This window comes from Spirosoma gilvum, assembly GCF_054776815.1.
In genome coordinates, this window is sequence record NZ_BAAHBH010000008.1 from 115343 (window position 1) to 173013 (window position 57671).

Here is a 57671-nt window from a genome sequence, read left to right on the forward strand (position 1 = left end):
CGGTAAGACTGAGTCAGTGACGCTGGCACCGGGTGAGTTCAATTCGACTTTGGATGCTGGTTTCTACATTCCAAGTGCTGGTCTGGGCGACTTCGTCTGGAACGATACCAATCATAACGGAGTCCAGGATGGTGGCGAAACGGGCATTGCCGGTGTAACCGTTGTCCTCTATACCAACGGCGTGGCATCAGCTACGACGGTGACCAATGCCAGCGGCTTCTATAGCTTCACCGGCTTGACTCCGGGTAGCAGCACTAGTTACTCGGTTGGTTTCACCGCTCCATCGGGTTATACCGCAACGACTGCTCATCAGGGCGGCAATGATGCGACCGATAGTGATGCAGATGCGATTACGGGCCGTACGCAGTCTGTGACGCTGGCACCAGGCGAGTTTAATCCGAATCTGGATGCTGGATACCACACCTGCCCAGTTAACTTCAGTCTGGTCGTATCGAACGATATAGCGATGTGTAATGGTGATGTCGCTACCTTGACGGCAACGTCGTCGGTGACAGCCTCTCAGATTCGCTGGTATTTGACACCTTATGACGGAGTTGCCTTCGCAACAACATCGAATGGAGCTTCGTTGACGGTGAACCCAACTACCACCACTATATATTATGCGGAGGCATTCACGGCAGATGGTTGCGTGAGTGCTCGTAAGCCGGTGGTCGTAGAGGTTACGACTGTGCAGACGCCAATTTGCCTGGGTATCATGAAAAATACCTGTCCGCAAACAACGGTTGATCTGACGCAAACTCATATCGAAAATCCGTCAACAGGTGTAACCTACGAATGGTATACCAGCATTGATCGGTCAATCGCTAGCAGAGTAACGAACCTGACAGCAGTTGGAGCTGGTAAATACTATCTGTTTGCTAAGTTTAACAACTGTTACAGCAGCCCAACGGTGCTCAATGTAGAGATTGTTGACTGTAGCTGTCAGAATCCGGCTAGTGTAACGGCGGTAGCAGTTGCGTCTGTTTGTGAAGGTGATCTGATTTCGCTGAAAGCAATCCTGGGTGGCTCGGCAACGAGTGTAACCTGGTCGACGGCTACAGCAACTGCTGGTACATTCAGTGCTCCAGGTAGTCTGACAACGACTTACACGCCATCAACGGCAGATGTCGCAGCAGGTACTGTTCTACTCACTGTTACCACAAATGACCCAGATGGTCAGGGCGTGTGTGCACCGGCGACATACTCGGTACTGGTGAAAATCAACAAACGTCCCGATGCTCCGCTGGGTGTAGCCTGCGACGACACGCTGGTTTGTCAGGGTAGTAGCACCAAACTGGTAGGTTTTGCACCAAACGGCAAAATCAACTGGTATGATCAGAATGGAACGCTGATCGGAACGACTGTAAGCGGTGGTAAGCTGATGGTAACACCTGCACACGCTGGAGCCGTTGTTTACTATGCCGAAGCAGTTAGCTCGGAGGGCTGTGTAAGCAGCACCCGCACCTCACTGACGATCACAGTAGGTCAATGCCTGGCTGATCTGGCAGTGCTGAAGGATGTTGTTTCGGCAGGCCCATTCTCGGTAGGCCAGAAAATAACCTACTCGATTACAGCTTCTAATAATGGACCAATTACGGGTACGGATGTCAAAGTGACCGATATATTACCGGCCACGCTGACCTACGTAAGTTCGACGCCAGTTAATCAGTATAACCCAGCAACGGGTATCTGGACAATTGGTGCGCTGACGTCAGGTTCGAGCCGGGTACTGTTGATCGAAGCGACAATCAATGCTGGTGGTTCATTGAAAAATACAGCCATCATCAGTGGTTCGAACAACGATTCAAATCATACGCTGAATGACACATCGAGAACCGTAACGCCAGTTATCGATTGCAATGTGGCACCACCAACGCTGATTTGTGCGATTACAGAAATCTGTAAAGGCAATACGACAACGTTAAGCGCAAAAGGTTGCGAAAACGGAACTGTCAAGTGGTCGAACGGCAGTACAGGTACCACGATCTTCGCGGCCCCATTGGTCACAACGACTTACACGGCTAGCTGCGTAGTTGGCCAGTGCGTAAGCCGGGCTTCTGAACCAATCACTGTAACCGTGGTTGAGCCTCAAACCCCAACGATCGTAGCCAGTGCGGATAATGTCTGCCCAGGTACATCGGTAACGCTGACGGCATCGGGTTGCCAGGGTGGCATCATCGAATGGTCGGATAAAGCACAAACGGGCAACTCGATTGTGGTGACGCCATACAGCAAAACGACCTATACGGCGCAATGCCGTCAGGCTAACTGCCTCAGCAACCCTGCTGTGATCACCATCAATGTAAACACCGACCTGGCTCAACCAACGATCGTGTGCAGCACATCGGTTGTATGCCCAGGTGAAACAGTAACGCTGACGGTTGAAAACTGCATCGGTACACCGCACTGGAATAGCACAACAGCTACTACGTCGAGTATCGTGGTAACACCAACACTGGGTAGCAACTCGTACTGGGTATATTGTCAGAACGGTACATGCACCAGCAAATCGTCGCCAGTGTATACCATTAAGGTGGTGGCTCCAGTGATCCCAACAATCACGGCCAGCGCGGATACGGTTTGTGCAGGTGGAGCGGTTACGTTGACAGCAGCCGATTGCAATGGTACGGTTATGTGGTCGAATGGAGAGACTGGCAACAGCATCACTGTTCATCCATCAGCCAACATCAGCTACTATGCGCAATGTAAATACCGCACTTGCCTGAGCAATCCATCTAACACGGTCGATCTGGTGGTTGTGAACCCGCAGGCTCCGATTGTGAAGCTCAGCAGCACAAGCATCTGTAGTGGCGAACCTGTTTCGCTGACAGCTACAGGTTGCACCGGTACGGTTGTTTGGCACGGTGTGGATAAAACGGGATCGGTTATCACGATCTACCCGACCGAAACCAAGCAATACTACGCTACCTGTAAGATTGGCGCTTGCGAAAGCGGAGCATCGAACTCGGTTCGGATTTCGGTCAATACGTCGCCAGCACCAGCACCAACGGTTGTGGCTTCGACAACAGCTATCTGTAGTGGTGGCCTGGTATCGCTGACGGCTACGGGTTGTGTAGGTACGGTGAAATGGTCGGATGGTCAGACGGGCGCTGTGGTATCAGTAACCGCTACTCCGTCGAACCACGAGTTCTATGCCTTGTGTGTGCCCACCAGCGGAACCGCCTGTGGCTCGAGCAAGTCGAACGTAATCAATGTGCAGGTAACGCCAACACCGACACCAACAATTGTTCGTTGTCTGTGTAGTGCGGATACGATCTGCCCAGGTGAAGAGGTGAAACTGTCTGTGAAGAACTGCCAGGGTACACCACACTGGAGCACGGGCGAAACTACCACCAGCATCATCGTATCGCCAACGGTAACGACCGGCTATACCGTGTACTGCCAGGAGGGTGTTTGCCAGAGCACAACGACAGAGCCGTATAAGATTACGGTGATCCCTGTAGCTGCACCAACAATTGTCGCTTCGGCAACGGGCGTAACGCCAGGTGGTTCGGTAACGCTGACCGCTTCAGGTTGTGCCGGTACGGTGATCTGGTCGGCCAACGATGTGAACGGTAATAACAAGGGTGCATCGATCGTGGTGATGCCGAATGGCACGCAGACGTACTACGCACAGTGTCAGTACCGCTCATGCCTCAGTGATCCATCTAACCCAGTCATTATTAATCCAAGTGGCTGTGTCGCTAAGGCTGGTACTTTAGTGCCTGTAAACGAGAAAATCTGTGCCAGCACCAGTACAACAGCTACTGTAGCGGCTACGCTAAACGGTGGTCTGGTACAACCGACTGGATACTCAGTAGTTTACCTGCTGGCTAAAGATGGGGTAGTACAGCAAACCGGAGCAACGCCACAGTTTACGGTACCGGCTGCAAACGCTCATTACACCATCCACACGTTGGTATACAACGCAAACTCGGGTGATGCCAGCTACCTCGATCTGTCGCAGGTGAAAGCAAATCTCTCGACGATAGCCGATGTACAACAACTGATTGGTGGTAAGTGCGCCAGTCTGGATGCTACTGGAGCGGCTATGAAAGTATGTGTCATCGACGCACCAACCTTATCGGCTACGTCACTCACCGTATGCGTGGGCGGACCGGTTTCGATAACGGCAACAGGATGCGAAGGTGGTACAGTGAAATGGTCGGATGGTAAAGAAGGGACTATCTACGAGACGTCGGTTTACACCGAACGCTGGCTGACAGCTATCTGTGAGATCGACCATTGTGCCAGTACGCCTTCGGCATCGGTACACATCAGCTTAGGTACACCACCAATCCCGATTATCGTGAGCGACAAGTCGGCGATCTGTGTGGGTGAAACCATCTCGCTGACCGCAACCGGTTGTTCGGGAGGTACCTATATCTGGTCCGACGCTCAACAAACGACAGGCTCGATCCTGACCGTTACCCCAACTCAGGACGCAACATTCCGCGTCAAGTGTAAAGTGGGTACCTGTGAAGGTGAGTGGTCGGCTGCTACGACGATCCAGGTAGGTAAGCCAAATGCACCAACCATCTCAATTCTAGGTGGTGGCAGCAGCGCAACGGCTTGCTTCGGTGCCTCAGTAACGCTGGTGGCTCAGGGCTGCTCGCCAGACAGCTACGTGACCTGGTCGAACAATCAGGTAGGCAACACGCTCGTTGTCTCGCCAGCTAGTTCGGCAACCTTCTCGGCGCAGTGCTGCAACTCGACCTACTGTAAGAGCGATCCGTCGAATACAGTTAGTGTAACGGTGCTGCCGAAAGTGCCGGTACCAACTGTGAGTGATCTGACCAACACCTGTCCAATAACTACGGCCGACCTGTCGAAAGGTGTTACCAGTAGCCCAACAACAACCGGTGGTGTGTTTGAATACTACACGGATGCAACGTTGAGCAGTAAAGTAGCCGATCCAGCGCACGTTGGCACGGGTACCTACTACGTGGTAGAGAAAACGACCAATGGTTGTGTCAGCCTACCGGTGGCGATCCATGTACAGATTACTGCCTGTGTTGAGCCTACACCTTGTGACAGCCAGAACCCGGCTACCGCCAATGCTGGTCTCGATGCAAGTGTATGTGCAGCAAAAACTTACCAACTGAGTGGTGTTATGGGTGGTGCGGGTAAAACCGCCCACTGGACCACCAGTGGTACGGGTACATTCGATAATCCATATGCGTTGAATGCCATCTATACGGCTAGTGCCGCTGATGTGCAGGCTGGTAAGGTTACTCTGACCCTATCGGTGAGCACCAATAATGCGGCCTGCCCAGTGGCAACCGATGCGATGGACCTGACTATCGACGGTATCAAGACAACGCCGGTGGTAACGGTCGTCGGGGCTCAGAACTTATGCTATGGTGACTCAGTGACGCTGAAAGCACCAGCCGGTTTTGCAGGCTACAAGTGGAACACCGGTGCTACATCGCAGACCATTGTGGTAAAACACAGCGGAAGCTACAGTGTCCAACTGGTAGATGGTTCTGGTTGCAGCTCGGTCAGTTCCGATCCAGTGAACGTGAATGTAGCTGAGCCTGTACTGCCACCGTTGGTGCATAACCTGCGCAACGAGTGTCCCTCGAAGATTGTGGATCTGACAAAAGCTCTGTCGACAACCACAGCCGGAAGCACCTATACGTATCGCATCTGCGAATGCAACACATCGAATATTGTGATTCGCCCAGATTCAGTATGTGAAGGAACCTACTGGGTAGTAGAGCGGACTGCATTGGGTTGCGTCAGCAAGCCTTCGAAAGTGACTGTGAAGGTCTTCAACTGTGCTGCCGATACAATCAATACCGACGTAAGCATTACGAAACTGGCCAGCACGGCATTCGTTCAAAACGGCGCCCCTGTTACCTACACCATTACGGTGAGCAACGCAGGGCCGCACACTGCGAAGAATATCGACGTTCGTGACGTATTGCCAAAAGGACTGGATTTCGTACCAACTCCAGGTGGCAGTTATACCATTGCGAATGGTAGTGTACACACAGATAGCTATACGGTGTCGAACGGTGTAATCCTGAAACACATCGATAGCCTGAAGGCTGGTGCATCCGAACAGATTGTCTTCAACGGTCGCCTGACGGTGAAAAACCAGGAAGTTGTCAACACTGCCGAGATCGTTTATCTCGACAACAAAGACAATAACCTGGCGAATAACACGTCGAGTGTGACGGTGAAAGATACATCGGCTCACAAGGGCAGTGTAATCGGTCTGGCGAAAGCTGTACTGGGGACGCCCCAGGCTCTTGGCGATTCGCTCATCAAGGTGGCCTACCGATTCGTAGTGACCAACTTTGGTGACGATACCCTGCGCCATGTTCAGGTGAACGACGATCTGGCCTACGCCTTCCGTCCGAACTCCGTATCGGCTGGCGTAACGCTATCTGATGCGAATTCAACCCTGAAGGTTAACCCTGCCTTCACCGGAAGTGGCAGCAACACGAATCTGCTGGATACGACAAGCTACCTCTTGCCTGGTAAGTCGCAGATGATGGTACTGAATATTACGGTAACTCGTGCGAGTGGCGATACAACCAAAGCGTTCTACAACCTGGCTGGTGCTTCCGCTATCAATAGCGTGACGGCCGTGTCGGATATGTCGACTGATGGTGGTGTTGCCGATCCGGATAACGACGGTGATCCAACCAACAACACAGTAGTTACCAGCTTTACCCTGGGAGCTAGCCAGCCACAAGGGCCAAGCATCGGTCTGGCACTGGCCGTTGTTAAGGTCGAACAGCTAGCCGATAGTTCGTACAACGTGACCTATAAGGCAACGATTAAGAACTTCGGTGATGTTCAACTGAAAGGACTGAGTCTCGTCGATAGCCTGAACAAGGTGTTCCTCTCGCCAGCGTCGTACAGTGTAGTGAGCGCTCCAGTCGTTGCCGCAGGCAGCACATTGGTAGCCAACACCAGCTTCGATGGCAGTACACAGCCGGATATTCTGACGAACGCCAGCACACTGGCCGCCGGTGTACAGGATACCGTAGTCTTTGTAGTGAACGTGAAAACCAATGGCAACAGCGGACCGTTCTACTCCAGTGCTACTGTAACCGGTACAACACCAGACGCGTCGCAGACGGTTATGGATATCTCCAACAACGGATTTGACCCAGCGCCAACAGGCTCTGCCCTGACGACAGTCCGCTTCGATCTGCCGAAAGGCTTACTTGGGGTTGCTAAATCGGTGGGTACACCAACGTTGGTTCAGAACGGTGTGTATGACATTCCATACACGATCACGCTGACCAACATGGGTACAGAACCGCTGAAGAACGTACAGGTGGAGGATAACCTATCTCAGGCATTCGGCAAAGGAGCACTGATCGTAAGCAACCGCATTAAGATCACCAGCACCGGTACAGTAACTGTTGATACGTTGTACACCGGTCAGGGATTGATCACCAATATGTTGGTTGATACGGCAAGTACGCTGGCAGTAGGTGCCAAAGCAACGCTGACCTTCACGGTTCGGGTTGATGTGTCGGGTGTTAACCCTGATTCGCTGACCTTCTACAATACAGCTGCTGCTTCGGCTAAAACGCCAGCTGATGAAGTAGTTTCAGATGCATCAACGGCCGGTACGAACAATGACCCAGACAATGACCTGGATCCACGGAACAACAGCCAGCCAACACCAATTGCGCTCAACGGTCGGGCTACCGACTCGCACATTGGTCTGGCCATGTCGGTTGCCGATACGGTTCGTCAGTCGGATGGTAGCTACAATGTGACCTATCAATTGGTGGTGAAAGCCTACGGTCCAGATCCGTTGACCCACGTAATGATCTCCGACACGCTGTCGAAAGTATTCAACAGCCAGACGGGTTCGATCTTTACCCTGGTGAATGCGCCGATCATTACCTCAACCGGTAGTGCTCTGAAGCTGAACCCGAACTACAACGGGGTTTCTGATCCGGTGATCGTTCTGGGTGATAGCACCAGCAGCCTAACAGTTGGTAAAGTAGATACGATTCGTGTGGTGATCAACGTCATCTCCGATGGGTCGACAACGACATTCCTCAACTCGGCTTACGCACAAGCGCAGTCGAAAACAGGAACGGTCAGCGACATATCGACGAGTGGCCTGAATCCTGATCTCAACGGCAACGGTGATCCGACCGATCCGAACGAGCGCGAAGCTACTCCGCTGACTATACTGCCGACGTATCAGGAGATTTTCATCCCACAAGGCTTCTCACCAAACGGCGATGGTATCAACGATCAGTTCGTCATCCGGGGAGTCAATGGACTTACGGTTAGTCTGGAAGTCTACAACCGTTGGGGTAATCTGGTCTACAAAAACGAAGATTACAAAAACGATTGGGATGGTAAACCGAACACGGGTATCCTGATCAATTCGGCCGATTCCAACGGTTTACCTGACGGAACGTATTACTACGTGATTAATCTGAGCGATGGCCGCAAGTTTGTTCGATACATGACTATTAACCGCTAATTCGGATGGCAAACCAGTTTGCAACTAAACTTTGGGCCGCGGGACTCGTGCTGCTGATGCTGGGCATCAGCAGCCGCCCCGTGCGGGCTCAGCAGGACAAGATGTTCTCGCAGTACATGTTCAACATGATGGCCCTAAATCCGGCGTATGCTGGTAGCCGGGACGTACTGAGCATGTCGGCATTGTATCGCAATCAGTGGACGGGTGTTGAAGGGGCTCCGCAAACCGCTACCTTCACCGCCGATATGCCACTGAACCAGGAACGGGTAGGGGTAGGGCTTCAGCTCTACGGTGATAAGGCTGGGGTGATTCAGGAAGCGGGCGCTTTTGCATCCTATGCCTTTCGGATTAAAGTAGGGCGAAAAAGCACGCTGGCATTAGGGTTGCAGGCCGGTGCGTCGAGCTACCAGGCCAATCTGACGGATGTGAGAACATCGCCCGATAACCAGATTGACCCGGCTTTTGCCAGCAATATCTCCAAGATTCTGCCCAACTTCGGAACGGGTATTTACCTGAGCAACGACCGGGCTTACCTGGGCCTGTCGGTGCCACGCCTGATCAAGAACCGGCTGAGTGAATACAACGTCGGCGATTATCGGTCGGTGCAGGCTCGTCATGCCTATCTGGCTGCTGGTTTTGTGGTCGGTATCAGCCCGGTTGTCAAGATGAAGCCTTCCATGCTGGTGAAGTATGCCGAAGGGGCTCCGCTTGGATTTGATGGCAATATCAACTTCTGGTTTGCCGACCGAATTGCCATTGGTGCATCGATTCGCCGGAACCAGTTTTCGACCTGGTCAACGTACACAACGGATGCCATAGTCGGTATGCTGGAAGTCCAGTTGACAGATCAATTCCGGTTTGGATATGCTTATGACCGGACCATGAATGGCTTACAAAGTGTAGCGCCCAGTTCGCACGAGATCATGATTCGATACGAATTTGGCTTCGGTAAGAACCGGATTCTAACGCCGAGATATTTCTAAAAGAGCGAAAGACCGAAAGAGTGAAAGAGCGAAAACTACCAGTGGGTTTTCGCTCTTTTTTATTATACAGAACTCGTTTGAACTTATAAAATAAGCTAAATAGGAGTGTGTTTTGTCATTTCGACCGGAGGGAGAAATCTCAAAGTTCCTTACTGGTCAAGCTTGAGGTTTCTCTCTCCGGTCGAAATGACAAAAATGTATGGCTTTTGGTTGATAAGGAAAAGTTTGAACAGCCTTACGGTTAAAAATGCCCCTCGAAAGGATTTTCGCTCTTTCACTCTTTCTGTCTTTCGCTCATTGATTTTCGGCGTAGATTTTGCTTACTGAAAGGTATATTCTCCTGATTTTCGGGAGGGGTATGCTTTTTACTTATAGTGCTGCTGTTTATCAACTTTCGTAGTTTATGAAACATATTCTCCCTATTGTCGTACTCATCTGGACGCTGGTCGGGCCCGTTCAGGCGCAGTCGTTAGTAAAACAGGCCGATCGTCAGTTCGATCAATTAGCCTATACTAAAGCTATTGAACTGTATGAACAGGCACTTAAGAATCCGACCACGCTTCCTGAGGCCGAACGACGGGATGCCAGAGCTAAATTGGGATACAGCTATCAGCAAACGCGCGATATGCCGAATGCAGAGCGGGTATACCGGGAGCTGATGAGCGAAGGAACGCTTCCGAGCGATTACACAAAATGCTATTTATTCTACGCGCAAACGCTCGCCAGTAATGGTAAATATCGCGAAGCGCAGGAAGCCTATACGAAGTACGGCACATTACAAACCAGCGATAAACGCGGTCCATCTTTTTCAAAACTGTATCATGACGTAAGCGCGTTAACCCGCAATGCTGGAAGCTATAAGGTTGAATTCCTGAAGACAAATACGCGTAATGCCGAGTTCAGCCCTATGCTGTATAAAGATGGCCTGGTATTTGTGTCAACCGGCAATGGCAGCGGGATCAAGCGTGTTTTCAAATGGAACAATACGCCTTTTCTGGACCTATACTACATGCCCGATTTGAAATCGATCCGCACCTCGAAAGCAGCAAGTCTGGGAGGGAGTTCGGTCGCTACTAAACGGTTACGGACACAGTTGATTCGGCCGCTTGGTAGTGACGATTATACAGCGCCAACCGCCAATGATTCGCGTACTGTTGGTTTTTACGGTGGAACGAACATCAGCTTAGGTTACGAAGATCAGCCTATCAGCGAGTCGGATCAGTTTAGCCGCACACTGAATACAAAATACCATGAAGGGCCTGCAACCTTTACAAAAGATGGCTCCCGCGTGATTTTTACCCGGAATAACTACAACGATGGTAAATACCGGAAAAGCAGCGACGGGGTGAATAAATTAAAGCTCTATACGGCTACACAAACGAGTGGTGTATGGAGCAAGGCCGAAGAACTGCCTTTCAACAACGATGAATATTCAACAGGGCACCCCTCGCTGTCGAAGGATGATCAACTGCTTTACTTCGCATCCGACCGGCCAGGTGGTTTTGGCGGTACTGACATTTATGTGTCGAAATGGGTAAATGGGAAGTGGAGCGAGCCTGCCAATCTGGGTAAGGAAGTGAACACAAAGGGCAATGAACTTTTCCCCTTCGTCGATGAGAAAGGAAACCTGTATTTTTCGTCTGACGGGCGTCCCGGTTTAGGGGATCTGGATATGTTTTACGCCCAGCTAACTCCCGATGGGCTGCAAGGCATGTTATCGCGTAATCTGGGAGAACCACTCAATTCGCCCAAAGACGATTTCGGTATTGTTACGGATGGCGACCGAATGACCGGATTTTTTAGCAGCAATCGCAAGAATGGCGGGGCCGATGACGACCTGTATCGGTTCACTCGCGAAGGGGCTCTTTATCCCTGTCGCGAGCTGACGGTCAGCATTATTGATGCCGAAACAAAGGAGCCGCTGGCCAACACATCCATCGCTATGGATAACCCAGCCAGCGATGGTCAGAAGCAGCTGAAAACAGATGCTGAAGGACTGGTGCGGGTTTGCCTGACTGTCGATAGCGACTTTAAATTTCTGGCCAGCCGTGATGGATACTTGGAAAATCGCGTTGGCTTTTCAACCAAAGATATGTCCGACGATCAACCCTCTCGGTTAGAAATCCCGCTTGCAAAGCCGAAAGTAGAAGAAAAATCGACGGTAGGTATGACCACCTTGCGCGGACGGATCACGACCCAAACCGATAAAAAACCAATCGAAGGGGTAAAAGTAGTTTTGCTGAACGGATGCGATGGCACCTCCCAGGAAACGACGACCGGAGCGGATGGTAGCTATGAATTTGCTGTAAAACCAGGCTGCGATTATTCGATCGAAGCCATGAAAGACAACATGGGCACAACGGGTAGCCGGGTCACTAAAGAAGGTGTCGGATCGACAGATTTGACCATGTTTAAGAAAGGCGATGTGATCAAGATCGACAATATCTACTACGACCTCAACAAATCAATCATCCGGCCCGACGCTGCTGTGGAGTTAGATAAGGTTGTGGAGTTGATGAAAAAATACCCAACCATGAACATCGAAATGCGGTCGCATACCGATAGCCGGGCATCGGCCAAGTACAACGCTACGCTATCGAGCAATCGGGCCCGAGCAGCTGTCGCTTACCTGAAGTCGAAAGGTATCGGTGCTAAACGGATGATTGCCAAAGGGTACGGTGAAAGCAAATTGCTGAATAAGTGCAAAGATGGTGTAAACTGCCCTGAAGAGGAGCATCAGCAAAACCGTCGGACCGAGATCAAGATTTTGAAGTTTTAGATAATAGGAGAGTACATTTTAAACGGTGGTACGGCTGATGATATAGTTGATTGTCAGGCGATTGTATCAGCCGTGCCACCGTTCGGCGAGCAGTTTGGATCACATAGAAATATGGAGTCGGCACGGAGATTCACAGAGAAAAGAATTACTCTGAGAAACTCTGCGCCGATTTTCTGTGTCCGTATGCGCTAATTTTAAGTAGGTTTTTCAGGTAAAAGCTTGCAACTTGGCTTGCTATTTTGACAGCTCTATGCGTATTAGTTTACCGACCGCATCATCATTTTTATTAGGGGCTATTCTTGCCATGTTGCTTAGCATTCAGCAGGCATATGCCCAGAAGGAAGTGCTGTATTCACAATACCTCCTGAATCCGCTGAGTATCAATCCCGCCTATGCCGGAAGCCGCGAATCGTTTCACCTGACAGCCTTTCTTCGGCGTAAATGGATCAGTGTTCGGTATGCTCCCGTTACGCAGAGCGTTTCGGCCGATGGAGCCATTGCACACGGTAAGTTAGGCCTGGGCTTTCAGGCGCTCAATGATCGGATGGGATTGTTTACAGCAACTGGCGTTTACGGCAGTATAGCCTATCGATTTAATCTGCCAGCATTGGCCAAACTGTCGATTGGTGTTCAGGGAGGAGTGAGTGTAGTGCCTCTCTACGATGTGACCAGTGCTACCAGCATTAATCGGGCGGTCAGCAGTCTGGGCGTTGGGATTTATTACCGCTCTGATCGCTTTTTTGCGGGTATTTCGGCTCCTGAACTGTCTGGACAGATAAAAGATATTACAGGTCGATATTCGTTTAAAGGGGTTCAGCCGATCATGTTTCAGGTGGGTGCTCCGTTCGAGGTGAGTGAGACCGCCGTCCTGATTCCATCCGTCTTGATTTCGAAAATTGCGGACCGACCTTTAGGATTCGACATCAATATGCGGGCCTGGTTTCAGGAACAATTTGGATTTGGATTATCGTATCGACAAAATAGTCCGGGTTATATTTCGACCAATTATGTGCAGGCCATCGCCGAATATCAGTTAAGCAAATCCATTCGGATCGGGTATATTTTCAATTCGCAAACCCCCGAAAGTCCTAATGCCATGCAGTACGATCAGAAGAGTGTGCATGAGATTATGCTCCGATTCGCACCAAACGTACTGTCGATAACCTATTGATCAATTGACCTGAGTAGGGATGACTGAGACAATCAAAATAGTTAGTATATTAGTACCTTAGAAACGTAACGAAACGACCGCTTGAAAGCCAACGAAGAGATTTCCAGGGGCGATATGTTGCGCTATCTGTCGGCCAACAGTCGTATGCCTAATCAATCCACTATTCAGAATTTGTATATACCCAGCGATCTTGATCGGGAGTTTCCGTTGGCTCCTCATTTCGTTCAGGCGTTTGGGAGTTATCCGAATTACCTTCATTTCAATGATGATTTTAAGCCCTCGGCTCAGCAACTGCTCGATAGCCGTGGCTTTGTGTTAATCAACCATTCGACGCGCGTGACCGACCAGGGATGGCACGTGATCGAGCGAATTTATCAGCATGACGATGGGCTGATACTAAAGGCCGAGTTCGTTGGTGACCGATTCTTTCGGCTATATGGCTATTTCCGCGACGAAGTTCAGGCGAGGACCTTACTGGATGGCTTTCAGGATCATAAATACGTTCATGAAGACAATCAGACCCACATCTACCTCATTCAAAGCGGCCTGGGCGGATTGCATACCGAACGGGTAGAAATTTTGCCGCCTGAAATTGATCTGGATCTCCATTACAACGACGATTTTCCGGCCGTTCACGAGCGGTTGGTAACCCTGTTGGGACAACCCAAGAGCAAAGGGCTGATTCTGCTTCATGGCGAGCCAGGCACGGGCAAAACGACCTATATCAAATACCTCAGTTCGCTGGTCAAGAAGGATATGCTGATTCTGCCACCTTACATGACCAACTACCTGACTTCGCCCGAGATCATTCCGTTTTTACTCGACAATAAGGATTCGGTGCTGATCATTGAAGATGCCGAGCGGATTTTACAGGCCCGCGAAGCCGGTGGCGACACCAACAGCGTCTCGAACATCCTGAACCTTACCGACGGTCTCCTCGCCGATTGTATGCACATTCAGGTCATTGCCACCTTCAATGCCAGTAAACACCTGCTGGATAAAGCCCTTCTTCGAAAAGGTCGTCTGATGGTTGATTATGCGTTTGGTAAACTAGCCCCTACCAAAGCAAACCGACTCCTCGAACACCTGAGCATGGACTACCGCACTAGCCAACCCATGACCTTAGCCGATATTTTCAACCTCGACGAACAAACTGTTTCGGGCGAACGGCAGGAGGTTCGGATGGGATTCTAGCTTAGAAGATTAGCTCTGACCTTAAAAAACTGCCTGATTAATCTGGTAACTAAAGCAGTCCAGTTGATCAGGTAATTTTTTTGTATACCAAATAATCAAAAAACTTGCATTGATTGATTGGGGAGTTTAATATTAGCCATTGTTCATGCTATTATTTTTTACGTTCCAAACCTCTCCTTTCCATGGTAAAATTTGTACGCTTACTGAGTTGCTTATGGGCAGTTCCAGTACTGCTGTTTGCGCAAACAAATCCTAAACAGGCCGTTATTGATTCCATCAATCGAACCTTTTCGTATCAAACAGGCATCGTTTCGCTAAACAAGGGTATGGCTAAACTTACCGTACCTAAAGGCTTTAAGTTTCTGGATGCAGCACAAAGCCGACGAGTGCTGGTCGATATTTGGGGGAATCCGTCCGATGTAGCCGCATCAACACAAGGTATGTTATTCCCAGCCGAAGGCGGGCCGGTCGCTGATAAATCATGGGCATTTAATGTGACGTATGATGAAATGGGCTACGTAAAAGACGAAGATGCCGATGATATCGATTATGCCGATCTGCTGGATGAAATGAAGGAAGGAACTGAAGAGGCCAGCAAAGAGCGTATAAAGAATGGGTATGAATCCATTGCTTTAGTTGGCTGGGCATCTGCTCCCTATTACGACAAAGTGCACAAAGTGCTGCATTGGGCTAAGGAAATCAAGTTTGGCGATACGGCAAAAGTGAACACATTGAATTACGACGTACGAATTTTAGGACGGAAAGGAGTGATGAGTTTAAATGCTATTGCGGGCATGGATGAATTGCCAATCGTTAAACAGCAGATTCCAGGTGTTATAGGTAGCGTTACGTTTGAACCCGGCAATAAGTACACCGATTTTGATCCCAAGCTGGACGTTGTGGCAGCAGTAGGTATTGGTGGTTTGGTGGCAGGTAAAGTACTTGCTAAAGTGGGTTTCTTTGCGTTGCTTTTAAAATTCTGGAAAATATTACTGGTGGCAGTAGCAGGTGGGTTCTCCGCCATCCGTCGATTCCTATTTGGTAAAAAAGCAGCCGAAGAACCTGTTGATGATGGGTCTGAGCCTGTTGGGGATGCATCCTAAAACGAACAGCGGAGCCTGACTCAGGTTTCGCTGTTCGTTTTAGGCAGGCTATGTCAAAGCCGATTCGCCTTCCACTTACTCTGTTTCACAGTAGAAACTGCGGCTCCGTTCTGTTTGGGTTTGGCCGTTTCCAGTAGCCAGGCGCTTAGTACGGCCGCGAGTTCACGCTCTTGAGCGTCGAGCTTAGGGGTGAGCTTATCAGGAGTGAAATAACGACTCACGAATCCTGTGTCGAACTGGCCGGAACGGAATGCTTCGTGTTCCATGACGAAACGGCAGAACGGCAGGGTGGTTTGTACGCCCGAAATTTCGTACTCATCGATGGCCCGGATCATTTTCTGAATGGCTTCCTCGCGCGAGTCTCCATACGTAATGAGCTTAGCAATCATCGGGTCGTAATAGATCGGGATCGCCATACCCTGCTCAAAGCCATCGTCTACGCGTACGCCATTGCCCTGTGGACGCACGTAGGTGTCGAGCGTGCCAACGTCGGGCAGGAAGTTGTTGGCTGGATCTTCGGCATATACGCGTACTTCAACGGCATGTCCTTTAATCTGTAAATCGTCCTGTTTGATCGTTAGCGGTTTCCCTTCGGCAATGTAAATCATTTGCTTTACGAGGTCTACGCCGGTAATCAGCTCCGTTACTGGGTGCTCGACCTGAAGCCGGGTGTTCATTTCCAGAAAGTAAAAGTCCAGATTGTCGTTGACGATGAATTCGACGGTTCCGGCTCCATAATACCCACAGGCTCTGGCCACATCTACCGCTGCCCGACCCATAGCCTCCCGGATTTCGGGCGTCAGAATAGCCGATGGGGCCTCTTCCACCACTTTCTGGTGTCGGCGCTGCACCGAACATTCGCGTTCAAACAGGTGAATAATGTTGCCGTGCTGATCACCCAGAACCTGAATCTCGACGTGCCGGGGTGAGGTGACGTACTTTTCAATAAACACCGAGCCATCGCCAAAAGCCGACTGCGCTTCACTAACGGCCCGATCCATCTGCTCGTCGAAATCGGCTTCCTGCTCCACAACCCGCATCCCTTTTCCACCGCCACCTGCACTCGCTTTTATCAGGATTGGGTAACCAATTTGGGCCGAGATAGCCTTGGCTTCTGCACGATCAGTTATAGCCGAAGGAGTACCGGGTACCATTGGAATATTATAGTCAGCCACGGCTGCTTTGGCCGCCAGCTTACTACCCATGACTTCAATACTTTCGGGCGACGGGCCAATAAAGATCAATCCTGCCTCCCGCACCTGCCGGGCAAAACTGGCATTTTCGGACAAAAAGCCGTATCCTGGGTGAATGGCATCAACCTGTAATTTTTTACAAACGTCGATGATCACATCGGCGCGGAGGTATGACTCGCTGGAAGGAGGAGGCCCAACGCAAACCGCTTCGTCGGCATAGCGCACATGCAGGGAGTTACGATCAGCTTCGGAATAAATAGCGACGGTCTGGATGCCCATTTCGCGGGCAGTACGCATAATGCGCAGGGCAATTTCACCCCGATTGGCAACAAGTATTTTTTTTATGGTCATTGGGTAATGGTCATTGGTTGTCAGGGGTAGTCAGGAATGGTCAAGCGTTGTGAAGGGTAATTATGCGTTACTATTCCTGACCACACTTGACCATTCCTGACCATTTTGTGCCAATAATACAAAACGATTGTCGAATTGAATTTTACGACTTCCGTTTGCGCTACCGAAAGATAACCGTATTTTTGCACTTACCGTATAAAAAAACGAGGCTTTAGCCTGATAAACACCAATAAAAAGTGGATTTATTTGAGAAACTGCGTAACAACTTAGGACCTATCGGTTCACCGGCACGGGATTTTAATGGCCACCACTATTTCGCATTCCCCAAACTGGAAGGAGAACTTGGACCACACATGCGTTTCCGAGGGAAAGAGGTGTTGAACTGGAGCCTGAACAATTACCTCGGTTTAGCCAATCACCCTGAAATTCGGAAAGTTGATGCCGAAGCGTCGAAGCAGTGGGGTCTGGCTTATCCAATGGGCGCTCGTATGATGTCGGGTAACAGCGACCTCCACGAGCAGTTTGAGCAGCAACTGGCTCAGTTTGTCGGTAAAGAAGATGCGTTCCTGCTGAACTATGGCTACCAGGGGGTTATGTCGGCAATCGAAGCCGTCGTTGATCACCGGGATGTCATTGTCTATGACGCCGAATGTCATGCCTGTCTGATTGACGGAATCCGGCTGCATAAAGCGAAGATGGGCGAGTACTACAAGTTCAACCACAACGACATCGACAGCCTGGATAAAAACCTGCAGCGGGCTACCAAAAAGGCTGCCGAAAAGGGTGGCGGTATTCTGGTGATTACCGAAGGTGTATTCGGCATGTCGGGTAAAGTAGGTAGCCTGGATAAGATTGTTGCCCTTAAGGAAAAGTATGAGTTTAAACTGCTGGTCGACGATGCACACGGCTTTGGTACCATGGGAAAAACCGGTGCCGGTGTTGGTGAAATGCTCGGTTGCCAGGATGGTATCGATTTGTACTTTTCAACGTTCGCTAAGTCGATGGCGGCTATTGGTGCCTTTATCGCTGCCGATCACGACATCATCATGTACCTGAAGTACAATATGCGGTCGCAGACCTACGCGAAGGCACTTCCGATGCCATACGTGGTTGGGGGAATGAAGCGCCTGGAGCTGATTCGTAACTCCTCAGAATTCCGGGATAAACTCTGGGAAAACGTTCGTACGCTGCAAAATGGTTTACGTGAACGAGGCTTCGATATTGGCGATACACAATCGCCTGTTACCCCCGTGTTCCTGCATAATCTGGAGGGTGGCGTACCTGAAGTGGCAACCCTTACGAAGGATTTGCGGGAGAATATGGGCGTGTTCTGTTCAATTGTGGTCTATCCCGTGGTACCTAAGGGAACGATCATGTTGCGTATCATTCCAACAGCCGCGCATTCGCTTGACGATGTGGAGTATACATTGAACGCATTTTCACTTGTATTCGAACGACTCAAAGTTGGTTACTACAAGCAGGGGGCGGCTGAAATTGCTCAAAAAACACTGCAAGTATCGGCCGAAGCGGCTACAGAATAGGGTTTTTTGTCAAAAATTGGATTTTTTGGTCATTTTTTTGGCTTAGCTATTGCGCTGTATGATAGAATGCTTAAATTTCCGACCAAAACCGCGTTTTTAGCGGAATTTGGGCATTTTTCACACTTAAACCCATACGTATCGCTATGGCACGCTTCGATGAAGTAAAGAATTTGGTTATGTCGCTCGAAAGTGATTTTGAAAAGTTTTACGAGAAGAATAACCAGGCTGCCGGTACCCGCGTTCGGAAAGGAATGCAAGATCTAAAGACGCTGGCGCAGAACATTCGGTCTGAAGTTCAAAACACCAAGAACACAGCCACAAAGTAGCGCAAGCACCCGGTCAGTCGGCCACAATAAAAACTCCCCTGTCAGGCTCCGGTCTGACAGGGGAGTTTTTATTTATGAGTTATAAGGTTGTAGGGTTATAAAGTTGTATAGTTTTACAGGTGTCAGCTAACCATACAACTTTATAACCCTACAACCTTATAACTTAAATTTTCTCCCGGTGCATGAGTGTAGCTACTCCGCGCGTGGTTACCTTGCCCGTCTGTTTATCTTTAAGCTCGCCCAGGATCTGTGCCGTATGTTTGACTGGGTCAATCGATTGTACCGTGAACGTAGCTTCGTAGTCGGTGTCGACAAACATGGGTCGTAAGAATTCCAACGTTTGCCCTAAATAAACCGATCCGTACCCTGGAAATTCCGTACCCAGAACTTTTGTGAATATGCTTGCTCCGAGCATGCCGTGAATAATTGGGCGTTTGAAAGGGGTTTGCGCTGCGAAATCAGCGTCGAGGTGCAAGGGGTTATTATCGCCCGTAACCCGGGCAAAATCAACTACATCGGCTTGCGAGAACCGAAACGCATAGCGATGAACAGCATTGAGGCCAAATTCCATAGACGGAAATGAATGATGAATAATGTAAAATGGAGAATGACGGTGGGGCAAAGATCGTATAGAAGCACGAATCATTAGTCATTTTGCATTATACATTATTCATTGCGTCTTACCTTCGCGGATACTTATGCTTACAAAACTGGTTTCGTCCGATACGACAACGGCAAAGCGCGTGTTTGGACTGGATGTAATGCGGGCACTGGCTATTCTTATTGTGGTCGATGCCCATGCTACCATTGCACTGAAAGAATATTATAATGGGCTATTTATACACCATCTCTTACCCGATGGTGTTGAGTTATTTTTTGTTCTGAGTGGTTTCCTGATCGGAGGTATTCTGATCCGATCATACGAAAAGAAAGGTGATTTTAACGGGCAGGTTTTGCTGAATTTCTGGACGCGACGCTGGTTTCGTACCTTGCCCAACTACTACCTTGTACTAACGGGGCTGATTGTTTTTGCCCTCCTACGTGCCTGGCGAAGTGGCCTGCACCATACTTTACCAGCCAAAGGACTTCTGCTTAAGTACTATCTTTTTTTGCAGAATTTCGCGAATCCTGTTCCAGATTTCTTCCCCGAAACCTGGAGCTTAGCCATCGAAGAGTGGTCGTATATCTCCCTACCATTGGTGTTGTGGGGTATGCATACCCTGTTTGCAGCCCGATGGTCGCGCCAACGGATTGTCCTGCTGACGATCCTGATCATTATCGTAGGTACCAATCTCTATCGGTTCATTACGGCCCTCCAGATTCCGCTTTCAGAAGGTGAGTTACAATATCGGGGTATGGTTATGACTCGGCTGGATGCGATTTCGTATGGCGTACTGGCTGCTTATGCGAAAAACTATTTCCCGAGTCAATGGACAAATACAGCACTCCGTCGACGGTTGTTACTAATCGGCGTCCTGATTTCTGCTCTGGTTTCCTTCTCGGCATCGATACTGGTAATTGGGTATTATTATAAGGCCGGTATTCACCTCGGATACACGTTTTTTAAACGTACCTTATACTTCCCTCTAATGGGGTTGAGCATGGCCCTCATTGTGCCCTACATGGATGGCTGGCGGACGGCAACGGGCATCTGGGCAAAGGCTGGTATCAGCCGGGCCATTACCCACATCAGCCTGATTTCCTACTCGATGTATCTGCTGAATCTGACGCCCATTATGCTGACTATTATCGAGCGAATACCAACCACATCGCTGGCAATGGGCTGGGCGAAAGTTGGCCTGTTTTGGGTGCTGGTCATTATCCTGTCTACGCTCCTCTACAAATTCTTCGAAAAGCCCGTCACGGAACTCCGCGAACGACTTTCAGATAAAGAGCCAACTCTTTTAATGAGTGAAAGAATGAAAGAGTGAAAGAGCGGAAAGATACGCCAAACACTCATTCATTCTTTCACTCTTTCACTTAACTCGTGTGATCGCTGACGATGACCCAGCGTCGTTTGATCTTACGCCAAAGCAGGGTAAAATAGCCGTCGGCATCACCCATTTTAGGGCGTGTGAGGTGAAACCGACCTATTACATAAGCGACATTCGGACTTGGGAAGTCCATATTTAAGACATCGAATCGGAGCTTACCCATAGCGGCCCGGTCGGGGTAGCGCTTTTTATAGTTTTCGAGCGTGGCCTGATAGCCGTAGGTAATGCCGGCTTTTCCGACGAAGGTGAGTGAATCGGAAGTCCAATAGGCTGTCATAAACTTATCCACACGGCCCGCATTCCAGTCGTCGGTCTGGCGCTTCAGAATCTGGAGAATGGCCCGGCGGTCGGAGGCAGTTCCAATAGACTGGGCATATACGGCGGGTACGAAAAGTAAGCTAAGAAAGAAGAGGGTAGCGGGTAGTCTCATTATAGTGGCAAGTTAATTCATAAAGGGATTGGCAAGTAAGCGATAGTTTAGCGTTATTCGTTGCACCATAGTAGTACTCTATTTCTGAACCTGAAGTTATGCGATTACTGAATAAAGTTGCCATTATTACGGGTGCTGCCCGAGGCATTGGCCAGAAAGCGGCCGAAGTTTTTTGTCAGGAAGGAGCCACCGTCATCATTTGGGATGTACTGGACGAGGGCGAAACCACCGCGCAGACATTGCGTTCGCAGGGATTCCGCTGCGAGTTTAAGCACGTTAGCACAACCGAGGTGACCGCTATCGAATCGGCGGCCCGTGAGGTGTTTGAAGAGTACGGCCGGATTGATATTCTGATTAACAATGCAGGCATCACGCGCGACAAAACACTGCTAAAAATGTCGTTTACGGAATGGCAGCAGGTCATTGATGTAAACCTGACGGGCGTGTTTAATTGCACCAAAATCGTGGCACCCTATATGGTTGAGCAGAAATATGGCCGGATCATCTGCACGTCGTCGATCAATGGCGTACATGGTGCATTTGGGCAGACGAATTACGCAGCGGCTAAAGCTGGTATTATTGGCATGGTGCGGTCGTGGGCCAAAGAACTCGGACCAAAAGGGGTTACGGCCAATGCGGTAGCACCCGGTTTCATCCAGACCGCTATGACCGATGCCATGCCCGACGACGTTCGGAATCATGCCGTAGCGTCCATTCCCGTCCGGCGAATCGGCAAACCCGAGGACATCGCCTACTCCTACCTTTTCCTGGCATCCGACGAAGCGTCGTTTGTCAATGGGCATGTACTGGCCGTTAATGGCGGACAGGCGATTTAACGGTTTCAGGCTCAATGTTTCAAGTTTCAGGTTCCAATGCCGCTGGGTAGTTTAACATGAAACAAACAGACTATCTTTGTAGCCTTATTGACCGTAACTTGATCATGTGGAAAAAAATTCTGGATTTTTATCAGGAGTACAAGCCATATATTTTTTCTGACGGCTGGTACTACATATTTATCGTTGTGTTCATTCTTGTCCTGTTTATTTTCTTTTCCTGACAAGCTCTTCGTGAACATGCATTGCCCATAATAAATTTTAATTTACCTGCGTGGCGACTAAGTCGACGGTTATAGCCATTATCAATCCAAACTCAGGCACAACGTCTGCCGAGCAAAAGAAAGTGCTTCTGGATGCGTTTATGCGTCGCGCAGAAGCGCTTGATTATTCCCCTGAAGTCAGATTGACAACCCATGCGGGGCATGCTACCGAGCTGGCAGCCGATGCGGTGAAACGTGGCGTTAGCCGTTTGATCGCTATCGGTGGTGATGGTACTATCAATGAAACTGCCCAGGCCCTTCGCCGAACATCGACCTCGCTGGGAATTGTACCCATTGGCTCTGGCAATGGGCTGGCCCGGCATCTGGGTGTTCCGCTGAATCCGCTGAAGTCCATTGAGCGAGCCTTAAGTGGTCGTCCGGTGGTAATCGATAGCGGGGAGATCAATGAGTATCCGTTTTTTTGTACGGCAGGTATGGGTTTTGAAGCGTATGTAGCCCATGAGTTTGCCAAAGCCCCAGTGCGCGGACTGCCTACCTATATGCGTACGGCATTTCGGGCGTTCTGGGCCTATAAGCCAGCGCGATACATGATCGATGGTCAGGAAAAGACCCTGTTTTCGATGACCTTCGCCAACGCCGGACAATTTGGCAATAACGCCTGGATGGCCCCTACGGCTAACATTGCCGACGGTAAGCTGGAACAGTGCGAAATCCGGCCGTTTCCGGCTCAGGCGGCCGGTATGCTTACCTGGCGACTTTTCAACAAAACCCTGCATCATTCAGCGTACTGGCGTGGGCATTCCATCACCAAAGCCGTAGTTGAGACGGATGAGCCACTGCTCATTCATGTCGATGGCGAACCACTGACGTTGCCCACCGGCCGAGTTGAAGTACGGGTGTTCCCAGGTAGTTTACTGGTCGTGTTGTAGCCGCCAGGTGCCGCCCTGAGTACGAATCTTAGCGGAGCCTTAGTACTCAAATAAGCCCAGAATAACGCCAAGGGCACCGATCAGCGAGGCAATCAGGCCGATAAAGGCAACAGTACCGGTACCCAAAATCAGCAGAAACAAGCCACCAATCAACAAAACAGCCCCACCGATAAGAATAGGCGCCTTGGTTAGCATGGCCTTCTCTGGATGAGCAGGGGCCAGTCGATGGCTAATCTGTTTATTTAGTTTCCTGAGCACGGCCCGCTCCACCAGGTTCAACTTACGAGGAGTAGCGACGGTAACTAGTTGCTGTGTACCCTGAGAGGCCACAATCAGATGCTTCATGTGATCGATACGTTTACCTAATTTTTTGCTGGCTACCTGTTTGTTGTCATTACGGACATACGCGGTAGACTGGGCCTGTTCAACCTGTTCGGGAATAACTGACTCGGTAGGCGATGGTACGACCGGAAGAGGTGCAACAGTGGGGACGGTTTGCGTAGTACGGGGATTAAAGGCCTCAGCAGGGCCACGCTGAAAATAAGCCGTCGGGCGACTACAAGACGTAAAAAGGGCACTACCAATCAGGGCAACGTGTATAAATCGCTTATAGGTTGTATTCATAAGTCACTATTATTTTGAGATAAGGCATTCAGTTGCTTATTTGGTCTTCTGTTGCCCTACTACCGATTGCTTCGAACGAGACTAGCAATAAGCCAAAGGCGTATGAGGTAAAAGGCTAGTCAATAAAACGCATTTTATTGAATTTGTAAGCCATTGTGGGATCAGATGCGTTCGTTCGGAAGATCTGTTGCGTATAACCGTCTGGTTATCTGCGAATAGACAAACATTAAAATGTAATTAGTATGCCCCGTTCAACCCGTAAAGTCGTCGTATCGCTCGATACCTACCTGAGTATTCTGGCGGTTGTATCCAGCTTCTGCGCCATTGGTATTACCTTTTATCAAGCCTATCTGCAACGGACGCAGCAATATGCATCGGTCATGCCGATTATGGATAACTACCTGAATAATGGTGGAGGGGAAAAAGCCTGGCATGTGGCTATGGTTTTTGTGAATAATGGGGTTGGCCCTGCCATCGTCAAAGCGACACAGATTACCTATAAGAAAAAGCGGTATAATGACCTTCGCAAAATAGCCGAAGAAATTATCGAGGAGAAACTAGCGAAAGGGGAGGTGAAGCCAGCCGATGTGGCAGACTGTACCGTTATTAAGAGTGACCTTTGGCCCGAACGGGTTATCTCACCAGGACAGGTAATTGAACTTTGCAATATCGATCACAAATACGTAGCGCGCTGGGTCGACGAAGCTATGGGCGACGGTGATATTCGCGTACAAATCTGGTACGAATCCATTTATGGCGAGCGCTGGCGATTCGACACGGTCCCCGAACGAATTGAGCTGCGAAATGTCAAGATTGAGTAATCTTATGCTGGCTGTCTGTCCGTTTGCCCGATAACTTTTACGGGTTTGCTGTACTGCTTGTTTGGCCTTATTTTGCTCCCTGTTGTGGCCAATAAGCCTTGATCGTCAGAAAGATACCAACCAGGATCAGTATAGCTTCTATGAGCAGAGTGGTCAAATCATTTTTGAAATTCGTTCGGTAAGCCTGCGGAAAAAACATACGAATAAGTCCGAGTATAATGCCAAACCATCCGGCCAGTGTTACACAACTTTGCCAGCCAACCACCCAGATAGAATGGCTTCGAACAATTGAAAGGCCGGCAACAAACAGAAGCACACCCGACAGATAGACAAGAGGTGTGATCTGTGCCTCATAAAGGGTTGGGTTCCAGATTCTTAATTCGGATGCTACCATGGCAACGAGAGTAGGCCCAACTATACCCGCTATTGATTTTGATTTTTCCACATTTAGTTGACGTAAGGATAGTAAGTGTAGTGTAAGTGCAGTATCAACAATCGAATACAGACCAGCAGAGATGATTCCTTACTGTCTGGTCATCGAGGACAAGCTCACGGATATCGGCCGGAAGTTGGTCGCGCTGCCATCGACATTCCAGTTGTCCTATTTTATCCTTCTCTGTTTCATCAACGGACTCTCTAACTGCTCGGATAGCGTAGGCAGCCGCACCAAGTTCATGGGCGGCCACGTGGGCTACAGCCACGGCCTGTCCGGCAGCCAGGGCTGCAAACCGGGCTGCATCGGGCATACCTTTGGCTGCCGCATTGGCCGCAAAAGCCGCATTGTGCGCTTGTTTCATGGTGATTTCTCCGTTGACCCAGGCCCGTGCCAACTCGATAGCTTGCCTTGGGCGATTATCATCAGCATTGGCCTGCTCAAACAGATGGAGCACATGTTCGGCACAGGTAGCCGCCCATAGAGCAAGCAACCGATGGTTTGAATCGGTCAACGTGCCGCCACGCCGTATCGTAATAAATCGTGGGTCTCGTTCTTTCGGTAAGATCATTTTCTATTTGATACAATACTCTTGTTATACAGAGCTTTACTTGGTATTGCTCAGTTCTTCGGCCAGTCCGATGAGAAGCCCTTCAGGACCGCGAACGTAGCACAGCCGATATGATTCCTGGTACTGAACCACCTCGCCAACGAGTTGTGCGCCATGCTTACTGAGCCGGGAGAGCATCTCATCAAGGTCTTCAACAGCGAACATGACACGTAGGTAGCCAAGTGCATTGACAGGGGCGTTTCGATGATCGGCAACGACAGGCGGGTTGAGAAATCGCGAGAGTTCGAGTCGGCTGTGACCGTCGGGGGTGACCATCATGGCAATCTCGACGCGCTGATCACCCAATCCGGTAACGCGTCCGGCCCATTCGCCTTCGATCATAGACCGCCCTTCGAGTTTCAGGCCCAGCTCGGCGAAAAAGGCGATGACTTCATCGAGGGATTCTACCACGATGCCGACATTGTCCATTCGTAGTAATTTGTTGTTTGTCATAACATGAGTGTTTGATCCCGTTTAGGGAGTCCTGAAATTCCATTTAGCATTATCGCTGCTAAAATCAAAGTCGGCCAATGTCGGTGTGCTATCGCCAGACGATACCAGCGCTAACTTCTTTCCTGAATTCGGTACGATCTTGGGTATGATTCGATAGGTTCCATCCGTCAATTGATCGATTCGCCATAATTGTTCGGGTGCCCCGGTAAAGGCCGGTACGGTCATGACTTCGGCATCGGCAGTGGCCGCTAAAGCGCGATCGGTTCCGGCCAGGACAATCTTGTAATAGGGGCCACCTAAATATCCAGTGCTATCAGGCGCATCGGTAATCGTCCATTGCTGATGGGGACGCGCCATGTAGTCGCCTATTCGCAGATGAATAGGCCCGGTTGGCCAGTTTTTCTGCACATCAGCCAGTTGCTGAGCCGGAACGGGCTTTATGGGGTCATTGTTGGGCTGACCAAATCCGCGTGGTCCAACGGCCATTCGGTTGAAATCAACGGCTAGCTCTAAGGCGTATCCTCTTCGTACGGATTCAATTTCATACGTACCTTCTTTAAACTTTTCTCCGGCAATGGGCCATCCATCTTTCCAGACCACCGGCAGTATACCTAATACGCTTCGACCACTCTGCGCTAGATCGGCTTCGTAATGGATCGACATTTTTTCAACGCCGTTTTCCAGAACGATATGGCCAAAATGACCGGGGCCGATTAATCCGCCACGCGTAGCCACCACCATCTTACCGCCCCCTTCCAGCATGCTTCGGCCTACGTTATCGAGGTAAGGGCCGGTTATTTTTTTGGATCGGCCCACCACCACATTGTAGGTCGAGTTGGCTCCATCGCAACAGCTACCGTGCGTGGCAAGCAGATAATACCAACCGTCGCGATAGACCAACGTGCTGGCTTCACAGACGATGGCTACATCGACGGATTTGTTGCCAGCCTTGAGCTTGCCTGTTTTAGGGTCTAGTTCGATCAGGCGGGTGTAGCCAAAATAGGTGCCGTAGGTCATCCAAAGGCGTCTGGTCGTCGGGTCCAGCATCAGGCCGGGGTCAATGGCGTCGTTCTCTTCATAGCCATCCGACGTAGCCACCACAACCGGTTCAGAGTACTTAAAATCAGGCGACTTTGGGTCCATTGTCTTATTCCACATAGTCAGAATAGCGCCTTTGTGGTTGGGTGAACCACCAGTTGCCCCATATACGACTAGGTAACGATCTCCAATTTTGAGAACGTCAGGAGCCGCGCCACCACCGGGCCTCACTCCACCACCATACCATGTCCAGCCATCGTTGGAAATTAATCCGCCACCGCCCGTGCCGAATGTGTAATACTTGCCCTCGCATTCCGCAACGGTTGAGGGATCATGAATAAAGGGCCGTCCGATCTGTGCGATTACAGTTTGGGTTATCAATAAGACTAAGAAGGAGGTTAGGGTGGTTTTCATGTGTGCTAACGGATTTTAATTAGCGTAAAAGCTTGATTACCTGTCTAATAGGTTTATTTCGATGGCTTTTCTGTCATCCCGACGCAGGAGGGATCTTCGGATGAATCATAGTTGATCACATCACCCGAAAATCCCTCCTGCGTCGGGATGACAGAAAAGGTTTTTCAAGGAAAGTTTAGTTTAAGCAGGCTCTTATCGTAAACAGGTTATTATTCGTAACTAATACGGAGGTTTTTGACAGGCGATCCTTTTTCATCTAAGAAACGCATACAGAAATTAGCCATACCCGGTCCGTTTATGACGGCTCCCCGAACGATGTTCCTTCCCTTTTTAAGCGTTAATCGTGCCGAGGTGCCATTGTCGGCAATCATGTCCCGGTCGCCGGAGAGCAGCAAGGCTTCCTGACCATTCAGCCACCACATGCTTCCCGAATTGCATCCGGCCGCCATCCTGACGTTCTGGATTTCCTCCGGGCAATCGATCACCGTGACCAACCAGACGAGGATTCCGTATTTGGGCTTGTTGAGGGCGTAGGTAAAATGGTATAAATTGAAATTGAACGCCTTGCTGTCCAGCGCATACCACTTCAGCGCCTGATTGCCCACAGTTACCGTTTCGCCATTTTTGGGAACGAGGGTGTAATCGCTGGAAAAATTATCGGTCGAAAAGGTCGTTCGGAGGTAGTTGTCCGTGAAAATATTATTCCTGACAATATCTTTTTTAACGGGTTCCAGCACCAGCCAGCGTTGAATAAATCCTTCTGCATCGGGTGATTTTTTGGCGGAAGAGGCTGGTGTGAAGTGTTTGGATAGGGTGTGGGTCGTATCTCCTTTTAGCGGGATAGGAGGGAGGGGGATTCGTTGTCCCGGACCTGGCCCCTGGGCGAAAGCCGTAAGGCCACTTAGGTGTAAGGCTGATAGAACGATAAACGATATAACTGGCAACAAGGGTTTGCGTTTGCTGTTCATAGCAGATTGCTCTGGTAAGGATCAGTGTTTCTACAGTAAGCGTAGTTTAGGCAAACCTACTCAACGAAGCTACTAAAATGGGTTCGGTTTGGTGCGTCTTGAAAGGCCTTTCAATGACGGTATTTGATCTTGCTGTAGCAAGTATCAGTGGATTTTCGCAAACGTTTGGGGTTTGCTGCTGTGCTGGTATTTTATAATTCTAAGCTTGGCAATTTAAGCCGATTAGAAAACCAAAGTACAAATTTTATTCTCTTGCTCAATAGCGTAATGTCGGCTGGAACTAAGGCTGATAAGAGAACCAAAAGTTAATGTTGCGTTCGGTCAGCCAGCATAGCTGCAAACAGATTGTTGCCTGCTGGCTTTTTCTGTCACTCGTTGTTTATTTCGCTTCTAATGATTTGTTGCTCCTTTTTTCTATCCGCTTTTCGTCTGTCTGATTTGAGTTTCTGTTGATACTTGTTTTTGTCACTATCAAAGTGCATACTAATTTCCGCAAGCCAAGAACCCTGTCTAATCATTAATCCATTCCAAATGCAATTGTCGTAACCACAGTTATGTTTAGAGTAATCACCAAAGTTTCTATGCTTAATTTTTTTGTCTGCCAAAATCCGTTGCTGATTTCTTCGGATATCGTCCCAAACTTTTTGTTCGTCACCTTTCGTCAGGTCTTGACCTAAGTATTCCACTTCAACAAAAGTTTTCGGGTCTTTGAGTTGAAGGAAGTCAAATGTCTTTTTGAAAGTTTTATGGGCGTACTCTCTGACAGTGATTTTAGCGTCAAGCGTCAACTTTTCATTCTCTACGATTGAGCGATAAAGTCCAAGTGTGTTGAAGTCTGAATACTTCTTATAGTTGTCAATGTAAAAGAAATATTTGTCTATTGTCAGAGCATTAAATTTTTGTCCTATTTCCATTTTGTCATAGTTAGAACGCTGTCTATTCAGCTTGCAGGCAACGTCGAGGTATTTACGATGGTTGGGATTAGAATTCCGGCGGCCCGTAATCAAAGCCCGATAAAATTACAAAAGATGATGATAATAAGCTAATGCTCAATAGAAATCCTTCTGCCTGAACCGAAGCTGATTAGAATTACAAATGTTGAGGTTTATTCCGTCCGCCCAACTATTGTAAATACCATGTTGGTGGCTGGTATTTTTTTGATTAGATGAATCGCTTCATATTGCTTTAACAGAATTGGTCTTCTACTGATTTGGTATTTACTGAGGTTATTTTTCCTGTATGTTCAGTGGTTTTAGATTCAATAAGCTTAATTAGATACTCTTTTTTGAGGAAACTCTATGATTTTTCCTTTGTTTACAACAAACAAGTTTCCTTTTTTTAATATCAGGTCTGGCTGATTTTTAATTTCCATTAGCAGCGCCCCTTTTACAACGTAGAACAATTCATCTTTGTTTTCGTGATTATGCCAGGGGACTTCTTGCTCCTTTATTTTTACGACTTAAATATATTGGTCATTTACTTCACCTATAATCCTTTGTGAAAAATAGTTACTAAGACTTGAAAACGCATATTTCGAATTCATCTTTTAAATAGTTTGCTTTTTACAATTTTACCCTCTCTTTTTACCCGATAATAAAGTATTATTCCAATAAGCAATAAAAAAGTTGATGTAAAAATTGATCCCTCAATTCCGAATGCGCCCCCTGTTAATAGTTCTGGTCCCGTAAATTTTGATTGAATGATACTGCCAAAATCATTTGCCCCTGTGAGATTGGAACCATAAAAAGGCTGAGAAAAATTCCAACCTATATGGAAAAAATAAGGTAGCCAAATTCTTTTGGTATAGATAAACATCATTGCCATAGTAAAACCCCAAATCAAATATAAAGGAAGACTAAGTAAGCTGGAAACGGGGTTGGAAATGTGCTGTAATTCTACCAACATTGCAATGACAATGGCTATGTTAGTACCTAACCAATTTTCCAATACTCTTAGGGTTAATCCCCTATGAAATAAGTCTTCAACTATTGCAGCAAATAGTAATACAGTAAACATTCTTGCTGAGTAGTGAGTAGCTGTAATACTAAAAGCCTGATAGTGGCCTAATAAGTATAAAATGAAAATAGATAATGAAATTGTCGAAAAACCAAAAATAAAACCTCCAAACATTTCCCTAGGTAAATATTTTAGAAGGTGTTTGGGAATTGAGAAAGGTTGAGAGTCGTGCCAACTTTGTATCGACCAAAATGCAAAGTGATGACCAAACAGTGGCAACCACTGACCGACTCCCAATGGGCCGCAATTTCGCCCTTTTTTGATCTGAAACGCAAACGAAAGCACGATTTACGCCAGATTATCAACTGCATTTTCTGGCTCTTACGGACCGGTTGTCAGTGGCGAAACATGCCCGATGGCTGGCCCCATTGGCAAGCCGTTTATTACTACTTTCACCAGTGGAAAACTAATAATCTGTTCGAACGAATTAACGCGACACCCAACGAAATGGATCGTAAACGAGTCAACAGAATGACCACCCCCTCATTGGTATGTATTGACTCACAGAGCGTTAAGCTGAGTCCAATGATTTATGAGGAATGCGGTCTGGATCCCAACAAACGAGTCAATGGTCGCAAACGACAGTTCATTGTTGACACCGAGGGCCGTCTTTGGGTTGTGCACGTTCACGCGGCTAATGAAGCAGATGGGGCCACTGGTTGTACACTGGTAAGCAGTATACTATGGCGAGTTGGTGAACGATTAGAAAAAGTGATGGGCGATCAAGCTTATAATGGGGTATTTGCAAAAGAATTAGCTCAATGGAGCATTGACTTTGAGAAGGCATCCCGGCCCGAATCGACTCAGGGTTTTGTGCCTGTCGCCAAGCGTTGGGTCGTCGAACGTAGTATTGCCTGGACCAATTTTTTTCGTCGAATCGTCAAAGATTACGAGTATACAGTATCATCTTCGGTCAGTTGGCTGTATTTGGCTAACATTCAACTCATGCTTCAACGAATCTAACATTATCACAAAAGATAATTTCCCAACACGTTCTTAGGGATAGTTCGGTAATTTTTCTTTTATCATATACCCGGAATAAATAGTAATAGCTAACTAATAATAGTATTGAAGAAATAAAAATAATAATCGGGTCAGCAATACTTTTTTCTGAAATAATGCTATAAAAAAAAGGTTTTAATATAAAGTTTTAAATTACTACGAATAGAGAAAAAGGGACTGCAATGCCTACGATAATTTTTGTTATTGGAAAATGCAGGAATTTTTTAATTGATGCATTCATTGTTTCTTTTGATTTATTGTAAGTGAAATTTTATACAAAGGCAATTCCTTATTATCTTTACAGCAAGTATGTACAATAAAGTATCCTACATACTAAAAAGGTATTGTTGTTGATTATCAACGCTTTAAACTTAAAAATGAATGAAGAATAAAATTAAAAAGGCACATTGTGCAGTTGATTATGCTTTCCAACGAATAGGTGGAAAGTATAAAGGCCGAATTTTATGGGTATTGAGAGATGGTTTTTTGAGATATGGGGAATTAAAAAGAGCAGTGGTAGGTATAACACCAAAAATGCTTACTCAAACGCTAAAAGAATTGGAAGCCGATGAACTAATTGTTAGAAAAGTTTATTTGGAAGTTCCTCCGAAGGTTGAATATTCACTTACCGATACAGGAAAAGAGTTAATTCCGTTTATTAGCCAAATGAGAAGTTGGGGTGAAAAGCAAATGTCAACAAATTGAAACTTACAATTCTCAGGGTGTTGCGATATGCTTGCCACTAACGAACAAGGCTTTGTGCAGGTTGGGAAATAGCATTCCGTCTGCCCGTAACCAAAGTTAATAATTGCAATATTGCTGATGTTTTATTCATAAGCTAAATTTATAACGTCAAGCTGGAACTGAAGCTAAATTAAAAAACAAAAGCTGCGGCTTATTCCGTCTGCCCAACTTGCACAAAACCACTTGTTAGTGGCTGTGATTCTCATTCCAATCAAGTTTTGTTATTTTATGTCCGTTAATAATTAGAACCGATATTTCCCTGTCCAAACCTGTTCCATAATGGTCTAAATTCATAAGAGTAAAGTTTCCATATTTGTTTGTAACCGGGTCGTGAGTGTAGAAATCGTCAAAAAATAAAGCATTTACAATTTGAATTTCATTATCATTTATTTCTGCAATAAAGGTTAGGTCTGAAAGATGTACTACATACAGAACCTTGTCCTTGTAGATAAACGATGAAAAAAGTTGTATGCCATAAAAGTCTATTTTTTTATTGAAGGCATTTGATTTGTCTGTGTAGCCAACAGCTTGTCCCTTGAAGGTTTTTCCAATTTCATTCGGTTGTGCCAAAGTTAGTTTTGTAGGGTCGGGTATGGTTTTGACTTCCGAAAAGCCATTTCCGTGTCCTAAATGAGCTAAAACATTATAACCATTTTCATTTTTAATTACAGAGTTGGCGCAAGTTGATTCAGTAAGAAACGTTTTTAAAGTTGATTTTTCAAAAAAGTAAACTGTCCCGCCCCATTCTCCAAAACAGTCGCCAAACACAATAAATATATCGTCTTCAAATAGTTTTGGGTGATTTTTTAATGGAAAATAATTTTTCATTTTAGCCCACTCGTTACCATTCCAAAGAAAAACTGACTTTCCTGAAAGCCCGCCTAACTGATTATCAATTATCCAATGGTAGTTAAATCGTTTAGTATTTAGTTTATTCTCCAATTTTGTATTTCGTTCAAAATTGTCAAGATTAAAACAAGCAAATTTTCCATATTCAAAAAGCGAAATGAGATTGTTTTCATAAATGACAGAAAAGGACTTAGGAAAATTTTTTACGTTGTTTTTTTGTTCTTCTGCATTTTCAAATTTGTCTGAGAAGTAAGGGTTTTTAATAACTAAGTGACTTGTGTCAAACTCAATGTAGTTGCCGCTTACTGAAACTTTAAACTTGTCTTTGTAAGGACTTAAATATAAACTGTCTTTCGTTAGAGTAACTTTTCCCCAAGTTTGTTTTTGGAAATGGTCAACAAGTCTTCTTTCAAAATTCAGTTGTTTGTTTTGAGCAAAGGTTGTCATTGAAAGTCCGAAGCTTAATAATATGTAGAGTAGTTTGTTTATCATAGCCACTAACGTTAACCGGCTTTGTGCAGTAGCGGCAATAGCGTACTGTCAGCCGAAACAATTACTAAAGTAAAATATTTATTCAAAAGCCTAGATTAAGAACGTCCAGCCGCTATTGCAAAAAACTGATGTTACCAGCAGTTACTCGTCAATAAACGACATTCACACTCGCTTTTGATGTTGTCACTTTTGTCAAGTCTGCTGCGTCGATAAAAACCAAATTGAAATAATTCTTTCCTTGTGTTGTGTTAACCAAACCTTGTGTCACTAACCAGTAAAACCGGTTTGTTTTGTTATCAAACTCCAGCTTTATTTCCTTTATCGGGTCAATATTCGTTTGTGTTTTTCGTGCAATGTCTATAAGGCGGCAATAAGAAAAGTTCGTATCAATTTCCTTGTATTGGCTTTTTGAAGGAAAATTAAACTTGCTGATGATATTTCCTTTGTCGTCAAGAGCAATGCCAAAATGATATGTCGCCAGAGTGTCTGGCTTAAACTCATAATAGTAGAAGCACTTTGCCTTGCAGTATTTCAAAGTAACATCTTGTCGCCCGCTGTCACGGAAGGTTTTCAATAATTCAGGGTAAACAACGTCGACGGAGTTAAACTTCACCTTTGCGAAAAATGCCTCTCCTGCAAACTCTTTTATCTTTCTTTCTACCTTTTGCTTCAGTAATAGTACATCTCTAGGAGCTTGCAAAATGTCAATCGGGTCTGTCAGCACATTCCAACTTTTTGAGGTGTCACCGCCAAAGGCGAAATTGTATGTCGGGCAGCGATGAATATAGTTTACAAAACCCCAGTCTCCACCATAAGTAATTTTTTCTCGGTCTATGCACTGACCGAACGTCGTCAAACAGGTCGCAATAAAAGGCAGCAGTAATGAGGTGCGGAGTGTCATTCTATAATTGCTGGTAACTTCTAAATATACGCATGTTTCGTCCTGACGACTCAAATCTAAGTGTTCTCCTGAACCTTCCAAATTTCTAAGCAATACTTTTGTTAAATGCTTTAAAATGAGGGTGTTGTAGTTGTTTTAGGTTTTTGTTTTACCCTTAAACAATACAAAATGCGCTATTCTTATTTTGTATTGTTGATAAATTGTCTCATTGGCCAACAATACAAAATGCGTGTAGGGTTTTATAGTCTGTCTAGCGGACTTTTGATGTTCTTCAAACTCTTTTCACTTACCTGCGTGTAGCGTAAAGTCGTCTTGATGTCGTTGTGACCAAGTAATTCCTGAATGAACTTGACATCGGTGCCATTTTCGAGCAAATGCGTAGAGAAACTGTGGCGCAGGCCGTTGATACCTACCTCCTTGTTAATCTTCGCTTTATGAAGAGCCGTCTTGAAAATCTGCTGAGTGCTACGAACGCTGTATTGCTCCTCATACTGCCCTTCAAACAGGTATTTTTTGGGTTTGTATTCCCGGAAATAGGTGCGTAACTGTTCCAGAATGCTTTCGGGTAGGTTGGCATATCTGTCTTTCTTTCCTTTGGCGCGGCCAATGAATACCTCTATATTTTTGCTGTCTACGTCGGTTACTTTCAGGCTTACAATTTCACTAACGCGCAGCCCCATGCCATAACATAGTTTGAGCATAGTGTTGTGTTTGAGATTGGTTGTTACGTCAAATAGCCGCTTAATGTCTGCTGGTGAAAATACTTTCGGCAAAATAGACGGCTTTTTAGGTCGGGGAATTTCAAAAAAGAATTTCTCCCGGCCCAGCACCTGTTCATAATAAAACTTTATGGCGTTGATGCGGCTATGTAGCGTGTTCTCGGAAAGCTTGAGCCTGTTTACGCAGTAGAGAAAATAACTGCGTAAGCGTTCGGCATCGAGCGAGTCCACAGATGTTGTTTTCAGGACGTAGAGAAGTTGTGCAAACTCGTTACGATAAGTGCGGAGTGTGCTGGAACTGTAGGCTTTGAGTTGGAGCGTTTCAATCAGTCGTTCCAAGGCAAGCTGGTTCACAGGATCGATTTTGGCCAGTACATCTTTGCCAACCAGTACCGGGTCAAGGCTAAATTTTTGCCGATAAACTACCGAATCCGGTACATACCATGCTTTACGCGTACCGCTCCATTTGGAACCAACCAGTTTTCTAACGCGCTCATAGAGTTTGGCATTATAGTCGAACAGGATAAAAATAACCGCCTTGTTATGGTGGATACCCGGTTCATACCGAACGATGGGCGTTTTTAATGCTTTTTTTGTGCTTTATCATTCATTGGCCTGACTATCCGTTTTCTTATCAAGCATAATCAGTTGTTCGGCCACTACTTCCGTTACGTAACGGTGATTCCCCTCCTTGTCGTCATAATGCCGGGTCTTGAGCTTGCCTTCAATGTACACCAAACTGCCTTTCTGAAGATATTTGTGAGCTATCTCAGCCAGATTGTGCCATAGCACTACCGTGTGCCAGTCGGTATTAGACTGCGACAGGCCGCTGCGGTCTTTATAGATTTCGGTGGTAGCCAGAGAAAATTTGGCAACGGCTATAGAGCCATCGAGTTGTTGGTAGTCGGGGTCGGCACCGAGGTTGCTAATGAGGGTTACTTTGTTTAAACCACGCATCACAGAAGTCGTTACAGGTGGGAAATGAATAGACAAAGGACAACAATTCCGTCATCTAACGAAAGGATGGAAATTCAGGCGGGTTTTCGGGAACAAGCCCGATATTTGTCCCTCCAAAACTAGACTGATACTCGGGCCATTAGCGACCCGGTATCTTTTTGCGATGTCTCAAAAAGTAGTTCTTGCCTTTAGTGGAGGTCTGGATACCTCCTTCTGTGTTAAATATCTGTCCGAAGACCGGGACATGGATGTGTACTCGGTACGGTAGGTTTCGACTGGTGTGTCTAGGCACTAGCTGACAGATTAAACACTGTCAAGGTTTCCTGTAACTTTGTGAGATGGAAGTAGGCGTTTACATTCCCATCATTTCAGATTATGGTTTCAATGCTACCTTCGGCAATGAAGCTGACAGTTTATTCCTCCGCAGAGCGCTACAGGCACTGATCAAATCAGATACGCCCATTCGGGAAGTGCATTTTGATAAGAATGTGTTCGAAGCGTTGACCATTGACAGCCGGAGCGGCATTTTTGATTTGGCCTGCACGGATGAAAACGGCAGTCAATTCATCGTCGAAATGCAGTTGGGTCTGGCCCCGCATTTTGTACAACGCATGAACGGGGCCGCCCGTGCGGTTTTACGCTCTACACAAGTTCAATACGGTGGTGGAGCGGGGTGAGTTTGACTATGCTAATCTGCCTAAGATCTATGCTATTGCCATTTTGGCGAAAAGTATTTTACCAACTACTCATTTTCATACGCTTGCCAATCTACGAAGCGAAGCGGGTGAAATCATTGACACCCAGATGACGTTTATCACAGTAGAACTGGCTAAATTCGACAAGCCTGTGAGTGAAATTGAGACTGATTTAGACAAGCTAGTGTATACCATGAAGACGCTTCATACAACCGAACCGACCCAGTATCCCGCTTTCTGGAATGAAGAATGGCTTAAACGTGCGATTGACGAGTTGGACACTCGGAAGATGACACCAGAAGAACGGGCGTATTTTGCTCGTGTGACAGCGGCCAATGCTGAAGCCGTCAAGGCCGAAAAGAAGCGGATTGAAGAGGTAAAAATATCAGCCATTCAGAATGCTCTACAAGAAGGCTTACCAGTTGATTTGATTGCTCGAATCAATAGCGTAAGTACAGAATTTGTATTGGCAGTGCAAAAGACATTGTAATAGGCTTCGAATAGGCAACTTCTCAACAACAGGTTGAAGGCCGCAAGGTAAGCTTGGTTGTAAAGTGGTTTGCTGCGAGTACTACTAATGTGTGAGTACGCTACCACTAACGAAAGGATGGAAATTAAGGCGGGTTTTTCGGGAACAAGCCCGATATTTGCCCCTCCAAAACTAGACTGATACTCGGGCCATTAGCGACCCGGTATCTTTTTGCCGATGTCTCAAAAAGTAGTTCTTGCCTTTAGTGGAGGTCTGGATACCTCCTTCTGCGTTAAATATCTGTCCGAAGACCGGGGTATGGATGTGTACTCGGTGCTGGTCGATACGGGCGGTTTTTCGGATGCCGAACTGAAAGCCATTGAAGAGCGGGCGTATTCGCTGGGTGTGAAATCGCATAAGACGATCTCGAAAACCGACGATTACTACCAGCAATGCCTGAAGTTTCTGGTGTTCGGTAATGTTCTAAAAAACAACACCTACCCGCTTAGCGTGAGTGCCGAACGGATATTCCAGGCCATCGCTGCGGCTGAGTATGCCCGTGAAATCGGTGCGTCGGCCATTGCTCATGGGAGCACCGGAGCCGGTAACGATCAGGTTCGGTTCGATATGGCGTTTCGGATCATAGCGCCCGACGCCGAAATCATCACCCCCATTCGTGACCTGCGGCTATCGCGGGAAGCCGAAATCGAATACCTCAAGTCGAAAGGGGTGGATCAGGAGTGGCACAAAGCCGCTTACTCGATCAACAAGGGTTTGTGGGGAACGTCGGTTGGCGGTAAGGAAACCCTGACGTCCGATCAGTTCCTGCCCGAAACGGCCTGGCCTACCCAGGTCACCAAAACCGAGCCTGAAACCATAACGCTGACCTTCCAGCATGGCGAAATTCGGGGTGTTTCGGGGGCTACGTTCTCGGAAATGTACCCCAACTCGGTCGATGCCATCCGTAAGATTACCGAACTCGCCGGGCCGTTTGGTATCGGTCGCGACATCCACGTAGGCGATACCATTATCGGTATTAAAGGCCGCGTCGGTTTCGAAGCCCCCGCTCCGTTGATTCTGATCAAGGCACACCATACGCTCGAAAAGCACGTACTGGGTAAATGGCAATTGTACTGGAAAGAGCAACTGGCCAACTGGTACGGCACCATGCTGCACGAAGGTCAGTTTATGGACCCGGTGATGCGCAATATCGAAACCTTCCTGGCCGATACGCAGGCGCATGTGTCGGGTAAGGTACACGTGTTGCTGGCTCCCCACCGCTTCCAGGTGCTGGGTATTGAGTCGGAACATGATCTGATGTCGTCGAAGTTTGGTTCGTATGGCGAAATGAACAATGCCTGGACCGGCGAGGATGTAAGGGGCTTCTCGAAAGTAGCTTCCAATCAGGTGATGATCTACGAGAAAATCAACAACCAGTGATCGGTAAAGACCGAAAATACTGCGCTCCCCGGAGTGTAGCCTATCCACTGCAACTGCTCGATGTGGTGGTGGATGGCTATGCTCGGGGTAGCTATTCCCGTCGGGATTTTGGGCCGCCCAATCTGGATGCGCCCGTTATACTGGTGATGACATCGGGGCATCTGGGCGATGCGTTGATCATATCATACATTTTCCCGCTGATCCGGCAGCGTTATCCCAAGGCGCAGATCGATGTGCTGGCCGGAAGCTGGTGCGATCCGATCTGGAAAGGTAATCCCTACATCCGGCGGGTTGTCCATTTGAATCATCCGAACACCAACCGGCGGCCATTGTCGACATGGGCCAAGTGGCAGGAGTTTTACCGGACGGCCAAATTCGCCATCGCAACATTGGGGGATACCGTCTACGATTTCTCGATCGATGTACGGTTCTCGGATTCGCCCATGCATTTTGTGCTGCCGTATCTGAAGGTGAAGCGTAAAATCGGCTACGGCACACGCGGCTTCGGTGGGTTGCTCGACGACGAGTTTTTTATGCCCGATGGAGAGGTGCATAATTTCGATCTGGTGCTGAAGCTATTGAAGCCAATGGGTATCGAAGCCGATCTACGGACTGTAAAGCCCTATTTCGAGCATCCAGCCGAATTGCCAGCTCAACTGTGGAGTAAGCTGGGGCGATTGGCTCCGGCTCAAAAGCCGATTCTGATCTTCCCGGAATCGGGTGATGAAGTGCGGATGCTGCCGTTGGAATACTGGGGTAAGCTGGCTATCCGGCTGTTGCAGGAAAGTACCTCTTCAATTGTTTTTGGCGGTCAGAAAGCGTTTACGACCAATCTGTACGAGTATGTCCAGGCGGCTGAGCCTGCCCTTGCTGATCGACTGGTATCGGCGGTGGGTAAACTGACGCTACAGGATATGGCCAGTCTGAGTAAACAGGCAGAGGCAGCGTTTACCCTCGATTCGCTACCCATGCACCTATGCTGCCTGGGTTGCCCTACGCTTTCGTTTCAGAAAAGTGGCATGGGGATTCAATTCTTCCCCATTTCGAGCCAGCCAACGCTGGTCATCCACAATCATCAACTCAGCCGATCATTAACCCTCGACCGTCCTGGTTTCACCAGCGAATACGTTAATACGTTCGATGATGCCGTACTGGATCGGGCTTTGGAATGGTTTCGGTCATTAAATAGTTAGTTGAATAATACGGCACAGAAATTCAATTAGAAGCTGTTTGAGCTTTTGAACATGAACTTGTAGTGCATTTTGTTATTCCGACGATAGGAGGAATCTCCTGTATCCGGAGGTATTTCCAGCTTCGACCGAAGATTCCTCCTACCGTCGGAATGACAAAAATGCCATCGAAATAAACGATTAAACAGGTCAGCGTTTAAAGCATCATCTGTTTATCTCTGTGTTCCAATTCCCAAAATGATGGAAAAAATTAACGTTGGTATTATTGGCGGAGCAGGCTACACGGGTGGTGAGTTGCTGCGTATTCTGATTAACCACCCTTTTGTCAATGTTGCGTTTGTCCATAGCAAAAGTCAGGCTGGTAAACCCGTTTGGGCAACCCATACCGATTTGCTGGGCGACACTGATCTGACCTTTTCGGGTGATGAGACAACGGAACTGGTGACGCAGGAAGGCCTGGATGCCGTATTCCTCTGTTCAGGACATGGAGCATCGGCCACCTTTATGGCCGATCATGAGGTGTCGGACGATGTGATGGTGATCGACCTTAGCGCCGATTTCCGCGATGAACACGACGATTTTGTGTACGGCCTACCCGAACTGCAACGCGAACGGATTCAGGAAGCGACCCGAATTGCCAACCCAGGCTGCTTTGCAACCAGCATTCAACTGGCGATCTTGCCTTTGGCGAAAGCGGGTAAACTGACGGATGCTGTGCAAGTCAGTGCCATTACGGGTAGCACTGGTGCCGGACAGGCGTTGGTACCCACAACCGGCTTTACCTGGCGGAACAACAACGTATCGATCTATAAAGCGTTTACCCACCAGCATCTGGCCGAAATCCGGCAAAGCCTGACTCAACTGGAGCCGGATTTTAAAGCCGCTATCAATTTTGTGCCCTACCGGGGTGATTTTACGCGGGGTATTATGGCTAATGTCTACACACCGTTTTCGGGTACACTGGACGAAGCCAAGCAACTCTACAAAGCCTATTACGAGAATCACCTCTTCACGCATGTAAGTGATACGCCCGTTGATCTGAAACAGGTGGTAAACACCAACAAATGTTTGCTGCATCTGGAGCTACACGACGGCCAGTTGCTGATTACCAGTGTGATTGACAACCTCACCAAAGGGGCTTCGGGGCAGGCTGTTCAGAACCTGAATCTGGTGTTTGGGCTACCGGAGGATACCGGCCTTCGGTTGAAGCCTGTAGCGTTTTGATGATGTAACGCGGCTGGAAAGCCGCAGCCTGGCGATTAAAATCACGGCTTCCCAGCCGCGTTACAGATATGTTCGAAACCGATCGATTATTGCTTCAGAAATTTACGGTTGAGGATGCGGCCTTTATCCTGGAGCTATTAAATACGCCAGCCTGGCTTCGATTTATCGGTGATCGCGGTGTTCGGACGCTCGGTGATGCCCGTCAGTATATTCTGGATGGTCCCCTTCGGAGTTATGAACAGCATGGTTATGGCCCGTATCTGGTCAGATTAAAAGAAGTTGATCAACCCATTGGGATGTGTGGCCTATTCAAGCGCGACACCCTTGAGGATATGGACATCGGATTCGCCTATTTGCCCGACCATATTGGAAAAGGCTACGGCCTGGAAGCCGCTACTGCTGTAATGACATTCGCACGCGATGTGCTAAAGGCAAGTCGTATAGTGGGTGTCGTCGATCCAAAAAATGCCAATTCCATCCGGTTGCTCGAAAAATTAGGCCTTCATTTTGAGCGAGCCGTTCGCCTGAATGGGTATGAAGAAGACTCCTGGTTATTTGCCAGTGACCAGTAATGTTTTCGACAGGATTAAAGCTTGGCTAACGCATCCTGCCATTTTTTGAATGCCGTCCGGTACACTTTATGTCGATGTAAATCCGGCTCGAACGTTTGGCCAAAAGCGACTCGTTCGGCGGCTTCTTCCAGCGTTTTTACGATGCCGATGGCTTTCATAGTCAGCAAAATAGCCCCCATCGAACCACTTTCATTACTGGCATTCAGCCGAACGGGCACGCCCGCCATATCGGCCAGCATTTGCACCCACAGGGTCGATTGGGCAAAACCGCCATTGGCATGAATGACACGCGCTGAACCGGTGAATTCGGTGAGTAGTTCGTTGATACTAAGCAGATTGAATAGAACACCTTCCAGCGCAGCCCGGACAAAATGTGCCCGCGTATGTTGCCAGTCGACGTGCAGATAGGCTCCCCGGACCGAAGCGTCCCATAAGGGTGCCCGCTCCCCTTGCAGGTAGGGGAGAAACAGCAAACCATCAGAACCGGGATCAATCGTAGCGGCTTCGTCCAGAACCGTTTGTGTTTCCTGTTGGGTGAGTTTTTCAGATACCCATTCCAGCACATTGCCTCCGTTGTTGGTTGGCCCGCCAACAGCATAATGCCCCTCGTCCAGATAATAACAGAACAGGCGAATCTGGGCATCGCGAAGAGGCTTCTGAACCGTTTGCCGAATAGCGCCACTCGTACCGATAGTCAGCGTAGCCGTACCGCGTTTAATGGCACCTGCCCCCAGATTGGCCAGACACCCATCTGATGCGCCAATCAGCAGCGAAACACCGGCGGGTAAATTGGTAGCCCGAGAATTGGCATTTGGCTGGTAACTCCGCTGGTAAGTGGTTGGAACGGGGGTAGAAAGCTGATCGGGTCGGACACCGGCAAAGTCGAGAGCCAGTTTGCTCCACTGTCGGGCGCCTTCATTGAACAGTCCTGTAGCGGTAGCAATCGAAAAATCAACCTCGAAAGTACCCGTCAGCTTATGCCACAAAAACTCTTTAATGGAGCCAAAATGAGCGGTCCGGCGAAGCATTCGTGGGTCATGTTCGCGCAACCAGGCCAGCTTACAAAGTGGGATCATCGGATGGAGGGGAGTGCCGGTTTCCTGATAGATCGACTTCCCTAAATCAGCCTGCGTACTTCGGAGTTCAGTAGCCTGCGCTTCAGCGCGATTGTCGGACCAAAGGATCGCGTTGCCTAACGGGTTACCCTTATCATCCATCGGCAACAGACTATGCATGGCTGTGCAGAAAGCCAGATGTGTGATTTTGTACCCACCCTTGACGGTCTCCTGAACCACTTCAGCAATGACCTGTACAAAAGCTGACCATATTTCGTTGGGGTCCTGCTCGGCATAGCCGGGTTCAGGATTCAGGGTTGTTAGTGGAGCCGATGCATGGGCCAGAATCTGGCTCAGATCGGCTGGCATGGCCATCGCTTTTACATTCGTGGTGCCGACATCAACCCCAACAAAACAATTCATATAAGTGGTGGTAATGAGTTATTACACAGAGACACACGGAGGGATCACGGAGATACACGAAGCTTTATTTTATTCTCAGTGTATCTCCGTGATCCCTCCGTGTGTCTCTGTGTAACAGCTATTTAGTTAAACGATAAAACGACACGGCGTTGGCTCCGAAAACTTTGGCTCGAACTTCCTCTCCCCAGGGCGCTACATAGTCTTCGACCAATGTTTTGACCTGTGTATAATTAGCTGCTACCAGACAAACCGGCCAGTCGGAGCCAAACATGAGCCGATCAGGGCCAAACTGTTCGAAAACGACGTCCAGATACGGGAAGAAATCCTGTTTACTCCAGTTGTGCCAATCGGCCTCGGTTACCATGCCCGATAGTTTGCAGGAAACGTTTGGCTGGCTGGCCAGTTGGGTCATATAATTGGACCAGCGGTTGATTTCCTTTTTTGTAATGTACGGCTTGGCGATATGGTCAATGACAAAGTTAACTTCCGGTACAGCACGCACCAGTTGCAAAGCCGCTTTCAACTGAGTGGGGTAGATCAGAATATCGTACGTCAGCCCAAACTCCGCCAGTTGACGGATGCCTTCGATAACGGCGGGGCGAGCCAGAAAATCGTCGGGTTCGGCCTGGGCAACATGCCGGTAGCCTTTAATCTGACTATGTGTCGATAACGCCGTCAGTCGGTCTTTTAGCTGCTCCGACTGTAAATCGACCCAGCCGACCACACCTTTCACGATGTCGTAGGATTGGGCCATACTAACCAGAAAAAGCGTTTCCTCTTCCGATTGTGATGCTTGTACAGCTACACATCCATCGATGCCATTTTCGGCCAGTACAGGCTCTAAGTCAGCCGGTAGAAAATCCCGCTGGATGACGGCCATATCGTCGGTAATCCAACTATCACGAACGGGGTCGAAATGCCAGAAATGTTGGTGGGAATCGATTGTCATAAAATGCATGAATAATGAATAATGTAGAATGGATAATGAGTTGTAGAGAGTGCTTTTTCAACTCACCATTACTCATTATCCATTCTACATTATTCATTGGAAACTTACGGCTACCTGTTTTTGCGAACCCAGCCCTTCGATGCCTAATTCAACAACATCACCGGGTTTGAGGAACCGTTGGGGTTTCAGGCCCATACCCACACCGGCTGGCGTACCCGTTGAGATCACATCGCCGGGGAGGAGCGTCATGAACTGGCTGATGTAGCTGATCAGCGTCGGTACGTTGAAAATCATATCGTCGGTATTCGAGTTCTGGAGTTGCTCGCCGTTCAGGTTGAGCCAGAGTGGCAGGTTGTTCGGCTCTGGTACTTCGTCTTTCGTGACCATGTAAGGGCCTAGTGGGGCATACGTATCGGCGCTTTTGCCTTTTACCCATTGACCGTTACGCTCTAGTTGCCAGGCCCGCTCGCTATAGTCGTTATGAACGGCATAGCCAGCAATATAATCGAAGGCATCTTCCAGTTCGACGTAGCTGGCGCGTTTGCCAATGATGATTGCCAGTTCAACCTCCCAGTCTGTTTTTTCGGAACGTTTCGGAATCACAATGGCATCGTTGGGACCAGATAAGGCGGTTGTCGATTTGAAAAACAGGATAGGCTCCGATGGAACAGGGGCATTGGTTTCGGCAGCGTGTTTGGCATAGTTAAGGCCAACGCACACGATTTTGGAAGGTCGTTTCACGCAAGGTCCGAAGCGGTCGGGGGTTACTTCCGGGCAGGTATGGGCATGAGCTTCCAGCCAGTGCGCGAGTCGGTCGGGGCCGTTGCTGGCGAAAAATGACTCGTCATAATCTTCGCCGAAATGGGTTACGTCAATGTGCTGGCCGGTGGGTAATACAACACCTGGGTGTTCGTGGTCGGGCAGACCGAAGCGAAAAAGTTTCATGCGTTAAAATTCAAATTTTGGGGTAAACGTGTATGCAAAGTTATTTTTAACTGTGCTTTTACTCTCACTTCGAAGAGGTATTATTCACCTTAATCAAATCGATGTTCGACAAACTGCTGCCCATATCCTGAAGTTTTCCTCCTTCGTGCAACGTTCCGAGGTCAATCGGGGAAAAACCGATCGATGAAACAAGATCAGCCACTGTTTTTTTAGCAGCCTTGTCATCTCCGCTTAGTACAATCACTCGATTGCCGGTTGGGGTAACTGGATCAGAGGCTAAAATGGCAGATCCCAATGTATTGAACGCTTTGACAACCTTAGCTCCTGGCAGTAATCCAGCCACAAATTCACCAGATGTTTTCCCGTTCAGATCGTCCAACGTAAAAGGACTTATGGTCAGGATATGGTTGGTTGTATCGATGACAATTTTGTTCGTCCAATCGGGTATCTCATTGAGTACATTCTTAAGCTTTGTCCAGGGAACCGCCAATATGATTATGTCGGCTTTACTGGCTTCCGTGGCCCATACTAGCTGAACGTTGGAGCCTAGTTCATTCGCTAGTTCGTTGAGGGACTCCGGGCCTTTACTATTACTGAGAAGTACATGATGGCCAGCGCCTGAAAGATGGCTGGCAAGTGCCTTTCCAATATTACCAGCACCTAGTATTCCAATGGTCATGGTTATGAAGAGTTGTACGTTTAATGATGTACTAAAAGAAAAGCCCCTACATAGCTGTAGAGGCTTTAAAGGTAGGCAAAATTATAAAAAGCTGTTAGCCGACGCTGCCTTCCAGGCTGATGGCGAGCAATTTCTGGGCTTCAACGGCAAACTCCATTGGTAATTGATTCAGCACTTCTTTAGCGTATCCGTTGATGATCAGGGCTACTGCCTGTTCGGTTGGGATACCGCGCTGATTGCAGTAGAACAGCTGATCCTCACCGATTTTCGAGGTTGTGGCTTCGTGTTCGACGGTAGCCGTTGGGTTTTTTACTTCCAGATAGGGGAAGGTATGCGCTCCACATTTATCACCCAGTAGCAACGAATCACATTGTGAATAGTTACGGGCGTTTTCGGCACGCTTCATCACTTCGACCAAACCCCGGTACGAGTTCTGGCTTTTACCGGCCGAAATACCTTTCGATACAATCCGACTCTTGGTGTTTTTACCAATGTGGATCATTTTCGTTCCGGTGTCGGCCTGCTGCATGTTGTTGGTAACCGCCACCGAATAAAACTCACCGATGGAGTTATCGCCTTTCAGGATTACCGAAGGGTACTTCCAAGTGATGGCTGACCCTGTTTCGACCTGTGTCCACGAAATTTTAGCGTTCGGACCGTCGCAGATACCGCGTTTGGTTACGAAGTTATAAATACCGCCTTTCCCGTCTTTATCGCCAGGATACCAGTTTTGTACGGTTGAGTACTTGATTTCGGCATCGGCATGGGCGATCAGTTCAACGACAGCCGCATGGAGCTGATTCTCGTCGCGCATAGGCGCTGTGCAACCTTCCAGATAGCTTACGTACGAACCTTCATCGGCAATGATCAGCGTCCGCTCAAACTGGCCCGTTCCGGCGGCATTAATGCGGAAATAGGTCGACAGTTCCATTGGGCAACGAACGCCTTTCGGAATATAACAGAACGACCCATCGGTAAAGACGGCAGCGTTCAGAGCGGCAAAGTAATTGTCTTTGGCCGGTACCACCGAACCTAGGTATTTCTGCACCAGTTCGGGATGTTCATGAACCGCTTCACTAATGGAGCAGAAAATAATGCCACGCTCGGCGAGGTCTTTCTTGAAGGTCGTGGCTACCGAAACGGAGTCCATGACGGCATCGACGGCGACGCGTGGGCGGTCACCCTGGGGCTCGTCAACAACACCCGCCAGCCGTTTCTGTTCACTCAGCGAAATACCGAGCCGATTGAATGTATCCAGCAGTTCGGGGTCGATTTCGTCGAGCGAATTAACGGTTTTCTTTTGCTTAGGGGCTGAGTAATACTTGATAGCCTGATAATCGATCGGTGGATAATGAACATTAGGCCATTTGGGCTCAGTCATTTCCTGCCACATCCGAAACGCTTTCAACCGATTTTCGAGCAGCCACTCAGGTTCCTGTTTCTTCGCAGAAATAAAACGAATAATATCTTCATCAAGACCTGGCGGGGCTTCGTCGGCCTCAATCAACGTCTCGAATCCGTATTTATACTCGGCGTTGGTAATACTCTCTAAAATTTCAACGTCCTTGCTCATAGTCTCGGTTAATTGACTGGTAAAAAGAACCAGTCCACTCTATTTTTAACAATTTGCCGGATAGGTACGTTCCGGGCAGGCTGGACAAATATCGGAAACTTTCCGTTATTTCAGGTCTATTTTCTACCAATAGCCTATCTACTTATGGCTGCTTCCAAATCACGTTTTAATATTGAACTGCTCCTGGGTATCTCGGCTACGTTCCTCAGTTTAGCGGCTTTGGTGGTTTCCATCTTTCAGACAAAGATTGCCCGTGAGCAACAGGATGCGTCGGTATGGCCTTATCTGCAAGCTGATTATACCAAGGCTAATGATAGTTTTGTCTGGACCGTCGTCAACAATGGAATAGGTCCGGCAGTAATTAAGTCAACAGCCCTGCGCTATCGTGGTAGAATATATAAAGATGCGTATGAGCTTATTAATGAGCAGATTCAGCATCTCAGCGAAGCAACGCCCAAAGGAAAGACAGCGCACGTAAACTTCTTTTATGGTGGGCTGTCGCGTGGGAATGTGATCAAAAGTGAAGGCGAAATTAAACTGGGTGAAATGTCCGGCAATGAATCCATTGCCGACACCCTACTGCATATTGTGCAGGATACATCATACCATTTTACGGTCGTATACAGCGATGTGTACGGCAATTGCTGGCAACTCGATCAGGATGAAGTGACAGCCCTGGGCAAATGTGACACTAAATAAAAACTGTGAGGTCAGATGCTCACATCTGATCCTGGTGAGGTTTCTTAAAACCGACACCACATCAAAATCGGACGATATATAAAAATGCCAATGCCATTACGGATCTGTAATGGCATTGGTGAAAACAGTCTGAAAGGAAGTCTTATTACTGGATCGTTACGTTTACCTTACTGTAATACAGCGTTGTCAGTCCCTCAAAACCCGAGTCAGTACCGACCAGCAGCCAAAGTTCCCCTTTGTCGTTGGTAGTCACGCTGAACGGCTTATCAGCATTGGTACGCGTGATGAGCGCATACCCTTCTGTATCGTTGCTGGTGGCGATGTTGCCCAGCCGAATGGCATCTTTTCCGTCGTTATTCTGCGCGCCCTTATCGATGTTGAGCGAATAGAAGTCGTCTTTCAAAACGCTTACGGGTTCAACAACGGAAGCTCCGGCTTTCAGAAATACACTACCCCCCGGCGAGCCACCAATACCAACGGAGCTTTCACCGTATTGAGAGGCCAGTTCAATGCTGAACACCAGCTTGTACTCTTTGTTGGGCTGTAAACCGACCACCTTCTTTTTGATGAACATGAAGGCGTCATCACTCCGGTTCATACTTGATAGCATGAGCGACTTACGGGTTGTATCCAATGGCGCAGGCAGCCCTTTCCACGTTGCTTTAAACTCCATGCTGTTTTCCTGAGCCTTTCCAAAATCGGTAATCCCGGCAGCCCAGCCATCCGAGCCCGCCTGAAACGAGGATTGGTATGGCAATCCGGGCTGGAGTGGTACATTTTCCTGTTTACAAGCTGAAAAGGTGAGTAAACTTCCTGCCAAAACGGCGATTACCATGAACGTTGATTTCATTATACACTTGGTTTGTTTCTCTTACAGACTCCCCAAGGTGAACGACCGTTGTAATGGTTTTGGGAATTAACGGAAACGATTTCGGCCAGAATCGTCCAAGCCACTGAGCGCGAGATAGAAAGCGATGATATAAATTAAAAGGCGTTGGCAGTCATTCTTCATTATCCATTTCTACATCGCCATCTTCTACCGTTTCCTCAGCCAGTACATCGTCGTTTATCCCCGAGTCGCCATCTGAATCAGCCACTTCGGCTTTTTCGGGTTCGGGGCCTGATGCGTTCATTGGGCTCAATGGGCTATTCTGAGGAACGCCTGTGTTTGATGCTTCGCTTTGGGCAAGCACCTGCACGACGCCCTGGTTGTCATCGTCGGCAGGAGTATATGTGTTGTTATCAGTGTTCATAAAATGGTTTGGTTGTAGCCCTAAAAGGTTTTGGACACTTTTAGGACTTATTGGTTACGAACCGGAACGCGTGACATGGCCACCTAAGGCGTAATTGTCGTCCTGATGGTGATCATGTTCGCCGGTAGGGTCGCCATCTTCGTCGAGCGGCTCATCGTATAATTCCTCGTCTGACTCGTCGTCGGATACGTCTTCGTCCAGTCCATCTTCGTCGTCAACGGCGGGGTCGCTTTGATTTCGAAAAATGTCGGGATCAATCTGGTCAATTCGTGAGCCAATAACGCCTGTATCGGTAGGGGCTGGATGATCAAGAGTCGTTTTCATCTGGTTGAGTTGTTGGTTTTCATAATTATAACCCGGTAGAATGCCGAAAGGTTAGGCTTATTTGCTTGAAGTTTGACGTTCGTTCTTATTTACTCCATGAAATCAATACTCCTGACTATATGCCTGCTGGCATCCATGCTCGTACGCGCTCAAACGAACCGAGAGCCGCTTTTTACGTCGTTTGATGGTACTAAAATCCATTACGATGTTCTGGGAGAAGGAAAGCCGGTTGTACTCTTACATGGCTTTATCAGTACCAGCGAAAGCTGGAAACGATCGGCGGTACGGCAGGCGCTGGCCGATGCTGGTTTTAAAGTGGTAACCCTCGATTTGCGGGGTAATGGCCTGTCCGACAAGCCGCACACCGCCGAAGCCTATCGCGACAATACAGAGTTGAAGGATGTCATAGCGTTAATGAAACACCTTGGCCTGAAAAACTATGATGTAGTGGGGTATTCGCGTGGAGCCATCCTGACCGCCAAACTGCTGACGATGGATAAGCAGGTGCGCCGGGCGGTGATGGGCGGTATCAGTGTCGACTTTTCGGACCCCAACTGGATTCGTCGCCAAAATTTCTTCGAAGCACTGACCAAACCCGGTAGCCATCCTGAATTACAACCCGCCGTCGACAATGCCAAGAAAGCTGGTGCTGACACGGTTGTTCTGGCACGTTTGCAGGAGTTTCAACCCGTAACGACCAAAGCTGAGCTAGCGAAGATCAGGATTCCGGTACTCGTGGTGAATGGCGATCAGGACATGGACAACGGCGATCCACAAACGCTGGTCGATGCCATTCCGGGTTCGCGGCTGGTCATCGTGCCGGGTAATCACGGGGGAGCCATGCGGACCCCCGAATTCGCCAAAGCTGTCGTTGAATTTCTGACGAAATAGCATCGAAAGAGTTAGGGAGCAATCAGGTCGTTTATAGCGGCTTTTGCTTCCTTAAACTCAAATTGAAATCCTGCTTCCACTAATTTGCCCGGTACAACATTCCGGCTTTTGAGCACTAATTCGGTTTCAGTTCTTAACAAAATAGCCCCAATTTTCAGCATCCATTCCGATGCTCGTAAGCCAATCGGTATGCCTACGGCCTGGCGTAACAAACGCATAAAGGACTCATTGCGAATCGGATGTGGTGCCGAGGCATTATAGATTCCAGCAATCGTGTCGTTCTGGATTATAAAATCAATAATTCTGACCAAATCCCGTTCGTGTAGCCAACTTATAAACTGTTTGCCATCTCCCATTGTCCCACCTAAGCCCCAATAGGCCAAGCGTTTGAGGACAGGTAATACTCCTCCGTCTCGACCCAGAACGATAGCCATCCGGAGCGCTACTTTATGGACAATTTGAGGAACGTCTGCTGCCCAAAACGCTTGTTCCCAGGCCTGGCATACTTCCATGGAAAATCGAAACTCTGGTCGGGTTGTCTCAATCTCTCCAGTGTTTTCGTCCATTTGCCGGTCGGGCGCATGCCTGTAAATGGTTGCCGATGATGAGTTGATCCAAAGCTGGGGTGGTGTTTTGAGTTGTTTAATCGCTTCGCCAAGCACTTTCGTCGCATTCACCCGTGAACGTAAAATGAGTTGTCGATTACGGCTAGTGTAGCGACAATCAACCGATTTACCAGCCAGATTTATTACTACATCGGCCCGTTCGAGTTCGCTGACCCAGTTGCCTGGTGTTTCTCCGTCCCAAACCACATAGCGGACTCCTTTCTGATCAGGGCGTTGCTTGCGCGACAGAACAACAATATCGACGTCCGTGCCTTTCCAATGATCGATCAGTAGCTTGCCTATGAAACCTGTTCCTCCTGCCAGAACAATCTTGCTAGCTTTCATAACAGACGGAGTAATAAGAGAACTAACATGGTGAAGATGATGCTCAGCCACGGTGTTAGCCCAAGCCGGTAACTGCGAATAAAGTGCTGGCCAATCACGAGAGCATAACCGCAGCCAATAAGAGCAGATTGGTTAATCAGGCCGCCAATAGCTATGATGAAAAGGCCAATTAACAGACTCATGCCCAGATGTCCGATATAATCGAGTAGTTGTTCTAGGCAATTGCCGGATTGTTGCGCCAACAGGTACAGGCAAACGACCAGGATCTGAGTGGCAACCAACGCGAAATAGGCGGGTACCCATTGATGTCCGATTAGGGAAAGACCAGTGGCAAGGCTAAAGACGACAAGAATAAACAACAGCCGTTGTATCAAATTAAAGTCAGGCTGGAGATCCAGTAGTTGCCATCGACCAGGAGGAGACGTGATAATAATTCGCCGATTGTACGAAATGAACGCATACAGCCTTTTCATGAATGAGTTAAACCAGTTTAGTGAGAGTAGCTTTTCGGTAGCCTGACTGTGTTGCCCTATAGCATAAATCCAGGTGTCGACGCCATAGAGCGTTTCGCCCCCATCAAGATCAATAAGCGGTATTTCGTGTCGGGCCCGTTGTAGATCCAACCGATTAAGAATTGTTTTATCGGCAAGCTGATTTCCTCCAATGCGATTAAGACAGCCACTATCGTCAGCCAAAACCATTCCCTTTGTATAGAATCGGCACATAGGACAACTATCATCATAGATTATTAGCTTTTTCATGTGTTTTTATATTTTGAATTTTCAGAAATAATTGAAAGATAGTGGCAAAAAAATTAGCGGAAAACTTTTAGAAATTGACCCACTAACCAGTTCTCTTCGGCTTTAATAACGGCGTTGAGTGTATTATCCGCAAATCCAACCACATTGCTTAAGCCTTCCATGATACGGTGGAATTCAGCGGCTTCGGGCGTATCGGCTGGAACCGCTTTCAATTCATTCAACACTTCCACAACGGGCGTTATCTCCCGACGACGGCGTTCTTTAGCCACTTGCCGGGCAACCTTCCAGATGTCTTTTTCGGCCATAAAGAATTCCCGTCGTTCACCTGGTTTGAGCTGTTTATAAATTAGTCCCCAATCCATCAGGTCGCGAAGGTTCATACTGGCATTACCCCGCGAAATTTGTAATTGCTCCATGACATCCTCAGTAGCCATCGGTTCAGGGGAAATGAGTAGCAAGGCGTGCAGTTGAGCCATCGATCGATTGATGCCCCACTGGGTTGCGAGTGTTCCCCAGGTATGAATGAATTTATCCTTTGCCTCGTCGAATGTCATGCCCAAAGGTAAATGAATGTTTTTGTACTTTCAAAATATTTTGAAAGATTTGTATAGATATGTTTCAAAAGCGAATTATTAATTCATTCTCTAGATTAAGCCTTCAATCTTTAACAGAACATTCGGATTGGGGCAGATGGCTAGAAACTTCACGCGGTCGGCTACTGAACATACTCCGGGGAAATCACCTTTCATGCCCAGCATATCGGTCATCAGTTGAAAATGCAGATGCGGAGGCCAGTCGCCATTTTCGGGGTATGGGCCAATCTCACCTAGTTTGTCACCGACATTAAAAACCTTTCCTTCATACAACCCTTCCAGCGATTGACGGGTCAGATGTCCGTAGAGTGAGTAACGCGATGGAGAAGCCGTGGCTTGGTGTTCCAGAATAATAGTTGGGCCATAGTCACCGAAATGCGCGTTGTCCTGAAAACTGTGAACGATCCCAGCCAAAGGGGCAAAAATGGGCGTTCCGGCCTCGGCCCAGAGGTCGATACCGAGATGAATTTCGCGGGGTTCGGTTTCGGCATCATTAAAGTGTGGACTTCGGCGGTAAATGACCCGATGCTCATTATAACCGCCCACGCCAACCTGAGCACCAGCGGCTTTCAGTTTACCAAATACATAGTCGGTAAAAACGGCCGTATCGGTTAGGTCGAGCTGGTCGAGGTTGGGATTGGCAGCGGAGAAGTCGAGAATCAAATAAGGGTCTTTCCGGAAATTGAAGGGAAGCAGCATAATAAAGTCGAACAAGAGGCAACTAAGCAGATACACAGACAAAACGCGGGCTTAAAATAGGTGAAGTCTGTCTGTTGGACAAAGCGTTCGTTCATGAAAACCCTATTTTTTAGCTACAAACTCTTACTGAGAATGAAAATCAATGTACTGCTAATTTGTACTTGTGCTGGTCTTCTCCATCTGCTGGGAGGATGTACGGAAATGACAACCCTAAGCTCCACACCAGGCGATTGGACGGTAAAATCAGAGTTTGAAGGCGTGGCGCGCGCTGGTGCCACCGGTTTTGTTATTGGAACGATTGCGTATATAGGAACGGGGCAGGACGCATCAAAAAATGCGCTGACGGATTTCTGGGCTTATGACCCGGCCAGTAACAGCTGGACGCAGAAAGCCTCTTTTCCCGGAAAAGCTCGTAGCGAAGCCGTTGGTTTTGCCATTGGAACTAAGGGGTATTTGGGTACAGGGGCTGACGCGCAGGGCAACTTATTTCGAGATATGTATGCTTATGATACCTCCACCAATACCTGGCAGCGCATAGCCGATTTTAGTGGGACCTCCCGCAGGTCGGCCGTTGGCTTTAGCCTGTATGATGTTGGCTTTATTGGCTTAGGTTTTGATGGGAGCGAACGGGCTGATCTTTGGCGCTATAACCCTTCGGCTAATAGCTGGACACAACGAAAATACTTTAGCAATACAGCTCGTGTAGGAGCTGTAGCGTTTGTGATCAATAACCTGGCCTATGTGGGAATGGGCAGTTCAGGCGGAAATGATCGGAACGATTTATGGCAATACGACATGGACCGGGATACCTGGACCCAACGGCAAAGTTTGCCCGCATCTATACCATCCAGTTCATTCGGGGCAGGTTTTTCGATCAATGGCGTTGGCTATGTTGTATCGGGTGCGACAACTATCAACAATGTATTGGCTTACACACCAGGTACTGATTCGTGGGCAATAAAAGGCCCGTTTGAAGGGCCAGTCCGTTCAAAAGCAGTTGGATTTGCCATTGGTGCACGAGGGTATGTGGCTACGGGAGCAAATGGAAATAGGCTGCTGGATGATGTCTGGGCCTATGACCCCACGTATTGATACAGCTTGCCACTTTCAGCGAATCAGGGTATATTTACAGCTATTTTTTTCGTTATTTACCCACATTCTTCGGCAAACTTGTCAATTTCCCCAACGAAATGGAAGCCATTATTGAAAAGCCCAAAAGCACCCCTAGTTTCTTTGGTCACCCTATAGGCCTTTTTGTGCTGTTTTTCACAGAGATGTGGGAGCGGTTTAGTTATTATGGCATGCGGGCTATCCTGATGCTCTTTCTGATCGATAAGGTGCAGGGGGGATTGGGGTTAAGCGAAACCGAAGGGGCTGCTATCTATGGTATCTATACGGCATCTGTTTATTTGCTTTCCTTACCGGGCGGCTGGATTGCCGATACTCTTTTGGGCCAACGCAAATCCATCTGGTATGGCGGGATCATTATCATGCTTGGCCATATCATTCTGGCGGTCCCGGCTGGCTCTGGGATTTTTTATTTAGGACTCTGTACAGTAGCTATGGGTACCGGACTGCTCAAACCTAATATTAGTAGTATTGTTGGTGAATTGTATCCAGAAGGGGGAGCCCGTAAAGATGCGGCTTTTTCTATCTTCTATATGGGCATCAACCTCGGCTCGTTGATTGGTATTTCGGTAGTTGGGTATCTGGGGCAACGGGTTGGCTGGCATTATGGGTTCGGGGCTGCTGCTGTGGCCATGGCGCTGGGGCTGATAACCTTCCGAACGCTTGGCCAGCGCTATCTTGGTGATCATGGCAATTACATGGCTGCTACAAATACGGATGGACAATCGTCGGGTAACAACCGATCATTGCTGGCGTTTGTGGCGTTCCTGATTGTCGTATTGGCGACACTTCAGGTAACGGGGGTTTTAGACATGACCACGGCACAAGGACTAGCGAAGGCCATGGGAACCATTATCTGCCTGATCGCCGTCAGCTACTTTATCTATATTCTGGTTGCTGGTGGGCTCGACGCTGTTGAGAAAAAGCGGGTAGTGGTGCTGTTTGTTTTCTTCATGGCGTCGGCTTTGTTCTGGGCAGGCAATGAACAGCAGGGATCATCGCTACAAATCTTTGCCGATCGCTATACCGATCTTAACTTTTTTGGCTGGCTAATGCCATCGAGCTGGTTTCAAAACCTGAATCCGGCCTTTATTCTCATCTTCTCACCGGTGCTGGCTTCTTTATGGGTTTTTCTGGCGAATCGGAAACTCAATTACACGGTGCCTGCCAAATTTGCTACGAGTTTACTGTTACTAGGGCTGGCTTACGTAATCATGGTCATTGCTGCCAAACTAGCCTTAACGGGTGGGTTGATCTCACCTATCTATCTGTCATTTACGTATCTGTTCTTTACGTTGGGTGAGTTGTTTCTGAGTCCGGTGGGACTGAGCGCGTTTTCCAAGCTGGCCCCTAAGCGATACACGAGTCAGTTGATGGGTCTTTGGTTTGTTGGTACATCGCTCGGTAACCTGATTGCTGGTCTGTTTGCCGGTGGCTTCGATGGGGAGAATGTCCAGCAGATGCCGTCCATGTTCCAGAGTGTGGCTTATTTCAGTTTAGGTTTTGGTGTGCTGCTGTTATTGCTGGCAAAACCGCTAAAAAGATGGATGGGAGGGGTTCAATAATAGGTTTACTTACTATATTGTAAGAACTCCAATAGTATAAAAAGTCATCTTTTGGTGACTTTTTATACTATTGGACTATAATGAGATTATTTTCAATTAAATTGCCTTATAGTTGCCGTGATATTAACAGGCTCATTGTGGATATACCGCTCAGTAAATAAAGTGTTACCCAAATCGACTTTTATGATCTAAAGAAGAAAATCACACGTACATAAATTTAGATTTTTGGATTTGTATACACTAAAACATATTGTTTAATTCTAACACATGTTCGCTTCATTGACCGATGAAGAATTACTTCGTCAATGTTTTCCATCGCAACCGAATCAATGTTTTGAAACGCTCTATAATCGATATGTTAATAAGGTCTATCGTCGTTGCTTATCAATGACCAAAGATGCCGATCAGGCACAGGATTTTACGCACGACATTTTTATAAAGGTATTTAACAAGCTAGATGCTTTTCAGGAGCGGTCGAGTTTTTCTACGTGGCTGTATTCCATTGCGTTTAATTATTGTTCCGATCAGCTTCGTTTGGCAAAGCGGCTTCCTATGACTGCCATAGAAGATGAACTGGAACAGAATAGAGCGGAATCGACAGAGGCTCACCTGCACGAGGAAACACTGCATATTGTAAAGCAGGCTATGGATAAACTTTCGCATAAGGAAAGAGCGCTGCTACGGTTGAAGTATGAAGACGGCATGAGTATTGACGAAATTGCCCAACTCTATGACCTGAAACCAAGCGCTGTTAAAATGCGACTGAAACGAAGCCGGGAGAAAGTCTACAGCCTGTGTGCACAACACGTTTTGAATTGAGCAAAGCTTCATTTTAATTTTTTTAATTTATTTGTGACTTTTTGCCTAGTTATTAGTCAAAAGTTAAGAAATATGTTACTGATGTATTGAATCAAGCTCGATTTGATTTTTGCTCAGGCATTTTTGTTGACAAGTCTTCGCGGTTACTAGCGTCATTTTTTAAAATCGGGTAGACGCTATAGTTATTCATCAATGGCCGGCTGATATGCT

The 57671-nt window shown here is 47.8% G+C and carries 53 protein-coding genes and 1 pseudogene (1 of these 54 cut by a window edge); 26 read left to right on the forward strand and 28 right to left on the reverse strand.

Translation table 11 applies throughout. The features are described from left to right. The 6 genes from ACYVFD_RS21020 to ACYVFD_RS21045 form a co-directional block, all read left to right on the forward strand. Nucleotides 1-8473, forward strand: partial view of an SdrD B-like domain-containing protein gene (locus ACYVFD_RS21020; protein ID WP_461092716.1) — the 3' portion only. Its footprint begins 3167 nt before the window's first position; the window shows 8473 of its 11640 coding nt (coding positions 3168-11640); its start codon lies beyond the left edge, outside the window; it ends in the stop codon at nt 8471-8473. Between the two features lie 5 nt (nt 8474-8478). Further along, nucleotides 8479-9456 (forward strand): PorP/SprF family type IX secretion system membrane protein, encoded by a 978-nt coding sequence (locus tag ACYVFD_RS21025; RefSeq protein WP_461092468.1) that lies wholly within the window; start codon nt 8479-8481, stop codon nt 9454-9456. Between the two features lie 403 nt (nt 9457-9859). Then, a complete protein-coding gene (locus tag ACYVFD_RS21030) occupies nt 9860-12235 on the forward strand; it encodes an OmpA family protein (RefSeq protein WP_461092469.1) in 2376 nt (791 codons plus the stop codon). Nucleotides 12236-12485: 250 nt separating this feature from the next. After that, nucleotides 12486-13406 carry a PorP/SprF family type IX secretion system membrane protein gene (locus ACYVFD_RS21035; protein ID WP_461092470.1) on the forward strand — a complete coding sequence of 307 codons (921 nt, stop codon included), beginning with the start codon at nt 12486-12488 and terminating at the stop codon, nt 13404-13406. A 114-nt stretch (nt 13407-13520) separates the two neighbouring features. Next, nucleotides 13521-14600, forward strand: coding sequence for an AAA family ATPase (locus tag ACYVFD_RS21040; RefSeq protein ID WP_461092717.1), 1080 nt, complete (start codon nt 13521-13523; stop codon nt 14598-14600). A 182-nt stretch (nt 14601-14782) separates the two neighbouring features. Then, on the forward strand, nt 14783-15703 hold the full coding sequence (locus ACYVFD_RS21045; protein ID WP_461092471.1) for a DUF2167 domain-containing protein: 921 nt from the start codon (nt 14783-14785) through the stop codon (nt 15701-15703). A 53-nt stretch (nt 15704-15756) separates the two neighbouring features. Here the strand turns inward: ACYVFD_RS21045 and accC are convergent, their stop codons facing one another. Beyond that, on the reverse strand, nt 15757-17247 hold the full coding sequence (gene accC, locus ACYVFD_RS21050) for an acetyl-CoA carboxylase biotin carboxylase subunit (RefSeq protein WP_461092472.1): 1491 nt from the start codon (nt 17245-17247) through the stop codon (nt 15757-15759). Nucleotides 17248-17483: 236 nt separating this feature from the next. Between accC and ACYVFD_RS21055 the strand changes: the two genes are divergently transcribed. Further along, nucleotides 17484-18788, forward strand: coding sequence for an aminotransferase class I/II-fold pyridoxal phosphate-dependent enzyme (locus tag ACYVFD_RS21055; protein ID WP_461092473.1), 1305 nt, complete (start codon nt 17484-17486; stop codon nt 18786-18788). Between the two features lie 143 nt (nt 18789-18931). After that, on the forward strand, nt 18932-19114 hold the full coding sequence (locus ACYVFD_RS21060; RefSeq protein ID WP_461092474.1) for a histone H1: 183 nt from the start codon (nt 18932-18934) through the stop codon (nt 19112-19114). Between the two features lie 163 nt (nt 19115-19277). Here the strand turns inward: ACYVFD_RS21060 and ACYVFD_RS21065 are convergent, their stop codons facing one another. Then, nucleotides 19278-19685, reverse strand: a complete 408-nt coding sequence (locus tag ACYVFD_RS21065) for a MaoC family dehydratase (protein WP_461092475.1) — start codon at nt 19683-19685, stop codon at nt 19278-19280. A 127-nt stretch (nt 19686-19812) separates the two neighbouring features. On the opposite strand from ACYVFD_RS21065, the gene ACYVFD_RS21070 reads away from it, so the two are divergent. Beyond that, entirely contained in the window at nt 19813-21045 is a 1233-nt protein-coding gene (locus ACYVFD_RS21070; RefSeq protein WP_461092476.1) for an acyltransferase family protein, read from the forward strand. A gap of 49 nt (nt 21046-21094) precedes the next feature. Here ACYVFD_RS21070 and ACYVFD_RS21075 read toward each other — a convergent pair whose 3' ends face one another. Continuing rightward, complete coding sequence (locus tag ACYVFD_RS21075) at nt 21095-21538, reverse strand: YybH family protein (protein ID WP_461092477.1); 444 nt, start codon at nt 21536-21538, stop codon at nt 21095-21097. Between the two features lie 98 nt (nt 21539-21636). Here ACYVFD_RS21075 and fabG point away from each other — a divergent pair, with 98 nt between their 5' ends. Together fabG and ACYVFD_RS21085 are read left to right on the forward strand one after the other, a co-directional pair. Next, nucleotides 21637-22374 carry a 3-oxoacyl-ACP reductase FabG gene (gene fabG / locus ACYVFD_RS21080; RefSeq protein ID WP_461092478.1) on the forward strand — a complete coding sequence of 246 codons (738 nt, stop codon included), beginning with the start codon at nt 21637-21639 and terminating at the stop codon, nt 22372-22374. Between the two features lie 271 nt (nt 22375-22645). Then, a complete protein-coding gene (locus ACYVFD_RS21085; protein ID WP_461092479.1) occupies nt 22646-23524 on the forward strand; it encodes a diacylglycerol/lipid kinase family protein in 879 nt (292 codons plus the stop codon). A 39-nt stretch (nt 23525-23563) separates the two neighbouring features. On the opposite strand, the gene ACYVFD_RS21090 is transcribed toward ACYVFD_RS21085, so the two are convergent. Further along, a complete protein-coding gene (locus ACYVFD_RS21090) occupies nt 23564-24148 on the reverse strand; it encodes a hypothetical protein (RefSeq protein WP_461092480.1) in 585 nt (194 codons plus the stop codon). Between the two features lie 242 nt (nt 24149-24390). Between ACYVFD_RS21090 and ACYVFD_RS21095 the strand changes: the two genes are divergently transcribed. Next, the gene (locus tag ACYVFD_RS21095; protein ID WP_461092481.1) at nt 24391-24969 is read left to right on the forward strand and encodes a hypothetical protein; all 579 of its coding nucleotides are present in this window, start codon (nt 24391-24393) and stop codon (nt 24967-24969) included. Between the two features lie 67 nt (nt 24970-25036). Here the strand turns inward: ACYVFD_RS21095 and ACYVFD_RS21100 are convergent, their stop codons facing one another. From ACYVFD_RS21100 to ACYVFD_RS21135, 8 genes are all read right to left on the reverse strand, one after another. Then, nucleotides 25037-25363: a hypothetical protein gene (locus ACYVFD_RS21100; protein ID WP_461092482.1), complete on the reverse strand. Its 327-nt coding sequence runs from the start codon at nt 25361-25363 to the stop codon at nt 25037-25039. A 94-nt stretch (nt 25364-25457) separates the two neighbouring features. Further along, complete coding sequence (locus ACYVFD_RS21105) at nt 25458-25973, reverse strand: putative immunity protein (protein WP_461092483.1); 516 nt, start codon at nt 25971-25973, stop codon at nt 25458-25460. Nucleotides 25974-26009: 36 nt separating this feature from the next. Beyond that, nucleotides 26010-26465, reverse strand: a complete 456-nt coding sequence (locus ACYVFD_RS21110) for a VOC family protein (RefSeq protein ID WP_461092484.1) — start codon at nt 26463-26465, stop codon at nt 26010-26012. 21 nt (nt 26466-26486) lie between these two features. Next, the gene (locus ACYVFD_RS21115; protein ID WP_461092485.1) at nt 26487-27917 is read right to left on the reverse strand and encodes a family 43 glycosylhydrolase; all 1431 of its coding nucleotides are present in this window, start codon (nt 27915-27917) and stop codon (nt 26487-26489) included. Nucleotides 27918-28126: 209 nt separating this feature from the next. After that, a complete protein-coding gene (locus ACYVFD_RS21120) occupies nt 28127-28885 on the reverse strand; it encodes an acetylxylan esterase (RefSeq protein ID WP_461092486.1) in 759 nt (252 codons plus the stop codon). A 368-nt stretch (nt 28886-29253) separates the two neighbouring features. Continuing rightward, on the reverse strand, nt 29254-29799 hold the full coding sequence (locus ACYVFD_RS21125; RefSeq protein ID WP_461092487.1) for a hypothetical protein: 546 nt from the start codon (nt 29797-29799) through the stop codon (nt 29254-29256). Between the two features lie 353 nt (nt 29800-30152). Further along, nucleotides 30153-30335: a cupin domain-containing protein gene (locus ACYVFD_RS21130; RefSeq protein ID WP_461092718.1), complete on the reverse strand. Its 183-nt coding sequence runs from the start codon at nt 30333-30335 to the stop codon at nt 30153-30155. 89 nt (nt 30336-30424) lie between these two features. After that, nucleotides 30425-31015 (reverse strand): lysostaphin resistance A-like protein, encoded by a 591-nt coding sequence (locus tag ACYVFD_RS21135; protein ID WP_461092488.1) that lies wholly within the window; start codon nt 31013-31015, stop codon nt 30425-30427. Between the two features lie 87 nt (nt 31016-31102). Between ACYVFD_RS21135 and ACYVFD_RS21140 the strand changes: the two genes are divergently transcribed. Beyond that, nucleotides 31103-31864 (forward strand): IS5 family transposase, encoded by a 762-nt coding sequence (locus ACYVFD_RS21140; RefSeq protein ID WP_461092489.1) that lies wholly within the window; start codon nt 31103-31105, stop codon nt 31862-31864. Nucleotides 31865-32284: 420 nt separating this feature from the next. Next, a complete protein-coding gene (locus ACYVFD_RS21145) occupies nt 32285-32608 on the forward strand; it encodes a winged helix-turn-helix transcriptional regulator (protein ID WP_461092490.1) in 324 nt (107 codons plus the stop codon). A gap of 225 nt (nt 32609-32833) precedes the next feature. Here the strand turns inward: ACYVFD_RS21145 and ACYVFD_RS21150 are convergent, their stop codons facing one another. The 4 genes from ACYVFD_RS21150 to ACYVFD_RS21165 form a co-directional block, all read right to left on the reverse strand. After that, entirely contained in the window at nt 32834-33943 is a 1110-nt protein-coding gene (locus ACYVFD_RS21150; protein ID WP_461092491.1) for a hypothetical protein, read from the reverse strand. Between the two features lie 193 nt (nt 33944-34136). Beyond that, nucleotides 34137-34889, reverse strand: a complete 753-nt coding sequence (locus ACYVFD_RS21155) for a hypothetical protein (RefSeq protein WP_461092492.1) — start codon at nt 34887-34889, stop codon at nt 34137-34139. Between the two features lie 239 nt (nt 34890-35128). Beyond that, nucleotides 35129-35962: a tyrosine-type recombinase/integrase gene (locus ACYVFD_RS21160; protein ID WP_461092493.1), complete on the reverse strand. Its 834-nt coding sequence runs from the start codon at nt 35960-35962 to the stop codon at nt 35129-35131. A 249-nt stretch (nt 35963-36211) separates the two neighbouring features. After that, nucleotides 36212-36565, reverse strand: coding sequence for a single-stranded DNA-binding protein (locus ACYVFD_RS21165; RefSeq protein ID WP_461092494.1), 354 nt, complete (start codon nt 36563-36565; stop codon nt 36212-36214). Nucleotides 36566-36728: 163 nt separating this feature from the next. Here ACYVFD_RS21165 and ACYVFD_RS21170 point away from each other — a divergent pair. The 7 genes and pseudogenes from ACYVFD_RS21170 to ACYVFD_RS21200 form a co-directional block, all read left to right on the forward strand. Next, nucleotides 36729-36827, forward strand: a pseudogene (locus ACYVFD_RS21170) (argininosuccinate synthase domain-containing protein); the annotation flags it as partial. 76 nt (nt 36828-36903) lie between these two features. Continuing rightward, nucleotides 36904-37242, forward strand: coding sequence for a PD-(D/E)XK nuclease family transposase (locus tag ACYVFD_RS21175; RefSeq protein ID WP_461092495.1), 339 nt, complete (start codon nt 36904-36906; stop codon nt 37240-37242). Beyond that, a complete protein-coding gene (locus ACYVFD_RS21180) occupies nt 37193-37750 on the forward strand; it encodes a PD-(D/E)XK nuclease family transposase (protein WP_461092496.1) in 558 nt (185 codons plus the stop codon). The genes ACYVFD_RS21175 and ACYVFD_RS21180 overlap by 50 nt, the downstream gene beginning before the upstream one ends. Before the next feature lie 216 nt (nt 37751-37966). Then, on the forward strand, nt 37967-39169 hold the full coding sequence (locus ACYVFD_RS21185; protein ID WP_461092497.1) for an argininosuccinate synthase: 1203 nt from the start codon (nt 37967-37969) through the stop codon (nt 39167-39169). Continuing rightward, the gene (locus ACYVFD_RS21190) at nt 39166-40362 is read left to right on the forward strand and encodes a glycosyltransferase family 9 protein (RefSeq protein ID WP_461092498.1); all 1197 of its coding nucleotides are present in this window, start codon (nt 39166-39168) and stop codon (nt 40360-40362) included. The genes ACYVFD_RS21185 and ACYVFD_RS21190 overlap by 4 nt, the downstream gene beginning before the upstream one ends. A gap of 237 nt (nt 40363-40599) precedes the next feature. Further along, a complete protein-coding gene (argC, locus tag ACYVFD_RS21195) occupies nt 40600-41583 on the forward strand; it encodes an N-acetyl-gamma-glutamyl-phosphate reductase (RefSeq protein WP_461092719.1) in 984 nt (327 codons plus the stop codon). Nucleotides 41584-41651: 68 nt separating this feature from the next. Beyond that, nucleotides 41652-42155 carry a GNAT family N-acetyltransferase gene (locus ACYVFD_RS21200; protein ID WP_461092499.1) on the forward strand — a complete coding sequence of 168 codons (504 nt, stop codon included), beginning with the start codon at nt 41652-41654 and terminating at the stop codon, nt 42153-42155. A 14-nt stretch (nt 42156-42169) separates the two neighbouring features. Here the strand turns inward: ACYVFD_RS21200 and ACYVFD_RS21205 are convergent, their stop codons facing one another. The 5 genes from ACYVFD_RS21205 to sufB form a co-directional block, all read right to left on the reverse strand. After that, nucleotides 42170-43633: a gluconokinase gene (locus ACYVFD_RS21205; protein WP_461092500.1), complete on the reverse strand. Its 1464-nt coding sequence runs from the start codon at nt 43631-43633 to the stop codon at nt 42170-42172. Nucleotides 43634-43751: 118 nt separating this feature from the next. Beyond that, nucleotides 43752-44582 carry an amidohydrolase family protein gene (locus tag ACYVFD_RS21210; protein WP_461092501.1) on the reverse strand — a complete coding sequence of 277 codons (831 nt, stop codon included), beginning with the start codon at nt 44580-44582 and terminating at the stop codon, nt 43752-43754. 93 nt (nt 44583-44675) lie between these two features. Continuing rightward, entirely contained in the window at nt 44676-45527 is an 852-nt protein-coding gene (locus ACYVFD_RS21215; RefSeq protein ID WP_461092502.1) for a fumarylacetoacetate hydrolase family protein, read from the reverse strand. A gap of 64 nt (nt 45528-45591) precedes the next feature. Then, on the reverse strand, nt 45592-46206 hold the full coding sequence (locus tag ACYVFD_RS21220) for an NADPH-dependent F420 reductase (RefSeq protein WP_461092503.1): 615 nt from the start codon (nt 46204-46206) through the stop codon (nt 45592-45594). A gap of 94 nt (nt 46207-46300) precedes the next feature. Next, on the reverse strand, nt 46301-47779 hold the full coding sequence (gene sufB / locus ACYVFD_RS21225; protein WP_461092504.1) for a Fe-S cluster assembly protein SufB: 1479 nt from the start codon (nt 47777-47779) through the stop codon (nt 46301-46303). 144 nt (nt 47780-47923) lie between these two features. Here sufB and ACYVFD_RS21230 point away from each other — a divergent pair, with 144 nt between their 5' ends. Beyond that, nucleotides 47924-48478, forward strand: a complete 555-nt coding sequence (locus tag ACYVFD_RS21230; protein WP_461092505.1) for a hypothetical protein — start codon at nt 47924-47926, stop codon at nt 48476-48478. A 145-nt stretch (nt 48479-48623) separates the two neighbouring features. On the opposite strand, the gene ACYVFD_RS21235 is transcribed toward ACYVFD_RS21230, so the two are convergent. The 3 genes from ACYVFD_RS21235 to ACYVFD_RS21245 all read right to left on the reverse strand — a co-directional run bounded on the left by ACYVFD_RS21235 (nt 48624) and on the right by ACYVFD_RS21245 (nt 50055). Next, nucleotides 48624-49328 carry a hypothetical protein gene (locus ACYVFD_RS21235; RefSeq protein WP_461092506.1) on the reverse strand — a complete coding sequence of 235 codons (705 nt, stop codon included), beginning with the start codon at nt 49326-49328 and terminating at the stop codon, nt 48624-48626. A gap of 151 nt (nt 49329-49479) precedes the next feature. Beyond that, nucleotides 49480-49731, reverse strand: coding sequence for a hypothetical protein (locus ACYVFD_RS21240; protein ID WP_461092507.1), 252 nt, complete (start codon nt 49729-49731; stop codon nt 49480-49482). Between the two features lie 54 nt (nt 49732-49785). Next, nucleotides 49786-50055, reverse strand: coding sequence for a hypothetical protein (locus ACYVFD_RS21245; protein WP_461092508.1), 270 nt, complete (start codon nt 50053-50055; stop codon nt 49786-49788). Nucleotides 50056-50151: 96 nt separating this feature from the next. Here ACYVFD_RS21245 and ACYVFD_RS21250 point away from each other — a divergent pair, with 96 nt between their 5' ends. Then, nucleotides 50152-50946 (forward strand): alpha/beta fold hydrolase, encoded by a 795-nt coding sequence (locus ACYVFD_RS21250; protein ID WP_461092509.1) that lies wholly within the window; start codon nt 50152-50154, stop codon nt 50944-50946. Between the two features lie 11 nt (nt 50947-50957). Here the strand turns inward: ACYVFD_RS21250 and ACYVFD_RS21255 are convergent, their stop codons facing one another. The 4 genes from ACYVFD_RS21255 to ACYVFD_RS21270 form a co-directional block, all read right to left on the reverse strand. After that, complete coding sequence (locus ACYVFD_RS21255; RefSeq protein WP_461092510.1) at nt 50958-51896, reverse strand: TIGR01777 family oxidoreductase; 939 nt, start codon at nt 51894-51896, stop codon at nt 50958-50960. Then, nucleotides 51893-52657 (reverse strand): thiol-disulfide oxidoreductase DCC family protein, encoded by a 765-nt coding sequence (locus tag ACYVFD_RS21260; RefSeq protein WP_461092511.1) that lies wholly within the window; start codon nt 52655-52657, stop codon nt 51893-51895. Before ACYVFD_RS21260 ends, ACYVFD_RS21255 begins: the two co-directional genes overlap by 4 nt. 53 nt (nt 52658-52710) lie before the next feature. Continuing rightward, on the reverse strand, nt 52711-53211 hold the full coding sequence (locus tag ACYVFD_RS21265) for a GbsR/MarR family transcriptional regulator (protein ID WP_461092512.1): 501 nt from the start codon (nt 53209-53211) through the stop codon (nt 52711-52713). A 90-nt stretch (nt 53212-53301) separates the two neighbouring features. Continuing rightward, entirely contained in the window at nt 53302-53949 is a 648-nt protein-coding gene (locus ACYVFD_RS21270) for a peptidoglycan DD-metalloendopeptidase family protein (protein ID WP_461092513.1), read from the reverse strand. 132 nt (nt 53950-54081) lie between these two features. Between ACYVFD_RS21270 and ACYVFD_RS21275 the strand changes: the two genes are divergently transcribed. The 3 genes from ACYVFD_RS21275 (at nt 54082) to ACYVFD_RS21285 (ending at nt 57461) form a co-directional block, all read left to right on the forward strand. Further along, complete coding sequence (locus tag ACYVFD_RS21275) at nt 54082-55041, forward strand: Kelch repeat-containing protein (RefSeq protein ID WP_461092514.1); 960 nt, start codon at nt 54082-54084, stop codon at nt 55039-55041. Nucleotides 55042-55139: 98 nt separating this feature from the next. Beyond that, on the forward strand, nt 55140-56642 hold the full coding sequence (locus ACYVFD_RS21280) for a peptide MFS transporter (RefSeq protein WP_461092515.1): 1503 nt from the start codon (nt 55140-55142) through the stop codon (nt 56640-56642). A gap of 267 nt (nt 56643-56909) precedes the next feature. Beyond that, complete coding sequence (locus ACYVFD_RS21285; RefSeq protein ID WP_461092516.1) at nt 56910-57461, forward strand: RNA polymerase sigma factor; 552 nt, start codon at nt 56910-56912, stop codon at nt 57459-57461. Nucleotides 57462-57671 lie beyond the last annotated feature (210 nt).

Excerpts from the sequence above, each read along its gene's own strand:
- ACYVFD_RS21280 (WP_461092515.1), top strand. The coding sequence starts at position 55,140 with ATGGAAGCCATTATTGAAAAGCCCAAAAGCACCCCTAGTTTCTTTGGT.
- ACYVFD_RS21120 (WP_461092486.1), bottom strand. The coding sequence starts at position 28,885 with ATGAACAGCAAACGCAAACCCTTGTTGCCAGTTATATCGTTTATCGTT.
- ACYVFD_RS21275 (WP_461092514.1), top strand. The coding sequence starts at position 54,082 with ATGAAAATCAATGTACTGCTAATTTGTACTTGTGCTGGTCTTCTCCAT.
- ACYVFD_RS21200 (WP_461092499.1), top strand. The coding sequence starts at position 41,652 with ATGTTCGAAACCGATCGATTATTGCTTCAGAAATTTACGGTTGAGGAT.
- ACYVFD_RS21210 (WP_461092501.1), bottom strand. The coding sequence starts at position 44,582 with ATGACAATCGATTCCCACCAACATTTCTGGCATTTCGACCCCGTTCGT.
- ACYVFD_RS21030 (WP_461092469.1), top strand. The coding sequence starts at position 9,860 with ATGAAACATATTCTCCCTATTGTCGTACTCATCTGGACGCTGGTCGGG.
- ACYVFD_RS21125 (WP_461092487.1), bottom strand. The coding sequence starts at position 29,799 with ATGGAAATAGGACAAAAATTTAATGCTCTGACAATAGACAAATATTTC.
- ACYVFD_RS21185 (WP_461092497.1), top strand. The coding sequence starts at position 37,967 with ATGTCTCAAAAAGTAGTTCTTGCCTTTAGTGGAGGTCTGGATACCTCC.
- ACYVFD_RS21150 (WP_461092491.1), bottom strand. The coding sequence starts at position 33,943 with ATGACAACCTTTGCTCAAAACAAACAACTGAATTTTGAAAGAAGACTT.
- ACYVFD_RS21205 (WP_461092500.1), bottom strand. The coding sequence starts at position 43,633 with ATGAATTGTTTTGTTGGGGTTGATGTCGGCACCACGAATGTAAAAGCG.
- ACYVFD_RS21220 (WP_461092503.1), bottom strand. The coding sequence starts at position 46,206 with ATGACCATTGGAATACTAGGTGCTGGTAATATTGGAAAGGCACTTGCC.
- ACYVFD_RS21285 (WP_461092516.1), top strand. The coding sequence starts at position 56,910 with ATGTTCGCTTCATTGACCGATGAAGAATTACTTCGTCAATGTTTTCCA.
- sufB (WP_461092504.1), bottom strand. The coding sequence starts at position 47,779 with ATGAGCAAGGACGTTGAAATTTTAGAGAGTATTACCAACGCCGAGTAT.
- ACYVFD_RS21060 (WP_461092474.1), top strand. The coding sequence starts at position 18,932 with ATGGCACGCTTCGATGAAGTAAAGAATTTGGTTATGTCGCTCGAAAGT.
- ACYVFD_RS21100 (WP_461092482.1), bottom strand. The coding sequence starts at position 25,363 with ATGGTAGCATCCGAATTAAGAATCTGGAACCCAACCCTTTATGAGGCA.
- ACYVFD_RS21165 (WP_461092494.1), bottom strand. The coding sequence starts at position 36,565 with ATGCGTGGTTTAAACAAAGTAACCCTCATTAGCAACCTCGGTGCCGAC.
- ACYVFD_RS21075 (WP_461092477.1), bottom strand. The coding sequence starts at position 21,538 with ATGAGACTACCCGCTACCCTCTTCTTTCTTAGCTTACTTTTCGTACCC.
- ACYVFD_RS21110 (WP_461092484.1), bottom strand. The coding sequence starts at position 26,465 with ATGACAAACAACAAATTACTACGAATGGACAATGTCGGCATCGTGGTA.
- ACYVFD_RS21145 (WP_461092490.1), top strand. The coding sequence starts at position 32,285 with ATGAAGAATAAAATTAAAAAGGCACATTGTGCAGTTGATTATGCTTTC.
- ACYVFD_RS21065 (WP_461092475.1), bottom strand. The coding sequence starts at position 19,685 with ATGGAATTTGGCCTCAATGCTGTTCATCGCTATGCGTTTCGGTTCTCG.
- argC (WP_461092719.1), top strand. The coding sequence starts at position 40,600 with ATGGAAAAAATTAACGTTGGTATTATTGGCGGAGCAGGCTACACGGGT.
- ACYVFD_RS21265 (WP_461092512.1), bottom strand. The coding sequence starts at position 53,211 with ATGACATTCGACGAGGCAAAGGATAAATTCATTCATACCTGGGGAACA.
- ACYVFD_RS21260 (WP_461092511.1), bottom strand. The coding sequence starts at position 52,657 with ATGAAAAAGCTAATAATCTATGATGATAGTTGTCCTATGTGCCGATTC.
- ACYVFD_RS21105 (WP_461092483.1), bottom strand. The coding sequence starts at position 25,973 with ATGATCTTACCGAAAGAACGAGACCCACGATTTATTACGATACGGCGT.
- ACYVFD_RS21155 (WP_461092492.1), bottom strand. The coding sequence starts at position 34,889 with ATGACACTCCGCACCTCATTACTGCTGCCTTTTATTGCGACCTGTTTG.
- ACYVFD_RS21245 (WP_461092508.1), bottom strand. The coding sequence starts at position 50,055 with ATGAAAACGACTCTTGATCATCCAGCCCCTACCGATACAGGCGTTATT.
- ACYVFD_RS21215 (WP_461092502.1), bottom strand. The coding sequence starts at position 45,527 with ATGAAACTTTTTCGCTTCGGTCTGCCCGACCACGAACACCCAGGTGTT.
- ACYVFD_RS21175 (WP_461092495.1), top strand. The coding sequence starts at position 36,904 with ATGGAAGTAGGCGTTTACATTCCCATCATTTCAGATTATGGTTTCAAT.
- ACYVFD_RS21035 (WP_461092470.1), top strand. The coding sequence starts at position 12,486 with ATGCGTATTAGTTTACCGACCGCATCATCATTTTTATTAGGGGCTATT.
- ACYVFD_RS21095 (WP_461092481.1), top strand. The coding sequence starts at position 24,391 with ATGCCCCGTTCAACCCGTAAAGTCGTCGTATCGCTCGATACCTACCTG.
- ACYVFD_RS21255 (WP_461092510.1), bottom strand. The coding sequence starts at position 51,896 with ATGAAAGCTAGCAAGATTGTTCTGGCAGGAGGAACAGGTTTCATAGGC.
- ACYVFD_RS21115 (WP_461092485.1), bottom strand. The coding sequence starts at position 27,917 with ATGAAAACCACCCTAACCTCCTTCTTAGTCTTATTGATAACCCAAACT.
- ACYVFD_RS21040 (WP_461092717.1), top strand. The coding sequence starts at position 13,521 with ATGTTGCGCTATCTGTCGGCCAACAGTCGTATGCCTAATCAATCCACT.
- ACYVFD_RS21235 (WP_461092506.1), bottom strand. The coding sequence starts at position 49,328 with ATGAAATCAACGTTCATGGTAATCGCCGTTTTGGCAGGAAGTTTACTC.
- ACYVFD_RS21250 (WP_461092509.1), top strand. The coding sequence starts at position 50,152 with ATGAAATCAATACTCCTGACTATATGCCTGCTGGCATCCATGCTCGTA.
- ACYVFD_RS21135 (WP_461092488.1), bottom strand. The coding sequence starts at position 31,015 with ATGTTTGGAGGTTTTATTTTTGGTTTTTCGACAATTTCATTATCTATT.
- ACYVFD_RS21025 (WP_461092468.1), top strand. The coding sequence starts at position 8,479 with ATGGCAAACCAGTTTGCAACTAAACTTTGGGCCGCGGGACTCGTGCTG.
- ACYVFD_RS21230 (WP_461092505.1), top strand. The coding sequence starts at position 47,924 with ATGGCTGCTTCCAAATCACGTTTTAATATTGAACTGCTCCTGGGTATC.
- ACYVFD_RS21240 (WP_461092507.1), bottom strand. The coding sequence starts at position 49,731 with ATGAACACTGATAACAACACATATACTCCTGCCGACGATGACAACCAG.
- ACYVFD_RS21140 (WP_461092489.1), top strand. The coding sequence starts at position 31,103 with ATGACCAAACAGTGGCAACCACTGACCGACTCCCAATGGGCCGCAATT.
- ACYVFD_RS21090 (WP_461092480.1), bottom strand. The coding sequence starts at position 24,148 with ATGAATACAACCTATAAGCGATTTATACACGTTGCCCTGATTGGTAGT.
- ACYVFD_RS21045 (WP_461092471.1), top strand. The coding sequence starts at position 14,783 with ATGGTAAAATTTGTACGCTTACTGAGTTGCTTATGGGCAGTTCCAGTA.
- ACYVFD_RS21070 (WP_461092476.1), top strand. The coding sequence starts at position 19,813 with ATGCTTACAAAACTGGTTTCGTCCGATACGACAACGGCAAAGCGCGTG.
- ACYVFD_RS21270 (WP_461092513.1), bottom strand. The coding sequence starts at position 53,949 with ATGCTGCTTCCCTTCAATTTCCGGAAAGACCCTTATTTGATTCTCGAC.
- accC (WP_461092472.1), bottom strand. The coding sequence starts at position 17,247 with ATGACCATAAAAAAAATACTTGTTGCCAATCGGGGTGAAATTGCCCTG.
- fabG (WP_461092478.1), top strand. The coding sequence starts at position 21,637 with ATGCGATTACTGAATAAAGTTGCCATTATTACGGGTGCTGCCCGAGGC.